This window comes from Nitrobacter sp. 62-23 (genome assembly GCF_001897285.1).
In the GTDB taxonomy this organism is placed as follows: domain Bacteria; phylum Pseudomonadota; class Alphaproteobacteria; order Rhizobiales; family Xanthobacteraceae; genus Nitrobacter.
Genome location: NZ_MKSM01000115.1, coordinates 1 through 40,562 on the forward strand (window position 1 = coordinate 1; position 40,562 = coordinate 40,562).

The following is a 40,562-nucleotide window of genomic DNA, read 5'->3' on the forward strand; positions in this document are numbered from 1 at the left end:
GCGACCTCGACAACATGATCGAGCGCATGGAGCGGCTGTCGCGCTCCGGCGACAAGGACGCCGCCAGGCAGTTGCTCGAACAATTGCAGCAGATGCTCGAAAATCTCCAGATGGCGCAGCCGGGCCAGAGCGAGGATGGAGACTTCCAGCAGTCGCTGAACGAACTGGGCGACATGATCCGCAAGCAGCAGCAGTTGCGCGACAGGACTTTCAAGCAGGGTCAGGAGTCACGGCGCGACCGGATGCATGACAACAGCCAGGACGGACAGCATCCGATGGAGGGCTTGCAGCAGGATCAGCAGGCGCTGCAAGACAGGCTGAGGACATTGCAGCAGGAGCTTGCCCGGCGCGGCATGGGACCGGCTCAGCGTGACAGGCTCGGTCAGGACGGCGAGCAGGGATCGCAGGCTGAACAGGGCGAGGATGGTCTCGGTCAGGCCGATAGCGCCATGGGCGACGCCGGCGGACGGCTTGGCGAAGGCAATGCCGAGGGCGCCGTCGATGCGCAAGGCCGCGCGCTTGAGGCGTTGCGCAAGGGCGCCCGGAGTCTGGCTGAAGCCATGCAGCAGGGCGAGGGGCAGGGCGAGGACGGTTCGGGCAGTCGGGCGGGCAACCGGCAGAGCGGCGGCAACCAGACCGATCCGCTGGGGCGGCCGGTGCGTGGCCGGGAATTCGGCAATGATTCGAGCGTCAGGATTCCCGGTGAGATCGACGTGCAGCGGGTCCGTCGCATTCTCGAAGAGCTGCGCCGCCGTTTCGCCGATCCGTCACGGCCGAAGATCGAACTCGACTACATCGAGCGGCTGCTCAAGGATTACTGATCGTTGCGCGAGCGTCGTTCGGCCAGCGCATCGGCGACGGCGGTGCGGATATCGGCCACCGAAAACGGCTTGGTGACGACGTCGTGGACGATCGCGTTGAGCCCCGATGCGCGCTCGCGCTGATCGGCGAATCCGGTCATCAACAGAATGACCAGATCTGGGAAATCGCGCGCGGCGGCCAGCGCCAGGGCGATGCCGTCCATGATCGGCATCTTGATGTCGGTGAGCAGAAGATCGAAGGCGCGGGCGTCGCCGGCCAGAATATCCAGCGCCTCTGCGCCGTCGGCCGCGGTCACCGTCTCGTGGCTGTCCATGGCGATGGCGCGGGCGACCAGCGACCGCATCGAATCCTCGTCGTCGGCGATGAGAACGCGCGCCACGGCTACACTCCGCTTCCCGTGGCAAGATCCCGCCGGTTGAAGAAACGAACGTCGATGCTGCGGCCTTCGGGCGGCGGCGACGCCAGCCGCGAACGGAACCAGACATTCTCGCCGGGCTTGAGCGCAGCCTGTTCGAGCACCGCGTTCCACGCATAGATCTCCGAGCCGTGTGCGTCACGGACGCTGAAGCGCAGGCGTGGCAATTCGACCGGCTTGCGGGTTTGCGCCACGATCATCCCTTCGATGATCAGGACGGGTTTGCCGTCGACGGTTTCGCTCGACATCTTGACGTCCTTGAACACTAGGCCCCGCAAGTTCACCTCCAGCCCGGCGAGACGATAGAACGTTGCGGTTTGCGGCAGCAGCCGCACGATCTCGGCGCGCCAGATCACCAGCGCCAGCACCATGGCGGCCATCGCGACGCAGACGATGTTCAGATTCACCGCAGCGCCGCGCAACGCGAACCTCGGCTTGAGCAATCCGCGCAGCCGCGAGGTGAGCGGGCGCTTGTCGGCCTGAGGCTGAGGCGTATTGTCCTGCTGCGCCGGCGAGGTCCATGCGCCGGCAAGCTCCTGTTGCGTGCCGCCGGGTTCCGGGGTTTCCGGCAGGTCGCTGGCGATCGAAGGGCTGTCGATGGAGGGGATGGCTCGCGCGGGTTCGGTCCATCCCGCCGCCTCGTCCGCTCCTGCCATGGAAGGAACGCGAGCGGCGGCGACGGCTACCTTTTCGGGCATTGCCCGCCATGTTTCCTTGCAGCGCGAGCAGCGCACGGTGCGGCCCGCATCGCCGAAAGTTGCGGAGTCGACCGCGTAGGATGTCGTACAATGAGGGCAGATGATGTGCATGGACGAATCGCCGCAAATGACGCTGTCCGGAGTCTATGCGCCGACCGTTAACGAATCGGAAACCATAACCGACGCACAACGGATCCGATCGCCGCAGGGGCGCGCAAGGTCCGGGCAGCTTGATTTGGCCGATCGCGTCCGCGAACCGAGTTCGTGGGGCGGATCGGAAATTCTCCTCATTTTCGTAAGGAGCCCGTCAAGGGAACTTCTGAACGACCGACGTTGACGTCTTTTCTGATCCAAGGTTCGCGAAAGGAGGCGCCAGGAATGTTGCGAACTTTGGATTCGGGGCGCCAGGCTTGATCCGATTCGAAAATGTCGGCTTGCGCTACGGGCTCGGCCCGGAGATTTTGCGCGACCTCAGCTTTCAGGTTCCGGCCCATTCCTTCCAGTTTCTCACCGGCCCGTCGGGGGCAGGAAAGACGTCCCTGCTGCGGCTGTTGTTTCTGTCGCTGCGGCCGACGCGGGGGCTGGTCAATTTGTTCGGTCAGGACGTCTCGCTGCTTGGCAAGGACGAGGTCGCCGATTTGCGCAAGCGCATCGGCATCGTCTTGCAGGACTTTCGCCTGCTCGATCACATGACCACTTACGAGAACGTCGCCTTGCCGTTCCGGGTGATGGGGCGCGATGAGTCGACCTACCGGCGCGAAGTCATCGATCTTCTGAGATGGGTGGGGCTCGGCGAACGCATGGACGCGCTGCCACCGGTGTTATCCGGCGGCGAGAAGCAGCGCGCGGCGATCGCTCGGGCGGTGATCGCGCGTCCGCAACTCCTGCTGGCGGACGAGCCGACCGGCAACGTCGATCCGACGCTCGGACGGCGGTTGTTGCGGTTGTTCATCGAGCTGAACAAATCCGGCACGGCGGTCATCATCGCCACCCACGATATCACGCTGATGGACCAGTACGACGCGCGGCGTCTGGTGCTCCATCAGGGACGGCTGCACGTCTATGAGTAACACTGGCGACGACCACGGCGTTTTGATGGACCTCGGGCGCGAACGCCCGCAGGTGCCGGCCCGCGCGCGCAACATGTCGCCGATCGTGCCGCGCGCTTCGATCGCCGGCCGTGCTCTGGTCGCCGTCGTCGCCATCATGACGTTTCTCGCCTCGATCACGACCGGGGCGGTTCTGCTGGTCAGCGCCTCGGCGACGGAATGGCAGTCGGACGTTGCGAGCGAAATCACCATTCAGGTGCGCCCGGTCGCCGGTCGCGACATTGAGCGCGACGTTGCCGCTGTCGCCGGCGCCGTGCGCGCCGAGCCGGGCATTCTTGAGGTCAGGCCGTACACCCGGGAGGAGTCCGCCAGGCTGCTGGAGCCGTGGCTCGGCAGTGGCCTGTCGCTTGACGATCTGCCGGTGCCGCGCATGATCGTGGCGCGGGCGGCGCCGGGGACCAGGCTCGACCTTGAAGGACTCCGCGGCCGCGTGACGCAGGTGGCGCCGTCGGCCAGCGTGGACGACCATCGCGCCTGGATCAACCGGATGCGGTCGATGACCAATGCGACGGTGTTCGCCGGGATCGGCGTGCTCGTTTTGGTCATCATCGCCACTATAATTTCGGTATCCTTCGCGACCCGTGGTGCCATGGCGGCCAACCGGCCGATCGTCGAGGTGCTGCATTTCGTCGGCGCGAGCGACCGCTACATCGCCAATCGCTTCCTGCGGCATTTCCTGCGGCTCGGGTTCGAGGGCGGCGCGATCGGCTGCGTCGCCGCCATGCTGATGTTCGGCTTCTCCGAATCGATCGCCACCTGGTTTTCCGGAACGCCGGTCGGAGACCAGTTCGCGGCGCTGCTGGGCACGTTCTCGCTGCGTCCTTCAGGCTATCTCGTTCTGGCGGCGCAGACGGTGCTGATCGCCGCGATCACCGCCCTGGCCGCCCGCCGCACGTTGTTTGCGACGCTGGACGAAATTGACTGAGTGGCTGGTTCAGGTCTCCCGCTTTACCTAGCGCGACCGGATTCCACTTCGCCCCAAAACGAACTAAAGTCGGGGTGACCAGGAATATCGCACGGATGAGTGAACAAGCGCGCCATGACAAGCCGGAAGCCACGCGCCAGACGCCGGCGCGGCGTCGCGCCAGGATGCTCGCGGCGGTGGTTGCCGTAGCCGGGATCGCCTTTGTCGGGGCGGGAGTGGGCTTCGTCGGATTTCTGTCGCAACTGCGCGGAGTCGAAACGAAACCGGCCAGCAATGCCGACGGCATCGTCGTGCTCACCGGCGGATCGTCGCGGATTTCCGACGCGATCGAGCTTCTGGCCGGCGGCTATGGCAAGCGACTGCTGATCTCGGGCGTCCACCCCACCAACGGGGTCAGTGATATCTCGCGCTCCTTGCCCGACAGCCAGCGGCTGCTGACATGCTGCGTCGATCTCGATCGGTCGGCGGTCAACACCCGGAGCAATGCCAGCGAGACGCGGCGCTGGGTCGACGAACGGGGTTTCCACTCGCTGATCGTGGTGACCTCCAACTATCACATGCCCCGCGCCATCGTCGAATTGTCGCATGCGATGCCGGACATCACCCTGATTCCGTTTGCGGTGATCGGCGATAAGTGGCGCGAAGAGCCATGGTGGACGAGCGGTGCTACCTTGCGGCTGTTGCTGTCGGAATATGTCAAATACCTCGCCGCGGAGGCGCGGGTTCGCCTGGCTTATATTGGTCTCGAACCTTTCCCCGAGACCACCGACCCGTCTGCCGGATCGGCCGAGCCGAAACGACCGCCCTCCGGTTAGTGTATGATCCCGATCCAAACGGCCGCGCCAGCGCAAGGTGCAAGCCGGTTTTGCGATCAGAACACGCGCGGGTTATTGATGAGAGCATTGCCTTGCGGCTGGCCGGATCCGCTTCCGGCGCCACGAAATTGGATCGTTGATGATTTTGATCTTTCTGCGCTCGCTGGTCTTCAACGTCCTGTTCTATCTGACGATGGCGATCTGGATCATTGCCGCGCTGCCGACCTTCGCGATGCCGCGCGCAGCCCTCGTCGGCATGGCGAAGGCCTGGGGACGCTGGAACATCTGGCTGATGCGGGTGATTTGCGGCACGCGCGTGAGGATTCTCGGCGCCGGAAGGATTCCGAAAGGGCCGCTGATCATCGCTTCGAAGCATCAGTCGATGTGGGAGACGTTCGCGCTGTTCAGTCTCATCGACCAGCCGATCGTCATTCTCAAGCGCGAGTTGAAGTGGATTCCGTTTTTCGGCTGGTATCTGACGAAGACCGGCATGATCGGCATCGACCGCAAGGCCGGCATACGCTCGCTCAAGATGCTGGCCCGGATGACGCAGGAGCAGATGCGTCTCGGGCGTCAGCTTGTCATTTTCCCCGAGGGGACGCGGCGGGCGATCGGCGCGCCGCCGGCATATAAAAGCGGCGTCGCCATGATCTATGCCGAGGCCAAGGTGCCGTGCGTGCCGGTGGCGCTCAATTCCGGCCTGTGCTGGCCGCGCCGCACGTTCCTGCGCTATCCCGGAACGATTTCGGTCGAGTTTCTCGATCCGCTGCCGCCGGGATTGCGGCGCGACGAATTCATGTCGCGGCTGGCGGCCTCGATCGAAACAGCGACGACGGCTCTGGTCGAGGCGGAGCAGCGCGAGCAGGCGCGGTTGTTCGGGCGCGGGCCGGACGCCTCAAAGACCGAGGATTAGAGCATGATCCCGAAAGTGGAAACCGGTTTTCGGAAAAGATCATGCCCAATCAAAACAAGCAACGAGTCTGATTCAAACAGTTGAAGCAGTGGGTCCGATTCTAACATTTGCATCCCGTTGCGGCAGGGAGTTCTTGCAAATGTTAGAATCAAAGGACCACTAGCAACTATCAGGTTTCCAGGGTCCTTCACCGTTCCATGGAAACAGTGAAAGACTCTAGGCGCTTGATTTAACGCGTTTTCTTCACGCGAACCGGTATCCACTTCGCTCGAAAACGCTATAGTGGAGTTTTGAATTTGACATTCGCCTGCCGGGTTTGCTGCAAAGTGGGTAGCGAATGTCAAATGCACTCCACTAGCCGCGCACCGGCGTATCGTCGCGCAGCAATTCCGCCAGCTGATGAAGTTTCGGGTCGCGAAAGCCCTGTGCCTCGATCGACTTCACGGTGGACAGCACGTAGTCGCGATTATGGCCGGAGCGGCCGTGGCCCTGCCGCACGTAGCGAACCTGTTCCGCCAGCGTCAGCCGTCCGGCATACTGGACATGACCGCGATCGACGACATAGGCCAGCGCGCTGACCCGCCGGCGGGCGTCGTCCTCGAGCCAGACGGAGCGCATCACCTCGCGATAGACGTGGGTGGTCTGTTCGCGCCCGCGCAGGTAAGCGAGGGTGGCCTCGCGACAGCTCGGCGCAACGCGGAACGCGATGCCGCGGCAGGCGCCTCCGCGGTCGAGGCCGAGAACCAGCCCCGGTTTCTCCGGCGTCCCGCGATGGTCGAACGAATAGACGCAGAGCGCCCGGTGCTCGCCGATCAGCCGCGCCGGCACCTGCTCGGCAAAGTCGAATCCCGGCCGCCACATCAGCGAACCGTAACCGAACACCCAGAAATCGGTATCGGAATGGCCGGAACCCGGCTCGAATTGTCGTTGAGCATTCATCGCGTATGCCTGGAGGGTTGCGGTTCTTTGACCGCATCCTGCCCCTGAAATATTGCAGACCCGCGCTGTCAGGCGAAGCGGAATTGAAAGGGCTGGTTTTGCCGCAACGGCGCGATTATTCTCCAAGGCAACCGCTGATTTGACAAATTCACGAGTGTACCTTCCTGCATGGCCGCCGCCACCACGCCCCCTTCCAAGCATCGTCTTTGGCCCATTTTCGTCATGCCCGCGCTGGTGGTCGTCGCTGCCATAGCGTGGAGCGCGTTCTGGTTCTATTCGGCTTCGCAGGTCGACCGTACCGTCGACGCCTGGCGCGCGCGCGAAGCCGCGTCCGGGCGCATCTATGATTGCGCCAAGCGGACCGTCGCGGGGTTTCCGTTCCGCCTGGAGGTTCACTGCCTGGATGCGACCGTCGAGCTGAGGTCGCAGACCGCTGATCAGGCGGCTGCCCAAGCGCCACCGGTGACCGCCCGCCTCGGGGACATTTTTGTGATCTCGCAGATCTACACTCCGAGGTTGCTGATCGCGGAGTTCAAGGCTCCGGCGACGCTATACCGGCTGGGGCAGCCGGTGATGGTCGTCAACTGGAAGACCGCGCGCAGCAGCATTGTCGGGCTGCCCGGCACACCGCAAAGCGCTGACCTCGTATTCGACGATCCAGTGGTCGATCGCGTGGACGGCTCTGTGCAGACCCCGGTCGCACGTGCGAGCCACGTCGAGCTTCACGGCCGCATCGCGGAGAACTCCAAACCGGATCACCCGACGATCGAGACCGTCCTCGAATTGACCGGAGCAACGCTTCCCGACATTCACCCGGTGTTGACCAAGCCGTTCGATGCGGACGTTCGTGCGATGCTGCACGGGTTGAAGGATTTCACGCCCAAACCCTGGCCGGTGCGGTTTCGCGAATTGCAGGCTGTGGGCGGCCGCGTCGAGATCATGCAGTCGCGCATCCAGCAGGGTGATCTGATTGCGATCGCCGCCGGCTCGCTTGGCCTCACCGCCGATGGACACCTCGACGGCGAGTTGCATATGACGGCGACCGGCTTTGAGGCGATCATTCCGGCGCTCGGAATCCAGCAAATGCTGGAGGAGGGTGTTCCGCAGGGCACGCTCGACAAGGTCGCGCCGGGCGTGAAGACGGAAGACATCAACAATCTGTTCGGTGCGCTGGATCGGGCGATTCCGGGATTGGGCAAGGCCGTGCGGGAGAACGCCAATGCCGGTGTCACCGCGGGCCTCGCGGCGATCGGTCAGGAGGCAACGCTCGAAGGCAGGAAGGCGCGCTCCTTCCCGTTGCGTTTCGTCGATGGCGCCGTCTTCATCGGGCCGTTGAAGGTCGCCCAGACGCCGCCGCTGTTCTGACATTTACCCCGGCCGTCATGCGCGGGCTTGACCCGCGTCCATCCATCTTCTTAAGCGGATGGAGTGCCGGATCGAATCCGGCCATGACTTCTTAAGGCTTCTTTGCCGCGTTCGGTTGCAGCCGTCCGAAATCCGGAGCCGCCGAATCCTGACCGATCTCGACGATGCCGCGGCGGATCGCGCGGGTGCGGGTGAAATGCTCGAACAGCGCCTCTCCGTCGCCACGGCGCATGGCGCGCGTCAGCTTGGAAAGATCCTCATTGAAGGTGCCGAGCATTTCCAGCACCGCGTCCTTGTTGGACAGGAAAACGTCGCGCCACATCGTGGGATCGGACGCCGCGATGCGGGTGAAGTCGCGAAAGCCGCCGGCGGAGAATTTCATCACTTCCGAGGACGTGACCTCGCCGAGTTCGTCCGCGGTGCCGACGATGGTGTAGGCGATCAGGTGCGGCAGGTGGCTGGTAATCGCCAGCACCAGGTCGTGATGTTCGGGCGTCATGGTTTCGACCCTGGCGCCGATCGCGGTCCAGAATGCGCGCAATCTGTCCACCGCGGCGGTGTCCGTCCCCTCTGGCGGCGTCAGGATGCACCAGCGGTTGATGAACAACTCGGCGAAACCGGAATCCGGTCCCGAGTGCTCAGTGCCGGCGACCGGGTGCGCGGGCACGAAATGAATACTCGCGGGCAGATGCGGAGCCATGTCGCGGACGATGGCGCCTTTCACCGATCCGACGTCGGAGACGATGGCGCCCGGCTTGAGATGCGGCGCGATCTCCTGCGCCACTGCTCCGCACGCACCGACGGGAATGCAGAGGATCACGAGATCGGCGCCGTCAGTGGCTTCGGCGTTGGTTTCCACCACGCGATCGGCGATGCCAAGCTCCGTCACCCGCGCACGCGTTTTCGCGGAGCGTGCGGTGACGACGATTTCTCCGGCGAGGCCTCGCGCACGCGCGGCGCGCGCGATCGAACCGCCGATCAGTCCAAATCCGATCAGCGCGATCCGCTGGAACAAGGGCGCTGCCGTCATGCCGGTGCCATGAAGTCGCGCAAGCCCTCAGCCACCAGGCGGTTGGCTTCCTCGGTGCCGATGGTCAAACGCAGCGCATACGGCAGGCCATAATTGTCGAGCGCGCGCAGCACCAGGCCGCGTCGGGTCAGAAACGCATCGGCCTCGGACGCGGTCTTGCCCCGGGTCTCGGGGAAGTGGATCAGAATGAAGTTCGTCACGCTCGGCGTCACCTTGAGGCCAAGTTTTGTCACTTCATCCGTCAGCCAGTTGCGCCACTTCTCCGTATGCGCCTTCGACATCTGGACGTGCGCGGTGTCCCCGATCGCCGCCGCGGCCGCAAGCATCGCAGGGGTCGAGACGTTGAAGGGGCCGCGTATCCGGTTCACCGCCTCCACGATATGCGCCGGGCCGAACATCCAGCCGATGCGCAACGCAGCCAGGCCATGGATCTTGGAGAAGGTGTGCGTCAGCACGGTGTTTTCGGTGGTCGCCACCAGTTCGATGCCGAATTCGTAGTCGTTGCGCGACACATAATCGGAATAGGCGGCGTCGAGCACCAGCAGCACGTGCGAGGGCAGTCCTGCGCGCAACCGCCTGACCTCGTCGAACGGCAGATAGGTGCCGGTCGGATTGTTGGGATTGGCGAGCCAGACCATCTTGGTCTTCGGCGTCACGCGCTTGAGGATCGCGTCGACGTCGGCGGTGTAGTCGGTCTCCGGCGCGACGACGTTGGTCGCGCCGTTCGCCATGGTCGCGATCGGGTACACCAGAAAGGCGTGGGTGGTCGAAATCGCCTCGTCGCCGGGGCCGAGATAGGTATGCGCCAGCAGGTTCAGGATTTCGTCCGACCCTGCGCCGCAGATGATGCGATCGGGGTCGAGTCCGTAGGCGCGCGCGATGGCGTCGCGCAGCACGCGCGAGGTGCCTTCCGGATAGTCCTGGAGATGCGTCACGGCATTGCGGTAAGCGTCCATCGCCTTCGGCGAGGGGCCGAACGGCGTTTCGTTGGCCGACAGCTTGAACATCTTGCGGCCCGCTTCCGGCACCGGGCTCTTGCCGGGCACGTAGGGCGCAATATCGAGAATGCCGGGATTCGGCACCGGTCGGGACATGATGAACTCCGGGACAGTCCGACGTTACGGGCGAGCCGCCGCGCTGGAAGGTATCGTATAGCGTGTTGCGTGGCTGCCGACGAGGGCCGTCGAACGAACCGACGCACCGGCCTCAAACAGCGCCGCTCGGATCGTGTCGAGGCCGGTGCCGCCGGTGACGGACACCAGCAGCGCGGCGCCGTCGAAGGCGGTGTCGGGGACTGCGACGATTTCGGCAAGCGGCGACAGCGTTCGCGCGATACCGGCATTCCAGCCGGACACGCGCACGCTCCAGGTTTCCACTTCGGTGACCCGCGCATCGTCGGCGACGCGCGAGACCACGAACACCGGCAGCGCCGCCGGATGGTCGGCGCGCTCGATGAAAGGCAGGCGGGCGATGATCTTCGGCGCGCCGTCGGCTTCGAGCGCAAGCCACCACGGCGCACGGCTCGATGTCGCCGAAACAAGCGCAAGGTCGCCCTTCGAATTCGCCACCGCTTCCACGGCCGCCTGCGCGCTGAAATGCGGCACGAACGGCACCGTGAAGCCGAAGTGGAAGCGCGCGGAATCCCGCATCGCGGATTCGCCGAGCGACAGGTCGGCGTGCAGCGAAAATGGCGCCTGCACATAGGTGAAGGTCGCGATGATGACGCGCCAGATGCTCTCGACGGTGTCGAGCGGCAGGATGCCGCGATGACGCTGCGCCAGGCGGCGCATCATGTCGGCTTCGCGCGCCGGGCGGAATGCGGAGCCGGTTTCCTGGGTCTGCTTCACCGAGATCAGGCGATCGATGATGTCGCCACGTCGCATGAGCAGGCTGTGAACCTGTTCGTCGATGCCGTCGATCTCTTTGCGCAACTCCTGCAGGGAAGGTGGCGCGGGCGGTGCTTTGGTCATGGATACCACTTGTCGGCCGCGAACGGGCGGCTACCGGTTCTGCCATTCCCTCCCGTTCCAGGGGCGTCTTTTTGCGAAGCTCCGACGCCGGGGGACAGTTGCGCCGGTCGCTCGGCGAATTCGGTCCTTCGCGAAATAACGGGTCGCGAATGGTAAATGAATTTCCACCAGCGGCCGCATTGATAGGAAAGTAGGCGCACGAAAGCAAAGAAAACCTTGCCGCCTCGACGCAATCACCGTCGGCGGAAGTGGCAGCTTGTCTTGACGAAAACCGCATGCGGGATTAGGTTCCGACTGTTCCGTGGTCATTTGAGCCGGCCGGCTTGCAGCCACGTTAAACAACTCGCTAAACAGGCCGGGGACAGCGAAATCCTGATCCCGGCCGAACAGATGTTCAGGCCGGTTTTTTTATGGCCTGCGGTCCGGCGGTTTTTTACCAAGCCCCGGAGGAGGTCATCGGCAGGATGGTCAACGTGCAACCGATACCGGGCCCGGCTCATGCCGAGGATCGAGCCCTTGAGGCGGACCATCCCACCTCAAAGGTTGCGATGTTCACCGGCGATCAGCCGCTACCGCTCGATTGCGGCATCGATCTCGCGCCGTTCCAGATCGCCTACCAGACCTACGGCGAACTCAACGCCGGCAAATCCAACGCCGTTCTGGTCTGCCATGCGCTGACCGGCGATCAGCATGTCGCCAACGTTCATCCGGTCACCGGCAAGCCGGGTTGGTGGATCACGCTGGTGGGGCCCGGCAAGCCGCTCGACACCGACAGGTATTTCATCATTTGCTCGAACGTGATCGGCGGCTGCATGGGTTCGACCGGTCCCGCCTCGACCAATCCCGTCACCGGGAAGGTGTGGGGGCTGGATTTCCCGGTCATCACCATCCCCGACATGGTGCGGGCGCAGGCGATGCTGATCGACCGGCTCGGCATCGATACGCTGTTTGCCGTGGTCGGCGGCTCCATGGGCGGCATGCAGGTGCTGCAATGGTGTGCGGCCTATCCGCAGCGCGTGTTTTCAGCGCTGCCGATCGCGTGCAGCACCCGCCACTCCGCGCAGAACATCGCGTTTCACGAGTTGGGACGACAGGCTGTCATGGCCGATCCCGACTGGCGCGACGGCCGCTATGTCGAGCAGGGCACCCATCCGCACCGCGGGCTCGGCGTGGCGCGGATGGCCGCGCACATTACCTATCTGTCGGATGCAGCGCTGCATCGCAAATTCGGACGCCGGATGCAGGACCGCGAACTGCCGACGTTTTCCTTTGATGCGGATTTTCAGGTGGAGAGCTATCTACGCCATCAGGGATCGTCGTTCGTCGAGCGCTTCGATGCCAACAGCTATCTCTATTTGACGCGGGCGATGGATTATTTCGACATCGCCGCCGACCATGACGGCGTGCTGGCGGCCGCGTTTCGCGGCACCCGGACCCGGTTCTGCGTGGTGTCATTTACGAGCGACTGGCTGTTTCCGACCTCGGAATCGCGCGCCACCGTTCATGCTCTCAATGCCAGCGGGGCGCGGGTCTCCTTCGCCGAGATCGAGACCGATCGCGGCCATGACGCCTTCCTGCTCGACGTACCCGAATTTTTCGACATTGCGCGTGCTTTCCTGGAATCAGCAGGCCATAGCCGCGGGCTGACGGCAGATGAGTGAGATGAGCGCACCGCAACCTGCCTTGCCGCTGGCTGACAGCGTGCCGCCCCGAAAGCGCTATCGCCGGAAAGGCCGTTATCGCAGCGACCATCTGCTGCTGGCCGAGATGATCGAGCCCAATTCAAAGGTGCTGGATGTCGGCTGCGGCGACGGCGACCTCCTGCAATTGCTCGAGACGCGCGGCGTCGATGGCCGCGGCATCGAACTGTCGCGCGAGGGCGTCAATCACTGCGTCGCCAAAGGGCTCGCCGTGGTGCAGGGCGATGCCGACACCGATCTCGTCAACTATCCCGACGACGCCTTTGATTACGTGATCCTGTCGCAGACTTTGCAAGCCACGCGGCAGCCGAAGGCGGTGCTTGAAAACCTGCTGCGGATCGGCAGCAGGGCCATCGTGTCGTTTCCGAATTTCGGCCACTGGAAAATGCGGCTCCAACTGTTGATCGGTGGGCACATGCCGCGCACCGACAACCTGCCGGCGACCTGGTACGACACGCCGAACATCCATTTCTGCACGATCAAGGATTTCGTCCAACTCTGCGACGAGATCAACGTCAGGATGGAGCGTGCGGTCGCGCTCGATCTCTATGGCCGGCCGCTGCGCTTCAACGCGCCATGGTGGTTCTGGAATATGTTCGGGGAGCAGGGTGTGTTCCTGCTGAGCCGGGCGGAGAAGATCAGATAAGCGTAGGCAACGCTACGGCGTTGTCGCTTTTTTAACCAATCTGGACAGACCGCGAAGCTCCGATTCGGCGCGAAATTTACCATCTGACGAAGTCGTCAATCTCTGCGGCCGGCTCTCCACAGATAGAAATTATAATTACGCAACAAGAGCTTGGATAAATTTTTGGCCCGCCGCAGCCAAGTGCATCGCTGATCTGTGCTGCACGCAACCCAGATATGACTTCCAAATCCCTAACTCCCGTGGTTTCAAAGCGCCGCGTTTTCCCGCCGCAACATAATCGCGGATTTACCGTGAAGCTGGGGGGAAATGGGAGGTGTCACAGGGGAGCAAGAATGTCTCAGTTAGTTGCGTTACGCCGGCTGCCGCATATCCTGGCGCTGGCGGTTTGTTCCTTGGCAGTCGCCGCATTCTCGGCGCCGGCCTCGGCAAGGCCTCATCACCGCGCGGGACATCACGCGTACGTTCATCACCACAAGCATCATCATCACGCGCATCGGCACCACCGCTATCGCCATCACAGGCACAATCACGCGTCGCGCCTGGATTCAACCGAAACCGGATTTTCAGGTGGAGGCTTCGTGTCGAACATCGTCACCGAGGCACGTCGTTACATCGGCGGCAATCCCACCGGCCGCAGCCGGCTTTGGTGCGCCCGTTTCATGAACATGGTTCTGAAGCGTTCCGGGCATCGGGGAACGGGCTCCGACATGGCGAGTTCGTTCGCGCATTACGGGCGGAGGGTCTCCGGTCCGCAGGTCGGCGCCATCGCGGTCATAGGTCGACGCGGCGGCGGCCATGTCGGCGTCGTCAGCGGTGTCGACCGCCGTGGCAATCCCATTATCGTTTCGGGCAACCATGGCCATCGCGTCGCGGAGGCGGTCTATCCGCGCGGCCGCGTCTACGCCTATGTGATGCCGTCGAACTGAGCGGAACTTCACCCGATCATAAATCGTCGTGATCGAGCACTTCGATCTTGTCGCCGGCGGCGATCGTGCCGCCGGTGATGACTTCGGCATAGACCCCGCAATCGCGATGCCCCAGCGTTCGCGTCAGCGTGTTCGGAATGTCGAGGTCGCGCGCTGCGGTCTCCGGATCGACATTGGTGGCCGTGCATCGGACGATGCGCTTGACCACCTTGAGCCGGATGTCGCCGATTGCAAGCGTGTGCCCGAGCAGGTCGAGTTCGCGCCAGGCCGGCCAGCCGCGGACGTAAAGATTGGCGCGGAAACGGAGCGGATGAACCGGCTGCCCGACCATGTCCTCGATGGCGGCGACGCTGCCGAGGTTGATGATCGAGACCACCTTCCTTGCGACGTCCGAGAAGCTGTGGCCGCTGCCGACGAGAACCTTGGGCGGTCCCTTGAGTTCCCGGGTGAAATTGGCGGTGAAGAACCGTTCGACCGCGCCGCGGCCGGCGTCGGTGCCGAGGTCGGCGCGCACCGCCTCCTCGCCATTGGTCCGGATGGTCAGGACCCGGCTGGCATCGTCATAGCGGCTGCGGAGCGCGGCGAGTCGTTCGTCGCGCATCAGCATCAGAAAGCGGCTTTTCGGAAAGTGCTGCGGATGGGCCGGGTCGAACCCGATAGGGCCGTTCTCGATGGCATAGCTGCGGTCGCCGGGAACGGTCTCGCCGGGGCGCAGCGTCGCATGGGGCAGGGCTTCGGCGGACAGGCCTTTGACAGGGTAGCGGTAAAGGGCGGCGACAGTCGCATCCGGGATGGCAGACATAGGGTCCTTTAAGGGATTCAGGCCGGCTGCGCCATCGGTTTTGAAAACCCGCCGCGGTTCCCCTTCATTTCCTGGGAGCGTATTCCTACATTTGCCACAAGCCGGATCGACGATCCGTCGTGCCGACCGCTGCCGGTTGAGGAACGTCAATGCGGCCAGCGGAAATCCAATACCCAATGAAGATGTCGCCTCTGTGCCTTCGGGGCAGGGGCGACAGGCTGAGGGAGATTCCATGAATATTGAAAAATATACCGAGCGGGTGCGCGGCTTCATCCAGTCGGCGCAGTCGCTTGCGGCCCGCGAAGGCCATCAGCAATTCACGCCGCTCCATATCCTGAAAGTCTTGCTCGACGACAGCGAGGGTCTGGCGGGAAGCCTGATCGATCGCACAGGCGGCAATTCGCGCGCGATCCTGAAGGCGACCGAAGCCGCGCTCAACAAGATGCCGAAGGTGACCGGCGCCGGCGCGGGCCAGATCTATCTGGCGCCGGCGACCGCGCGCGCGTTTGATGCCGCCGAGCAGGCGGCCGAAAAGGCCGGCGACAGCTTCGTCACGGTGGAACGGCTGTTGCAGGCGCTGTCGCTCGACAGGGACAGCGACGCCGGCAAGCTGCTGAAGGATGGAGGCGTCACGCCGCAGAACCTCAACGCGGCGATCAACGCGCTGCGCAAGGGACGCACGGCGGACAGCGCCACGGCGGAAAACGCCTACGACGCGCTGAAGAAATATGCCCGCGACCTGACGCAGGCGGCGCGTGACGGCAAGCTCGATCCGGTGATCGGCCGCGATGAGGAAATCCGCCGAACGATTCAGGTGCTGTCTCGCCGCACCAAGAACAATCCGGTGCTGATCGGCGAGCCCGGCGTCGGCAAGACCGCCATCGCCGAAGGCCTGGCGCTGCGCATCGTCAACGGCGACGTGCCGGAAAGCCTCAAGGACAAGAAGCTGCTGGCGCTCGATCTGGGATCGCTGATCGCCGGTGCGAAATACCGCGGCGAATTCGAGGAGCGGCTCAAGGCGGTGTTGCAGGAGGTAACGTCCGCCGAGGGCGGCATCATCCTGTTCATCGATGAGATGCACACGCTGATCGGCGCCGGCAAGGCCGATGGCGCGATGGACGCGTCGAACCTGCTGAAGCCGGCGCTGGCGCGCGGCGAATTGCATTGCGTTGGCGCGACCACGCTTGACGAGTACCGCAAGCATGTCGAAAAGGACGCCGCGCTGGCGCGGCGCTTCCAGCCGATCTTCGTGTCCGAGCCGACCGTGGAGGATACCGTCTCGATCCTGCGCGGGCTGAAGGACAAGTACGAACAGCATCACGGCGTCCGTATCGCCGACTCGGCGCTGGTCGCGGCCGCCATGCTGTCCAACCGCTACATCACCGACCGCTTCCTGCCCGACAAGGCCATCGATCTGGTCGATGAAGCGGCGGCGCGCCTGAAGATGCAGGTTGATTCCAAGCCGGAAGAACTCGACTCGCTCGACCGCGAGATCGTGCGGCTGAGGATCGAGCAGGAGGCGCTGAAGAAGGAGAACGATGCCGGCTCCAGGACGCGTCTTGAGAATCTCGAGAAGGAACTGGTCGATCTGGAGAAACGGTCGGCGGATCTGACCTCGCGCTGGAATGCGGAAAAAGGCAAGTTGTCCGATGCCGCCAAACTCAAGAGCGAACTGGATCAGGCGCGGATCGAACTCGCCAACGCGCAGCGCAGCGGCGAATACCAGAAAGCCGGCGAACTGGCCTATGGCCGGATTCCCGAACTCGAAAAGCGTCTGGAGAGCATCGAGGCCAGCGAGAGCAATACGATGATGAACGAAACGGTGACGGCGGACAACATCGCTCAGGTGGTGTCGCGCTGGACCGGCGTCCCCGTCGACAAGATGCTCGAGGGCGAGAAGGAAAAGCTGCTGCGGATGGAAGAGAGTCTTGCTGCGCGTGTCGTGGGACAGTCCGAGGCCGTGCGCGCGGTGGCCACCGCCGTGCGCCGCGCCCGCGCGGGCCTGCAGGATCCCAACCGTCCGATGGGCTCGTTCATGTTCCTAGGGCCCACCGGCGTCGGCAAGACCGAGTTGACCAAGGCGCTCGCCGCCTATCTGTTCGACGACGAGACCGCGATGGTCCGCATCGACATGTCCGAATACATGGAGAAGCATTCGGTGGCGCGGCTGATCGGCGCGCCTCCGGGCTATGTCGGCTACGACGAGGGCGGGGCGCTGACGGAGGCAGTGCGGCGGCGGCCTTATCAGGTCGTGCTGTTCGACGAGATCGAAAAGGCGCATCCGGACGTGTTCAACGTGCTTCTGCAGGTGCTCGACGACGGCCGATTGACCGACGGTCAGGGCCGCACGGTGGATTTCCGCAACACGCTGATCATCATGACGTCGAACCTCGGTTCGGAGTTTCTGGTGAACCAGCCCGAGGGCGAAGACACGTCCGCCGTGCGCGAGCAGGTGATGGGGATGGTGCGCGCGCACTTCCGTCCCGAATTTCTCAATCGCGTCGACGAGATCATTCTGTTCCATCGGCTGCAGAAGAGCGAGATGGGGAGGATCGTGGACATCCAGTTCGCCCGGCTGCAAAAGCTGCTCGAAGATCGCAAGATCGTGCTCGACCTCGATTTGGCTGCGCGCGACCGGCTGGCCGAGAAAGGCTGGGATCCCGCTTATGGCGCGCGCCCGCTCAAGCGCGTGATCCAGCGCGACGTGCAGGATCCGCTCGCTGAAATGATCCTGGCGGGCAAGGTCCATGATGGCGACCACGTCGCGATTTCGGTCAAGGGCGGCGTTCTCACGTTCAACGGTGAGACGCCCTCGGTGGCGGATATCGAGCAGTTCGAACCGCGCATGCCGAAGCGCAAGCTGCACTGAGCTTCTCCGCACGCGGCCTGATTTCCTGCATCGCAGGAAGATGCCGCGTGCGAAAGCGAGACCGTTCCTTGATCTCGCCCGGTCGCGTGATCGCGCTTTCCGGCATTAACGCAAGGTAAAACCGGCCGACACTCCGGCACCCCATTCGGGGCGTCCCGGCCACTCTCCCGCAATGCTAAAAATAAGCGCGGCAACGAAATATTCGTTTCGCTGCCTGCGTGCGCTGAAGGGTAATATTCTTTTTTTCAATAACGCATTGTTTTCTCTGCCAAACCGGACCTATTCAAGAGACCCGGACTGTCGAAAATGGCGCGGCAGATTCCGTATCGTTCAGCGGCTCGACCCGACCTGTGAAATGCAAATCGCAATCGGGCGGGCAGTTCGCTTCCGAGGTTTGCTTGCGATGACAAAATTGGAATTTCCAGGATCGGCGCTCTCGACGGATCAGTGGACGCAAGTCAACCAGCTTGCGACGTCGCTCAGTCATGAACAGGCGATCTGGATCAGCGGCTATTTCGCCGGTTTGAGCCATAAGGCTCGCGCGGCCGCTATTGCTTCCGATGTCGCGGAGCTTGCGCCACCTTCACAAGGCAATCTCATCGCGGCGCCTGCGACGCGGCTGTTGACGGTTCTGTTCGCCAGCGAAACGGGAAACAGCAAGGCTCTGGCCCAGACTCTCGTCGACAAGGCCGCGGCCAAGGGCATCGAGGCCCGCCTCGCCGATATGGCGGACTACAAGACGCGCGGTCTCAAGGACGAGCAGGACATGCTTGTCATCACCAGCACCCATGGCGAGGGCGACGCGCCGCAGACGGCCGTCGGCTTCTTCGAATTCCTGGAAAGCCGCAAGGCGCCGAAGTTACCGCAGTTGCGCTACGCAGTGCTGGCGCTGGGCGATTCCACCTACGAAAAATATTGCGAGGCAGGTAAGCGGGTCGACCGGCGGCTGGAAGAACTGGGCGCGCAGCGTCTCGCCGACCGCGTCGACTGCGACGTCGACTATGAGGAGGCTGCGGAAGCGTGGATTGCGGCCGTGGTCACCAGCCTCGCGCCATCGGCGCAAACCGCGCAATCTGCGCCGGCATCGGCGGCCGCGGCGCAGAGCCGTGAACCGGCGGCGGCGACATTCGACAAGAAGCATCCGTTTCAAGCCGCGGTCATCGACAACATCGTGCTGACCGGGCGCGGGTCGACCAAGGAAACCCGCCATATAGAACTGTCGCTTGCTGACTCCGGACTGACCTACCAGCCGGGCGACGCGCTCGGCATCGTGCCGCGCAACGACCCGGCGCTGGTCGAGGCTGTGCTGGAGAAGCTGTCGCTGCCGGCCGATGCCCCGCTGACGGTGAAGCAGACGATGACTAGCCTGGGGGAGGCGTTGAGCGCGACCTTCGAGATCACGGCGCTGACGCCGCGCTTTCTCGATCATTGGGCCGACATCACGGGCGCAGCCGAGCTTCAGGCGTTGCGTGCGCCCGATCAGAAGGAGGCTCGCGCAGCGTTCCAGCACAGCCACCACATTCTTGATGTCGTCAGCCGCTTTCCGGCGTCGGGCATCGATGCCGCGCAGTTCGTCGCCGGCCTTCGGCCGTTGCAGCCGCGGCTCTATTCGATCTCCTCCAGCCTTGCCGCGGCACCGGACGAAGTGCACCTCACCGTCAGCACCGTGCGCTACATGATGCACGACCTGCCGCGCGCCGGCGTCGCCTCCGGCTATCTCGCCGCGCGCACCGAGGCGGACGCCACGATTCCGGTCTACATCCAGTCCAACGATCACTTTCATTTGCCGGATGACGATGTGCCGATCCTGATGATCGGCGCCGGCACCGGCGTCGCGCCCTACCGCGCCTTCATGCAGGAACGCGAGGCGCGGGGTGCATCCGGCCGCTCCTGGCTGTTTTTCGGCGAGCGCAATTTCCGCAGCGACTTCCTCTATCAGGTGGAGTGGCAGGAACTGGTCAAGAACGGCGTGCTGAGCCGGCTCGATCTCGCCTTCTCGCGCGATGCCGCGCCGAAGACCTATGTGCAGGATCGCCTGCGCCGCCAGGGCCGCGACGTCTATGCGTGGCTGGAGGAGGGCGCGTATATTTACGTCTGCGGCGACAGCGCGCACATGGCGCCGGATGTCCATGCGGCGCTTACCGATATCGTGGCCGAGCACGGCAGCCTCGATCGCGACGAGGCGGTCGCCTATCTCTCGGCGCTGCAGCGCGATCGCCGTTATCGGCTTGACGTGTATTGAGGCCAGTTTGATGGATGTGAAGGCTGAGCCCGATCGCAGCCGCGACGTTTCCCAACCCCTCGACAAACTCGGGCCGGATGAAACGCTGAAGGCCAACAGCGACTATCTGCGCGGCACGATCAAGCAGAGCTTGGCCGACGAGATCACGTCGGCGGTGGCGGCGAGCGACGCCAAGCTGATGAAGTTCTTCGGCATCTATCAGCAGGATGACCGCGACATCCGCGACGAGCGTCGGCGCCAGAAATTGGAAGCGGCGTTCTCATTCATGGCGCGCGTGCGGCTGCCGGGCGGCGTCTGCAGTCCCGGCCAGTGGCTGAAGCTTGACGATCTGGCGCGCAACTACGGGGGCGACACGCTGCGGCTGACCACGCGTCAGACGTTCCAGTTTCACCGTGTCATGAAGCACAACCTGCGCAGCCTGCTTCAGGGACTGCGCGACGTGCTGCTCGACACCAAGGCCGCCTGCGGCGACGACACCCGTGGCGTGATGTGCACGGTCAATCCCGATCTGTCGAAACTGCACGCCGAGGTTTATGCGCTTGCCAAGCGCGCGAGCGATCACGCCGTCCATCGAACGGGAGCCTACAAGGAAATCTGGTACGGCGCCGAGCGTGAGGAGACGGATGGTCCCGAGGAGCCGTTCTACGGCCGCACCTACATGCCGCGGAAGTTCAAGATCGGCTTCGCGATACCGCCGAGCAACGACATCGACGTCTACGGCCAGGATCTCGGCTTCATCGCCATCGCGCGTCGCGGCAAGCTGAAAGGCTTCAACGTCGCCATCGGCGGCGGCCTTGGCCGCACCGATCAGTCGCCCAAGACCTATCCGCGCCTGGCCAGCGTCATCGGCTACATCGACGCCGACAAGCTGTTTCCGACCATCGATGCGGTGATGTCGGTGCAGCGCGACTACGGTGATCGGCTCGACCGGCTGCACGCCCGCTTCAAGTATACCATCGACGAAAAGGGACTCGACTGGATCAAGGCGGAGACCGAGCGCCGGCTCGGCTTCGCGCTCAAGCCTGCGGAGCCCTACACCTTCACCTCGAACGGCGATCCGCTCGGCTGGGTCAAGGGCGAGGACGGCCGCGAGCATTGCATCCTGTTCATCCAGAACGGCCGCATCATCAACACACCGGACTTTCCGATGATGGACGGCTTGCGCGCCATTGCGCAGGTCCACAAGGGCATGTTCCGCGTCACGCCGAACCAGAACCTGATCATTGCCGACATCGCTTCCGAGGACCGGCCGGCGATTGAAGCGCTGATGAAGCAATACGGTCTCGACCAGTTCGAGACCCGCAGCGGCTTGCGCCTCAACTCGATGGCTTGCGTTGCGCTTCCGACCTGCGGTCTGGCGATGGCCGAAAGCGAGCGCTATCTGCCCGATCTCGTCACCAGGATCGAGGCCATTCTTAATACCCACGGGCTCAAGGATGACCCCATTACCATTCGCATGACCGGCTGCCCGAACGGTTGCGCGCGACCCTACATCGCCGAGATCGGCCTGACTGGCCGCGCTCCTGGCAAGTACAATCTTTATCTCGGCGGCGGCTTCCACGGCGAGCGCCTCAACAAGATGTATCTGGAGAATGTCGGCGAGCCCGCGATCCTGGAAGCGCTGGACAAGACGCTCGGCCACTATGCCCGCGAGCGCAAGCCGGGCGAACATTTCGGCGACTTTGCCATTCGCGCCGGTTATGTCGCGGAGGTCAAGGAAGGGCGGTTCTTCAACGACTAATGGCGCCGCCGGCCCATTTATATTTCGGCTGAAGCTCTTTAAATATGTCGCGATCGGCTGGTCGCGACATCCCGGACGGGATGTGCGCTCGCCGCATTTCATCGAAAGTCCACGAACATCATGCCCGAATCTACGAACCTGAAAACGGTCGCGGCCGCAAACGGCATCGCGACCGAAGATGCCTTCGGAGCGGTGACGCCGCCGCTCTGCCTGTCGAGCACTTTCATCTGGCCCGGCTTCGGGCGCAGCGGCCCGCACGAATATACCCGTACCAGCAACCCCACCCGGACGTTGCTGGCCGACACTCTCGCCAAGCTCGAAGGCGGCGCCGGCGCGGTGGTGGTGTCCTCGGGTTTGGCCGCGATCGATCTTGTGCTGTCGCAACTGTCGCGCGATGAGGTCGTGATTGCGCCGCATGACTGTTACGGCGGCACTCAACGCCTGCTGGTGAACCGCCGCGACCGCGGCCACTTCAAGGTAGTTTTTGTCGATCAGAACGATACGGCGGCGCTGACGGCCGCCTTGCAGGACAGGCCCAGGCTCGTCCTGATCGAAACTCCGAGCAATCCTCTGATGCGCATCGTCGACATCCGGGCGATTGTCGCGCAGGCCGGAGCGGTTGGCGCCAAAGTCGCCGTCGACAATACGTTTCTGTCGCCCGCTCTGCAGCGCCCCATAGCGCTCGGGGCGGATTTTGTCATTCACTCGACGACGAAATATCTCAACGGCCACTCGGATATGGTCGGCGGCGCCGTGATCGCGGCCGATGCCGCTGATGCCGAGGCGCTGGCGACCTGGGCCAATATCGTCGGCACGACGGGGGCGCCGTTCGATTCGTATCTGGCGCTTCGCGGCATCCGCACGCTGTTTCCGCGCATGGAATGGCAGCAGCGCAATGCGCAGGCGGTCGCCGAGTTTCTTGTGAAGCATCCGCTTGTCGCCGCGTGTCACTATCCGGGATTGCCCACGCATCCGGGCCATGCCGTCGCCAAGGCCCAGCAATCCGGCTTTGGCGCGATGCTGAGTTTCGAACTGAAAGGAAGCGACCTGGAAGCCGCCAGTTTCGTCGAGGCCGTGAAGCTTTTCAGTCTCGCGGAGTCGCTCGGCGGCACCGAGAGCCTGGTGGCTCATCCCGCGACGATGACCCATGCCAGCATGTCGGAGGAAGCGCGTAGCGCCGCCGGCATAACCAGCGGTCTTATCCGGCTTTCAATCGGCCTGGAGGACGCCGCCGACCTGATCGCCGATTTGGACCAGGCTCTTGCCAGGATCAATGCATCGGCTCGTTCAAAAGCGACCGCCTGAACGGTCACGGGTAGACACCCGCAGGGCAAAGATCCGCTTGTTATAAAAAACGCGGAGCCGATAGGCTCCGCGTCAACAGCTCGGATATGTCGGCACGACCGTGCGCCGAAAAATTCTGTCGCCTACGGACAGGGATGACGATAGCCGTCCAAGCCGAGATACGTTCCGGATGCCGGATCGTAGGAGCGGAAACGCTGCGCGCAATAGGCCGCGTTCTGTTGTGCGGCCGCGTTGGCCTGACCGGCAGCGATAGCGCCGCCGATAATGGCGCCTGCAGCCAGGCCGCCGATCAACGCCCCGGCGCCGCCGCCCCCGCCATGATAGTGGCGATGATGGTGGTGATGACCATAATGATGGCCATAATACTGAACAGCCTCGATCGAGGATGGAGCCGCGTTGCTTATATTGGACTGGCCCATGAGCGGTGCTGATGTCGCCGGCACGGAAAAGGCAAACGCTACGGAACCGGCGAGCAATGCCGGTAACATGATCTTCGATCGCATGATCAATCTCCTCAATGGCAGGTATCGGGACGGTGGGATATTTGGTCAAGACGTCGTGATTGGCGAGGCGTCAGATTGACGCGAGCGGGTGGAATGGCACGGGTTAAGGATGAATGGACTGGCGTGAAGACATGCGTCAAACCAGAAAGATAAAGTCTCTCGCCTGATTACGTCAGAGGCGGGAAGGTTGGCGGGAAGGTTCCTCCGACGAGCTACACCACGACGCTCAGCCGCTTCGCGGCGCGGGTGATGCCAGTGTAGAGCCATCGTGCGCGGCTGTCCTGAAACGCGAAACTTTCGTCGAACAGCACCACGTCGTCCCATTGCGAGCCCTGCGACTTGTGCACCGTCAGGACATAGCCGTAGTCGAACTCGTCGTAGGGCTTGCGCTGCTCCCACGGAATATCCTCGATGCCGCCGGCGAAGCAGTCCTGCCGCACCGAGACTTTCGTCACCTTGTGCGCGAATTCTTCATCAGGGGACAGCCGCATCGTGATGATTTTCGATTTCGAGGCCGCGCGCGACTTCACGCGCCACAAGCCGCCGTTGAACAGCGCCTTTTTGCGGTTGTTGCGCAGGCAGACCAGCTTGTCTCCGGCCACCGGCAGCGGGTCCTCGATATTCTGCCGCTGCCGCATCCGCATGTTGTAGGAGCGGCGGGTGTTGTTGCGGCCGACCAGCACCTGGTCGGCGTTCATCACGCGTGCGGGATCCAACTCGCCGCGCGCCACGACTTCGCTTTCGCCGTAGCGGCCGATGTCAAGCTCGCGGCCGTCGCGAACGTCCATCGACATGCGCACGATCGGGTCGTCCTGGGCCTGCCGGTGAACCTCCGTCAGCATCGCGTCCGGATCGGCGCTGGTGAAGAAGCCGCCGCCCTGGATCGGCGGCAACTGTGCGGGATCTCCCAGCACCAGCAACGGGCAGTCGAACGACATCAGGTCGCGACCGAGTTCGGCGTCGACCATGGAACACTCATCGATCACGATGAGCTTGGCCTTGGAGGCGGGCGCATCGTCCCACAACTCGAAACTCGGTTGCTCCTCGCCGGATTCGCGGGCGCGATAGATCAGCGAGTGAATCGTCGACGCGCCGTCGCAGCCCTTGTTGCGCATCACCAGCGCGGCCTTGCCGGTGAAGGCCGCGAACTTGACCTCGCCGTCGACGCCGTCGGCGATATGGCGCGCCAGCGTGGTCTTGCCGGTGCCGGCATAGCCGAACAAGCGGAACACCTGTGGCGTGCTACCTTTACCGGGTTTGGCTTTCAGCCAGTCGGCGACGGCTTTAAGCGCTGTGTCCTGATGCGGCGAAAAGGAGGTCATGGGTCCAGACGGATGACGGAGCCTGCGCCGCGACGCCGCGACTCGTTTTATGAAAGCTGAATAGCGTGGACGAGCTGATCCGACCAGTCAACCGGGCGATTAAGAGCTTCGCTTTATATCGCGTGGAGGATGGAGTTCGTATATCCCCCGAGCTGCTTTTACATTGATCGTTGAGTACAGAGGACGGACATCAACCAACTCCCACGCCAGCCACCCGTCCTCGAAATAACTGCTGCAAGCTGCGGCCATGTCTTCTGGTACAAACGGGCGAACTGTAGCAACGCGCACTATGGCAACAACGCGACCTTCATCATCTTCATCGCCTTCATTTCGAAGAAACCTGTTATTCTCGACGATCAACAGATCTTCATCAGCACGCAGACTGGGCTTCCAGCGCCGCACTTCCAGCGTCTTCTCGCCAGATGCGATTTGAGTGCCGCTTGGTTTTACAAGCGATAGTGCTTTCATAAATTTCAATCTCTCGCCCGGCATATTTAAAGACAACGACAAATCACTGACGGCCGCATAGCACCGATTTGACGTAGCAAGAAAGCGCTGATTCAAGGCTTCCTTTTGACGCAGGCTTATTCTTTTACGTGTGACTCTCGTTTGCCGCACCGAAAGCGGGAAGGGCGCTCAGGTCGTCGGAACGAAGGCGCGATGATCACCGTTGCCGGGAGGCGTGATCGGGATCCCGCCGTCGGCGTATTCGTTGAGCTTGTTGCGCAGCGTCCGGATCGAGATGCCGAGAATGTTCGCGGCGTGGGTCCGGTTGCCGAGGCAATGTTTCAGCGTTTCGAGAATCAGGTCGCGTTCGACGTCGGCCACGGTGCGGCCGACCAGCGCCCGCGTCACCTGCTCGGCGGCGAGCGTGGCATGGGCGACGGCGGGCGCGGTCTTCGCCAGGTCGAGACGGTCGCCGTCGGGCGTCAAAATCGCGTCGGCGCCGATCTCGTCGTCGCTCGTCATCAAGACCGCGCGGTGAATGGTGTTCTCCAGCTCGCGGACATTGCCTTGCCAGCGGTTCGTCGTCAGCACGCGCCGCGCGTCGGCCGACAGCGAACGCACCGGCAGGCCGTTGGCTTCGGCATATTTCTTTGCGAAATGCTGCGCCAGTTCGAGAATGTCGGCGGGACGCTCGCGCAGCGGCGGGATCTTCAGGTTCACGACGTTGAGACGGAACAGCAGGTCCTCACGGAAGGTCCCCTCGCGCACGGCCTCCGCAAGGTTGCGGTTCGATGTGGCAATGATGCGGATGTCGACCGGCACCGGCCGCGTGCCGCCGACGCGATCGATCACGCGCTCCTGGATGGCGCGCAGCAACTTGGATTGCAGCCGAACGTCCATCTCGGAAATTTCATCGAGCAGCAGCGTGCCCCCGGTGGCCTCCTCGAATTTGCCGATGCGGCGCGCGACCGCGCCGGTGAACGCGCCCTTCTCATGACCGAACAGTTCGGATTCCAGAAGATGCTCCGGGATCGCCGCGCAATTGATCGAGATGAACGGCCGCTTGGCGCGGTTGGAACGGGTGTGGACATACCGCGCCAGCACTTCCTTGCCGGTGCCGGATTCGCCGGTGATCATGATCGAGGCGTCGGAGCCGGCGATCTGCTGCGCCAGCTTGATGACCCGGGCCATTGCCTCGTCGCGGTAAATGAGATCGCGGGAATCGTTCGCCACGGCGGCGAGCACCGCGGCGATCAGTTCCGGATCTGGCGGCAGCGGGATGTATTCCTTGGCGCCTGCATGGATCGCGGCGACAGCGGCTCGCGCGTCGCTGGTGATGCCGCAGGCGACGATCGGCACGTGAATGTGTTCCGCCTCGAGCCGCATGACGAGAGCGCGGATGTCGAGATCGACATCGACCAGAAGGAGATCGGCGCCCTTGCCGCCGCGAAGCACGGCCATGGCCTGTTCGTTGCCGTCGGCGTGGGTGACGGAGGCGCCATTGTCCATCGCGATCTTGGTGGCGGTCGTGAGCTGGCCCTTCAGTGTGCCAACGATGAGAAGCCGCATGATCTGCTCCTGTTATGTGTCCCGGCTCGCGGCGGGCGTCAGGCTTTGTCGGCCTTGATGATTTCGGTCATGGTCACGCCGAGCTTGTCCTCCACGAGAACGACCTCGCCGCGCGCCACCAGCCTGTTGTTGACGTAGATGTCGATGGCCTCGCCGACACGCCGGTCGAGTTCCAGAACGCTGCCGGGCCCAAGTTTGAGAAGCGCGCCGACGTCCATCCTTGAGCGGCCGAGCACGGCGGACACCTGGACAGGAACGTCGAACACCGCCTCGAGATCGGAGGCGACCCGCGAAACCTGCTCATCCTCGCTGTATCCGACATCATCATCCGCCGGCGCATCGGCGGCATTGAGGTCGGGAAGCGGCACCTGGGTGTCGTTATCGCTCATTGTTCGTCCCCATGCCTCAGGTGTTGCCGTTCGATTTGCGAGCCATGTAGCCGCGCACCAGGTCGTCGATCCTGGCATTGACAGCGGCGCGTTCCAGCACGACCCCGCCGTCGGCCCACTCGATCCGGCAGTCGCCGGTCTCGATGTCGGGTTCGGCGAGTATGACGAGATGTCCGGTAAACCCGTGTTGTTTGGCGAGGCGCTCGATCTGCTCGCGCGCCGCGTCGTAGAGCTGGTCGTTGATCCGCACCACGAGATGCGGCGTCGACACCAGATGCCGGAAGCTGTCGCGGATCAGCGCAATGATCTCCGTCAAGGGTTCGGCGGCCATCAACTCGCTGCACAATTTGCGCGCGACGGCGACGGCGACGTCGACTGCCTCGGTCTCCATCCGCGCTTCGACCCCGCTGACGCCTTGAGCGATTCTCTGGAGGCTTGCGGCGATGTTCTCGATCGCCAGCGCGATACGGCGGTCGCTCTGAACCCTGGCTTCGCGCTGCGCGGCATCGAACCCGTTCTGATAGGCCCGGGATTCCGCGGCCGCGATCTGCTGCGCGATCTCCTGAGCCGTGGGCGCCCGCTCGCTGGATTTATGCGGAACCGAGAAGTCCGTGTCGAACAGGAATTTTGCCGGAGCGCCCATCAGTACACCAGCTCGTCGTCGGCGCGGTTCTTGGACAGCATGATTTCGCCCTTGGCGGCGAGGTCCTTGGCGAGATTGACCAATAGCGCCTGCGCCTCGTCGACATCGCGCAGCCGGACTGGTCCAAGCGCCGCCATGTCGTCCATCAGCATTTTCGCTGCGCGTGACGACATGTTGCCCATGAAGAAGGCGCGAACCTCCTCGTTGGCGCTCTTCAGCGCGATGCCGAGCTTGTCCTTGTCGACGTGGCGCATCAAAGTTTGCGCCGAGCCCGCATCGAGCTTCACGAGGTCGTCGAAGGTGAACATCAGGGCCTTGATGCGTTCGGCAGACTCGCGGTTTTCTTCTTCCAGCGCGGTGATGAAGCGGGTCTCGGTCTGGCGGTCGAAATTGTTGAAGATTTCCGCCATCACCTCATGGGCGTCGCGGCGGCGGGTCTGCGACAGGTTGGACATGAATTCGCTGCGCAGCGTCTGCTCGACGCGCTCGATCACTTCCTTTTGCACCGCTTCCATCTTGAGCATGCGGCCGACCACGTCGAGCGCCATGTCTTCGGGCAGGATGGCGAGCACCCGTGCGGCGTGTTCGGATTTCAGCTTCGACAGTACGACAGCGATGGTCTGCGGATATTCGTTCTTGAGATAGTTCGCGAGCACCTCCTCCGGAACGTTGGACAGCTTTTCCCACATGTTGCGGCCCGCCGGTCCCCGGATCTCATCCATGATTCCGCTCACCCGGTCGGCGGGAAGGTATTGGGTCAGCAGCCGCTCGGTTGCATCGAAGTTGCCCATCAGCGCGCCTGAGGCCGACATCCGTGAGACGAATTCCAGCAGCAGGTCCTCGACCACATCGGCCTCGACCGTGCCGAGCGTGGACATCGCCAGCGACAGATCGCGAACCTCGTCGTCGTCCAGCATCGCCCAGACCTTGCCGCCGTATTGCTCGCCCAGCGCCAGCATCATCACGGCCGCCCGTTTCGGTCCGCTCATCGGCTTGGACTTGGGACGGTTGCTTTGACGACTGGCAAGCGAGGCGACGACGCTGGCGATATCGTTTGCGTTGGTGGTCTGAGGTATAGCCATGTCGGATCACGCGGGCTCGGTAAGCCATTGACGGATGATGGAGGCGGTTTCGGCGGGATTGCGCTCGGCCAGTTCGCCGACCCGATGCACGGATTGGGCGTGGACCTGCCCCTGCACCTGGGCAACGTCGATCAGTTGCGCGGTGGCGTTGTTGCCGGGAACGAGATTTTGTCCGGACCCGCCGGCCTGGGCGGTGGCATCGGCCGGAGCCGGCAGGGCGGACGGCGGACTGGGCGGCGGCGGCTCCGACGCCAGGATACGCTGGACCAGCGGACGGATCACCATGAACGTCACCACGAGGCCGAGCAGCATCATGACGGCGAGCTCGATGACGTACATCAGGTCGTCTTTGGTCAACTGCATCATTCCCAGCCAACCGGCCGGCTCGGAGAGCGGCACTACTGACGGCGGCTCGGCGAATTTGAGGTTGACCACCTCGACCTGGTCGCCGCGCTTCTGGTCGAAGCCGATGGCCGAGCGCACCAGCGTGGCGATGCGATCGAGCTGCTCCTTGCCGCGCTCCGCATAGACCATCTGGCCCTTGTCGTCTTTTGTATACGTGCCATCGACGAGAACGGCGACCGAGATGCGATTGACGCGGCCGACTTCGGTCACCTCGGTCTTGGTGGTGCGGGAGATTTCGTAGTTGTTGGTCTCTTCGCTCTTCTTGCTCTGGTCGCGCGCGGGGTTTGCCGTGTCCGACTGCTGGTTGCCGGGCAGCTCGTTGTTGACCGTGACCTGGCCGTTGTTCTCAGCGGTGACGGAGGATTCCTCGCGGGTCTGGCTGGATCGCAACACCCGGCCTTCCGGATCGAACTTGTCGGAGGTCTGGGTGATCTTGTTGTAGTCGAAGTCGGCGGAGAGCTCGACGCGTGCCCGGCCGCTTCCGACCACCGACGACACGATGGCCTCGACATGATTGCGCATGCGTTTTTCGAATGCAGCCCGCCGCTCGTCGCCGGTCGCGCCGTCGGCATCGGTGTTCGAGCCGTCGGCAAGCAATTGGCCGGCTTCGTCCACGATGGACACCCGCTGCGGTTTCAGCCCGTTGACGGCCGAGGCGACGAGATGGCGGATGGCGCGGATCTGCTGCGGTTCGAGGCCGCCGCGGACGCGCAGCACGATCGAGGCGGATGGCTGCGGCGCTTCGCGCGAGAACAGCGGCCGTTCGGGCAGCACCAGATGGACGCGGGCGTCCTGGATGCGGTCGATGGCGCGGATGGTGCGGGCGAGTTCGCCTTCCAGCGCGCGCAGGCGATTGATGTTCTGGACGAAGCTGGTGGTGCCGAGTGCGTCGGATTTGTCGAAGATCTCGTAGCCGACACCACCGCCCTTGGGCAGTCCCGCCTCGGCGAGCTTCATCCGCAGCCGCGTCACTTTGTCCTTCGGCACCATAATGACGGCGCCGTCGTTGCGCAGCTCGTAAGGAATGGCCTGGCGTTCGAGGTCCTTGATGATTCCCGAGGAGTCCTCGACGCTGAGGTCGGTAAAGAGGGTCGTCATCTGCGGGGTCGTGACGCGAATGATGACGAATGCGAAGAAGCCGATCAGCACGGCGGTGACGGCGACCATCGCCATCAGCCGTGACGCGCCCAGGCCTTTCAGAAATGCCAGCAGCCCCTGCAACGAACCAGCCCCTTGACCCGGCCCGCGGTAAAGGCCGACTCGGCAATTATTGCCTATGGTATGGTTTCGATATGGTTAACGACGGTTAAGACCCGTGACGAAATTGCTCAATGACAAAAAACCGGTCTCCAGAGGGAGACCGGTTTTCCGAGAATTCGCGCTAATCTGGAAGTGTTTTACTGACGATATTGCTGGATTCGCGTGGTGCGCAGACCGGCAAGGCCGTGCTGGTCGATCGAGAACTGCCAGGACAGGAATTCATCGACCGTCAACGTATAGCGGCTGCAAGCTTCCTCGAGGGAGAGCAATCCGCCGCGTACCGCGGCGACGACCTCGGCCTTGCGGCGGATCACCCACCGTTTGGTGCCGGGCGCGGGCAGATCGGCGATCGTTAACGGGCTTCCGTCGGGCCCGATGACGTATTTTACCCTCGGGCGATGGGGTTCTGTCATGGCGTACTCACAAACTCTAAACCACTGAACTCGCCGAGGAAGCTACGCCTTGCGGCTTAAAACCCACCGTTTGGTGCCGGGCGCGGGCAGATCGGCGATCGTTAACGGGCTTCCGTCGGGCCCGATGACGTATTTTACCCTCGGGCGATGGGGTTCTGTCATGGCGTACTCACAAACTCTAAACCACTGAACTCGCCGAGGAAGCTACGCCTTGCGGCTTAAAATTTGCCTAAGCCCAAGGCTTCAATACGATTCTCCTTGAAAAGACCGCTCGGAAGCGACGCCGGGCCCTTGGTTCAGTGGCGCAAGACCGGTCGGATCATGAGCGGGAAGGTAGTTTCTGACAGCCGGGCACGAGCCGCGCCGGTCAATTCACGATGCGCTTGATCTGGCTGATCGTGTAGCTCTGGCCGCCGATCGACAGCAGTGGCGGCGATTGGGTGAGATCGACCGAATTCACCTGACCCTGAATCTGCGTCGAGACCATGACCGGATTGCCGGAGGCATCCGCCCCCGTCGCCGTCAGCGTGTATTTGCCGTCGGGCCATTGCGTGCCGTCGTTGCCGAGGCCGTTCCAGGCGAAAACCTGATTGTCGCCGGCATTGACGTCGTATGATCCGGAGAAAACGTTCTGGCCGGTGCTGTTGGCGATGTTGACGGTGAGGGTGGAGGCGGCCGGGACGCTGAGCTGCCAGGTCGCCGCGCTGTTGGTCATGGTGGCGGTACTGCCGTCGACCACGGCGTTCTTGCCGACGAAGTCCAGCGCCTGCGTCGCCTGCGTCGTCTGCTGCAGCGAGACGAGGCTCGCGAGCTGGTCGTTCGTTCTCAACTGCTGCTCGACGCCGGCAAACTGCACAAGCTGCTGGGTGAACTGGTTGGTGTCCAGCGGATCGAGCGGGTTCTGGTTCTGCAACTGCGTCGTCAGCAGCGTCAGGAAGGTCTGGAAGTTGCCGGCGAGCGTGCTGTTGGTGCTTGCTGCCGCGGAGTTGGAGGAAGCGGGCAACGCCGTCGTGCCCGACACCACCTGCTGAACCGCAGAGCCCACTGAACTCGTCATGTCCGTCTCCTACACTCTGATATCGAGGCCGCTGCTCGATGCGAGCATCCGGCCATAGCTTCGCCCGGCCGCCGCCGGAACGATGTCGTCTTCGGTTATGATCAGGCGCTGCGCATTGCGCCCGGTATCGTCGCGCGGGCTCTGGCCCTGCGAGGACTGGTCGCGCAGGCTGAATTGCAGGCCGCCGTCGCCGGTCTTCAGGCCCGCATCCTGCAGCGCGCGCTGGAGCTGCGGCGCGTCCTGCCGCAGCATTGCAAGCGTTTCCGGCTTCTCGACCGTCAGATGCGAGGTGACCCGGCCCTGGCGGTCGACGTCGAGGCGGACATCGATGCGGCCCAAGTCGGCGGGGTCGAGCCGGATTTCGAAGCGGCTCTTGCCGCTTTGTGCCGTGACCGCGATCTGGACCGCCAGCCCGTTCAGCGGCACCGCGCCGGCGGCCACCGCGACGTTGTACTGAGGCGCCGCGGGCGTTGTTGTCGCGGCGGTTGATTGCATCTGGGGCTGCGCGACGGCGCTATTGATGCCCTGCGGCTGAGCGCTGTCGGGCTGGCCGGGCTGCGGTTGCGCGGCGTCGACCGCTGCGGCTGGATGATGCGCCGCCGTCGCTCCCGGCTGCGCCGCGGGCGCGTCGGTGTCGGACGCGGCGGTCTTGGTGCCGTCGGCGGCGGCGGCATCGTGCTTGCGATCGCCGGGCGTGGCGTCGTGCGGCACGTTCGGGCTCGCGGCGGCAGCTGGCGCTGATGCATCCGAGGTCGTTGGTTGAGGCTGGAGTCCGGTCATGACTGATGCGGCCGTCCTGGCCGGTTGCGCATTGTCCGGCGTCTTTCCGGTCGCTTTCGCGGCGGCCGGTGCTGCCGCGGCGACGACGGTTGCCAGGGCCTCGCCGGCTTCACCGATCTGCATGGCGGTGGTTTGCGCGGCCCGGAGCGCCTCAGGCGGGGCTGTCGCTTCCGGGATGATCGCCGCCGTGGCTGCCGCGGTATCGGCGTCGCCGGCTGCTAGCGTCGCCACGACCGGTGGCGTGACCGGGACGGCCACCGCAAGCGGGATTGTGACGGGTTGCGAGGATGCGGCCGGGTCTGTCGTTGTGACGTCCGAAGCCGTCGGCACGGGATCTGGAGCGTCCCCGGTCGAGGCGGTCTCGGTATCGTCGTGTCGATGGTGGTGTCCGGCGTGTGATGCCTTGGTGCCGGTATCGGCCTTCTGAATGCCGGTGCCGGGCTCAGTGGTCGAATTGATCTGCGGCGGCTGGCGGGACGATGCCTGGGGACCGTGTGCCTGCATGTCGCCGCCGTCGGGAGTGGCGCGGCGAGAGGCGGGCAGCCGGTCAGGACGCAGACCGCGCCGATCGGACAGATTCGGCGTCTGCGCGCCCGCAGCCTGCGAGGCATGCGCGTTAGCATCGACCATGGCCGCGAAGGTATCGCCCGGCGGTGACCGCTCGTCCGGCTCAGCCTTGAGCTCGGATTTGGGCTCAAGCCCCGGCCGCGCGCTCTGGAACGACACGCTGGGGACGGATTCTGGTATCACGGTACGCACAGGCAACCTCTCGCGATAGGGCGCCAAGTGAGCAGCAAGGACCGGGCCATCATCCGGTCTGGTTGTAAAATTAGCGTATTCAACGAGTTACGTGGAACGCGCGGCGGCCGGAACGGTCGATCCGGCTGCTTGCTTTCTGCCCGGCGGCAAGATTTGCCGCTGGTCCGTTGCCGTCGTCCGGCCGTGATTGCCTCGCAGGAATACGGACTATATTACTATAACAAAAGGTGGTCTTTCGGTCGGACAAACGGAACGGAATCCCCGCTCCGGAACACCGCGAAAGTCTCCGATCCGCAAGGCGCGTGTGATCTTGCGCGATCTCAGGTATGACGGGATCAATGCTCAACAGTCTGGATCTGGAAGGCCGTCCTCAGGATACGCGGGTCGTGGTCGCCATGTCGGGCGGTGTCGATTCGTCGGTGACGGCCGCGCTGTTGAAGTCCGAGGGTTACGATGTCGTTGGAATAACCCTGCAGCTCTACGATCACGGCGCGGCCACCCATCGTAAGGGCGCCTGCTGTGCCGGTCAGGACATCCATGACGCCCGCAACGTTGCCGAGCGTCTCGGCATTCCGCACTATGTGCTGGATTATGAAAGCCGTTTCCGCGAAACCGTGATCGAGAATTTCGCGGACAGCTATGCCTCGGGCGAGACGCCGGTGCCCTGCATCGAGTGCAACCGCCTGGTGAAGTTCCGCGACCTTTTGGCCACCGCGCGCGAGCTTGGCGCCACCGCGCTGGCGACCGGCCATTACGTCGCCTCACGCCGTCTGGCTGGTGGATCGCGCGCGCTGCTCTGTGCCGCCGATGCGGACCGTGACCAGAGCTACTTTCTGTTCGCCACCACGCGCGAGCAACTCGATTTTCTGCGCTTTCCGCTCGGCGACATGACGAAGGCGCAGACCCGCGAACTGGCGCGGCGCTTCGAGCTGTCGGTTGCCGACAAGCATGACAGCCAGGATATCTGTTTCGTGCCGACCGGCCGCTACACCGATGTCATCAGCCGGTTGAAGCCGAATGCATTGGAGCCCGGCGATATCGTCGATCTCGACGGACACGTCCTCGGCCATCACGAGGGCATCGTGCATTTCACGGTCGGACAGCGCCGTGGCCTCGGCATCGCTTCCGGCGCGCCGCTTTACGTCCTGAGTCTCGATGCCGCCAACCGGCGTCTGGTCGTCGGACCGCGCGAAGCGTTGAAGATGCATCGTATCGTGCTGCGCGACGTGAACTGGATCGGCGACGGTGCGCTCGATCGCGCCGTGGGAGCAGGGCTTGAACTGTTCGTGCGGGTTCGCTCGACCCGCAAGCCTCAGCCGGCGTGGCTGCGCGCCGTCGACGGCCGCTATGAGATTGAACTCGTGGCCGGCGAGGAGGGCGTATCGCCCGGTCAGGCCTGCGTGTTCTATGATGGGCCGGAAGGTCAGGCGCGGGTGCTCGGCGGCGGGTTCATCGCGCGCGCCATGGCGAAGCGCGCAAGCGGTGCGGCCATGCAGAGCGGTACGTCGGTGGCGCCTCTCGCCGCCGAATTGCGCGGGTAGAGGCGGGACGAGGAAAAAAGTGTATCGTGGTTTCCGCCCGTATCCCGCTTCTTGAAATATTGGAATCGGTCACGTTCATGATTCCGGATCGATTCGATCCGGGATCATCGTAATCCAGAACGCGCAGGGGAGCATGGGCAACGATATCGACCGCGCCGGCGTCGCGAAGGCCTATGGCCGCTGGGCGCCGATCTACGATCTCGTGTTCGGCAAGGTTTTCGATCCGGGCCGCCAATCCACCATTGCCATCGCCGATACGATCGGCGGTCGTATCCTTGACGTCGGCGTCGGCACCGGACTGTCGCTGTCGGATTATGCGTCCACCACGAAACTGTGCGGCGTCGACATTTCCGAACCGATGCTGCGCAAGGCGCAGCAGCGCGTGCGTGCGCTCAATCTCACGAACGTCGAAACCCTGGCGGTGATGGACGCCAGGAATCTCGCCTTTGCAGATTCGTTTTTCGATGCGGTGGTGGCGCAGTATGTCATCACCGCGGTGCCGGATCCTGAAGCGACATTGGACGATTTTATCCGTGTGCTGAAGCCGGGCGGCGAACTGATCCTGGTCAATCACATCGGCGCCGAGCGGGGAGCGCGCCGTCTGTTCGAACTGGCGTTTGCGCCATTGGCGCGGCGGCTGGGCTGGCGCCCGGAATTCCCGTGGGCGCGTCTCGTGAACTGGGCGGCGAAGCACGGCGGCGTCACACTTTCCGAGCGTCGCCCGATGCCGCCGATGGGGCACTTCTCGCTGATCCGCTACCGCAAATCCTGATTGCCGGTTCCCGAGGAACAACCGTTGCGACCGTTCGTTGCCGTGGCATGCGGATGAAAGCCACGTCTATATTTTTATTCGTCGCGATTATTGCGCTCGCGGATACCGCCTTTGCACAGGCGCCGCCGACACCGGGGACATCTCCTGCCGTCCCGACTCCAGCACCCTCCACGAATACAGGCGTTTGCGCCCCCCACGATACGGCGCCGCCGAATCGAACGACGACCGGCGAGCGCAGGGAGCCGCTCGGCGACAAATTGGCGAAATCCGACGGCGTGCTGTGCCCGCCTCCGGATGTCGATCCGGAGATGCGTGCGCCGACGCCGGAAGGCGGCAACACGCCGGTCATCCCGCCACCCGGCAGCCCTGGCGGCGATCCTACCGTGCGGCCAAAATAAGAGCCTGTTTGCTTTTCGGGTGTTCCGGGCGCGCTGCGGCACGAAGTGACGCTGCATTGACTCGGGATCGTCGCAGAAAACCTCGCAAAGACCCGGCTCAGCAGCGCACCGTTTCACGCTGCGCTGCATCCGGGGAACGGCCGGGAGATGCCCGGTGACTTTTCAAACAGCCTCGAACCGCTGTCGTGCAATAAGCTGGCATATCGGGCGGCTTTGCTTGACAGGTCCTTTGGCGGCTTTTTATATGCCGCGCGTTCACGACTCTCGTCTATTGTGGACGCTGCGGCGAGGTAGCTCAGCTGGTTAGAGCACGGGAATCATAATCCTGGGGTCGGGGGTTCGAGTCCCTCCCTCGCTACCAGAAATATTCGTCTGTTTCGAATAGTTGCGGTGATGTCTTTTGCGCTTCCGCGTGCGGAAACGTATTGTACCAATTTTGTGCCGATGGACTGACTGCGCAGCAAGCAATCGCGCGAGCGCTCGGGCCCGCTTGATCGCGCCGCCTCGCCTCGTCAAACAAATCTACTGAATTGATGCGGCAGTCTCCTGCCGAGGCGCGAAGGTTAGCTACGGACCTACTCCGCTGATTGCTTGCGTTCGCGCTCGCTCGGGCCGAGGCGCTAAAGTCTTTCACCGTTTCATGGAAACAGTGAAAGACTCTAGGCTCTTGATTTGACGCGTTTTCTTCACGCGAACCGGTATCCACTTCGCTAGAAAACGCTATAGACTGCTGCCGACGCTTCCGAATTGCGTAGCACCACCGGGAGCGGCCTGGCGCCGCTGCGGCGCGCTATTCGTCCTCTGACAGCTCGGCGTCCCAGCCACGCGCCTTGGCGCGGGCGATGGCCTCGGCATAGACGCGGTTGTGGCGCTCGGCGAGCTCTGGCGGCAGCGCGCTAGGCAGGTTGCCGTACTCATCCCAGAGCTGCTCTATTTTGCTCTTCAGAATCTGCATTTGGCCGATGTCCCAGCCCGCGCAGTCCTGTGTTTCGGGGATGAGACCGAACACACGCGCATCAAGCACGATGCGCCCGAGCTGAGTGATGCCGTATACGTCCTGATCGAGCCCGACGTATTTTTTATTCGTGGGGGAGTGCGTGTTTTTATTCATGCTTGGACGCGAACGAGTTCTTGGACGCGAACGAGTTGCGCGGTTGCGGTCGCCACGGATGTATCAGTTCGCCTTAGGCATTGAATAAGCAATTCAAATTTTTCCTTATTGAGTTCATCACTTATCGTAATAACAGTTCGGTCAGCCGGGGCTGGCGGACCCTAGCCGCTCCGCATTGTGCCATCCCGTTCGGCATTATGCCATCCCGATCGCGAGGAGTATCTACCGTGGACCAATGGGTCTCTTGGTGTCTCGTGGCGTTGCCGATGCTGCCGGTGCTTTCGGCAATCGTCGCCCCGCTGGCCGGAACCGATAGGCCGGCACGGGCAGGGCGTATCAGCGTGGCCATGCTCGTCGCCACCTGCGCGACCGCACTGGCGTTGCTGGTGGTGGTGTTGCAGGTGCCGCAGGAACGCGCGGCTTTGGCGCAACTCGGACCGGCGGTTCTGCTGCTCGACCATCTTGCCGTGGCAATGGCGGTACTGGTGTCGGCTATCAGCTTGGTGGTGCATGTTTACGCACTGCACTACATGGCCGACGAGCCCGGTTATGCGCGGTTTTTCGCCTTGCTGGACCTGATGACCGCCGTGATCCTGCTGATGGTCACCGCCGGCGATCTGCTCACGCTGTTGGCCGCCTGGTTCCTGATCGGGGTGCTTCTATTCTTTCTGCTGGGCTTCGATGCCAGCCGCAAGGCCAGCGGCCGCTATGCCTTCTGGACGTTCCTGACCTATCGCGTGGGTGATCTGCCGCTGGTCGGCGCGACGCTACTGTTGTGGCATGGCTACGGCACGACGCAGCTGCCGGAACTGTTCGCCCGGATCAGCGCCAATCCGAACGTTGAACTCGGAGAAGTGGCGGTGGTGCCGCTGGCAGCGCTGCTGCTGGCGCTGGCGGCATTTGCCCGCTCGGCGCAATTCTTTATGCATACCTGGCTACCTTACACCATGGACGGCCCCACGCCTGTGTCGGCACTGATGCATGCGGGCATTGTCAATGCCGGGGGATTTTTGTTCAACCGCTTCGCCCCGGTATTTATCCACGCGCCCGACGTGCTGCACCTGTCCTTCGTCGTCGGCGTGGTGACGGCGCTGACCGGCTCGGCGCTGATGCTGACGCAGAACGACGTCAAGAAATCCCTTGGCTATTCCACCATGGGGCAGATGGGCTTCATGATTATGGAATGCGGCCTGGGCGCATTTTCGCTTGCCGTCTATCACCTGATCGCGCACGGGCTATTCAAAGCCACGCTGTTCCTCGGCTCGGGCAGTGTAATCGGCGATACCCGACGCGACGATGGCGTGCCGCCGGACGACATCTACACCTTTGTGGTCGAACGCCGTCCGCTTCGCGCTGTGAAGGTGCCCTGGCTATTGGCCGCGCTCATCACCGTGCTGGTGCCGGCGTTGATGCTGGGCCTGTCGCACTGGATGGTGGCCGAGGACTTCTTCCACAAGCAGGGCGCGGTCGTGCTGCTGTTCTTCGGCTGGGTCACCGGCGCGCAGGCGTTCTTCTCAATTCACAAGCTGCCCAGCGAGAACCCCTGGCGCTCATTGACCATGATCCTGCTGTCTTTCCTCATCGTGGTGGTGGGCTACGCCCTGATCGCGCATGCGTTCGAAACCTTCCTCTACCCCGATCCGGATCTGCGCGACGCAATCTATGCCGCGGCGGGCATCAACGCCTTGGCTTTCGACGTCCTCGTGGTGTTCCTCACGCTCGTGTTGGTCGGCGCCTGGCTGGTGACTTTTTATGCCGAGTCGCTCGAACTCGAAGGACGGCCCGGCACGCTGTGGAATGCCATCTACCTCAATCTCTACACCCTGTTTACGCGGGAGTTCTACGTGTCCGACGTTTACACCCAACTGGCGCGCGGTGCGCTCACCGCGGCCAAGCGGGTAAATATCTGGCTGCGGTGGGTCTGAACCGCCATGATCGAACTGCTCCTTGCCCTGATCCTGCTGCCGCTGTTTCCCCTGAGCCTGTTGGCCAACGCCGCGCTCCAGGCGCTCCCCGTCTGGTTGCGCGTTCCCGCGCTGCTGGCGCTGCCCGCAGCCGGCGCACTGCTGCTTAGCCAAACGACTGTGCCGCCCGGACCGCTGGCTACCGCGCTGCAGGTACTGGCGGCGTTTACCGCGTTGCTCTATGCGTGGCGGCTGCTCGCAGTGCGCGAGGTGTTCGTTTGGGCGCGGCTGCAGGCCACCTCGGCTTGGCCGCTGGTGTGGTTGGCCTGGCTGCATGGTCTGCGCGGTGTGGCCCTCCTGCTCGTGGCTCTGGCGATGACAATCCCGGCTGCCGTGTTGATCATTCTCGGCTGCAGCCTCAGCCGCCGGCTCGGAGGGGCGTATCTCGGACTGCGCGGACGCATTGGCCCGGCCTATCCACGCCTGACCGGCGCTTGGGTCGTGGCAATGATCGCGGTTCTGGCCGCGCCGCCGTTCCCGGGATTCTTTGCCATGCTCGCGGTGCTGCAGCAGGTTCCTGCTGGTCCGGCGGCCGTGGTGCTCGCGGTGTGGCTTTTGTGGAGTTGGGCGGCCGCGGTGTTGTGGCAGCACGCCCTATTCGGGGATGAGTGGCCGCGCGCGGTGGGCACGGTTGACCTGTCGCGCAGCGCCGTTGCCCCGTGGCTGGTGCTCGCCGCCGCTGCCGCTGTGCTGGGTTCGATCGGAGGATGGTCGTGGTGGATGCACTGAACCTCGGACGGCGCCTGCGGGTGCGCTCGACCGCCTACGTGGCGGGTGAGCCGGTGCCGTTTTTCTGGCCGATGCGCAACTTCATTCACCACAATCCGCTCTACGGCCTTGAGGATATGCCCTTCGAGCAGGCGGTGCGGCGCGGCGCGGAGCTGTTCCATGCGCGCATGTTCCTGCCGCGCGGCA

38 protein-coding genes, 1 tRNA gene, 1 pseudogene and 1 riboswitch are annotated in these 40,562 nt (G+C 63.5%); of the genes and pseudogenes, 20 read left to right on the forward strand and 20 right to left on the reverse strand.

The window, feature by feature from the left end; all coding sequences use genetic code 11:
- Positions 1-821, forward strand: an 821-nt coding sequence (locus BGO16_RS12975) for a DUF4175 family protein (RefSeq protein WP_292619152.1), incomplete at its 5' end; no start/stop codon positions are given.
- Here BGO16_RS12975 and BGO16_RS12980 read toward each other — a convergent pair.
- Together BGO16_RS12980 and BGO16_RS12985 are read right to left on the reverse strand one after the other, a co-directional pair.
- Complete coding sequence (locus BGO16_RS12980) at positions 815-1,201, reverse strand: response regulator (RefSeq protein WP_292619153.1); 387 nt, start codon at positions 1,199-1,201, stop codon at positions 815-817. The genes BGO16_RS12975 and BGO16_RS12980 overlap by 7 nt on opposite strands.
- 2 nt (positions 1,202-1,203) lie before the next feature.
- Positions 1,204-2,046 (reverse strand): MJ0042-type zinc finger domain-containing protein, encoded by an 843-nt coding sequence (locus BGO16_RS12985; protein ID WP_292619154.1) that lies wholly within the window; start codon positions 2,044-2,046, stop codon positions 1,204-1,206.
- A gap of 299 nt (positions 2,047-2,345) precedes the next feature.
- Here BGO16_RS12985 and ftsE point away from each other — a divergent pair, with 299 nt between their 5' ends.
- The 4 genes from ftsE to BGO16_RS13005 all read left to right on the forward strand — a co-directional run bounded on the left by ftsE (position 2,346) and on the right by BGO16_RS13005 (position 5,697).
- Positions 2,346-3,005 (forward strand): cell division ATP-binding protein FtsE, encoded by a 660-nt coding sequence (gene ftsE, locus BGO16_RS12990; RefSeq protein WP_292619155.1) that lies wholly within the window; start codon positions 2,346-2,348, stop codon positions 3,003-3,005.
- Entirely contained in the window at positions 2,998-3,969 is a 972-nt protein-coding gene (locus BGO16_RS12995) for an ABC transporter permease (RefSeq protein ID WP_292619156.1), read from the forward strand. The genes ftsE and BGO16_RS12995 overlap by 8 nt, the downstream gene beginning before the upstream one ends.
- Positions 3,970-4,064: 95 nt before the next feature.
- Positions 4,065-4,784, forward strand: coding sequence for a YdcF family protein (locus BGO16_RS13000; protein WP_292619157.1), 720 nt, complete (start codon positions 4,065-4,067; stop codon positions 4,782-4,784).
- A 139-nt stretch (positions 4,785-4,923) separates the two neighbouring features.
- On the forward strand, positions 4,924-5,697 hold the full coding sequence (locus tag BGO16_RS13005) for a lysophospholipid acyltransferase family protein (protein ID WP_292619159.1): 774 nt from the start codon (positions 4,924-4,926) through the stop codon (positions 5,695-5,697).
- A gap of 354 nt (positions 5,698-6,051) precedes the next feature.
- On the opposite strand, the gene BGO16_RS13010 is transcribed toward BGO16_RS13005, so the two are convergent.
- Positions 6,052-6,636, reverse strand: coding sequence for a gamma-glutamylcyclotransferase (locus BGO16_RS13010; protein ID WP_292619160.1), 585 nt, complete (start codon positions 6,634-6,636; stop codon positions 6,052-6,054).
- A gap of 168 nt (positions 6,637-6,804) precedes the next feature.
- Between BGO16_RS13010 and BGO16_RS13015 the strand changes: the two genes are divergently transcribed.
- Complete coding sequence (locus BGO16_RS13015; protein WP_292619161.1) at positions 6,805-8,001, forward strand: DUF2125 domain-containing protein; 1,197 nt, start codon at positions 6,805-6,807, stop codon at positions 7,999-8,001.
- 91 nt (positions 8,002-8,092) lie between these two features.
- Here the strand turns inward: BGO16_RS13015 and BGO16_RS13020 are convergent, their stop codons facing one another.
- Genes BGO16_RS13020 through BGO16_RS13030 form a run of 3 tightly spaced genes read right to left on the reverse strand, consistent with a single transcriptional unit; the run spans position 8,093 to position 11,001 of the window.
- Positions 8,093-9,031 carry a prephenate/arogenate dehydrogenase family protein gene (locus BGO16_RS13020; protein ID WP_292619162.1) on the reverse strand — a complete coding sequence of 313 codons (939 nt, stop codon included), beginning with the start codon at positions 9,029-9,031 and terminating at the stop codon, positions 8,093-8,095.
- A complete protein-coding gene (gene hisC, locus BGO16_RS13025; protein WP_292619163.1) occupies positions 9,028-10,125 on the reverse strand; it encodes a histidinol-phosphate transaminase in 1,098 nt (365 codons plus the stop codon). The genes BGO16_RS13020 and hisC overlap by 4 nt, the downstream gene beginning before the upstream one ends.
- A 24-nt stretch (positions 10,126-10,149) precedes the next feature.
- On the reverse strand, positions 10,150-11,001 hold the full coding sequence (locus BGO16_RS13030; RefSeq protein ID WP_292619164.1) for a chorismate mutase: 852 nt from the start codon (positions 10,999-11,001) through the stop codon (positions 10,150-10,152).
- Between the two features lie 291 nt (positions 11,002-11,292).
- Positions 11,293-11,372, forward strand: a riboswitch (SAM riboswitch).
- Positions 11,373-11,465: 93 nt separating this feature from the next.
- On the opposite strand from BGO16_RS13030, the gene BGO16_RS13035 reads away from it, so the two are divergent.
- The 3 genes from BGO16_RS13035 to BGO16_RS13045 all read left to right on the forward strand — a co-directional run bounded on the left by BGO16_RS13035 (position 11,466) and on the right by BGO16_RS13045 (position 14,273).
- Entirely contained in the window at positions 11,466-12,662 is a 1,197-nt protein-coding gene (locus BGO16_RS13035) for a homoserine O-acetyltransferase (RefSeq protein WP_292619165.1), read from the forward strand.
- Between the two features lies 1 nt (position 12,663).
- Entirely contained in the window at positions 12,664-13,347 is a 684-nt protein-coding gene (gene metW, locus BGO16_RS13040) for a methionine biosynthesis protein MetW (RefSeq protein WP_292619166.1), read from the forward strand.
- Positions 13,348-13,679: 332 nt separating this feature from the next.
- Positions 13,680-14,273, forward strand: a complete 594-nt coding sequence (locus BGO16_RS13045) for a TIGR02594 family protein (RefSeq protein WP_292619167.1) — start codon at positions 13,680-13,682, stop codon at positions 14,271-14,273.
- Between the two features lie 16 nt (positions 14,274-14,289).
- Here BGO16_RS13045 and BGO16_RS13050 read toward each other — a convergent pair whose 3' ends face one another.
- The gene (locus tag BGO16_RS13050; protein WP_292619168.1) at positions 14,290-15,075 is read right to left on the reverse strand and encodes an MOSC domain-containing protein; all 786 of its coding nucleotides are present in this window, start codon (positions 15,073-15,075) and stop codon (positions 14,290-14,292) included.
- Between the two features lie 232 nt (positions 15,076-15,307).
- Between BGO16_RS13050 and clpB the strand changes: the two genes are divergently transcribed.
- The 4 genes from clpB to metB all read left to right on the forward strand — a co-directional run bounded on the left by clpB (position 15,308) and on the right by metB (position 23,232).
- Positions 15,308-17,944, forward strand: a complete 2,637-nt coding sequence (gene clpB, locus BGO16_RS13055; RefSeq protein ID WP_292619170.1) for an ATP-dependent chaperone ClpB — start codon at positions 15,308-15,310, stop codon at positions 17,942-17,944.
- Between the two features lie 403 nt (positions 17,945-18,347).
- On the forward strand, positions 18,348-20,186 hold the full coding sequence (locus BGO16_RS13060) for an assimilatory sulfite reductase (NADPH) flavoprotein subunit (RefSeq protein WP_292619171.1): 1,839 nt from the start codon (positions 18,348-18,350) through the stop codon (positions 20,184-20,186).
- Between the two features lie 10 nt (positions 20,187-20,196).
- Complete coding sequence (locus tag BGO16_RS13065; protein ID WP_292619172.1) at positions 20,197-21,927, forward strand: NADPH-dependent assimilatory sulfite reductase hemoprotein subunit; 1,731 nt, start codon at positions 20,197-20,199, stop codon at positions 21,925-21,927.
- Between the two features lie 120 nt (positions 21,928-22,047).
- Complete coding sequence (gene metB / locus BGO16_RS13070) at positions 22,048-23,232, forward strand: cystathionine gamma-synthase (protein ID WP_292619173.1); 1,185 nt, start codon at positions 22,048-22,050, stop codon at positions 23,230-23,232.
- 122 nt (positions 23,233-23,354) lie between these two features.
- On the opposite strand, the gene BGO16_RS13075 is transcribed toward metB, so the two are convergent.
- From BGO16_RS13075 to BGO16_RS13130, 12 genes and pseudogenes are all read right to left on the reverse strand, one after another.
- On the reverse strand, positions 23,355-23,738 hold the full coding sequence (locus tag BGO16_RS13075; protein ID WP_292619192.1) for a BA14K family protein: 384 nt from the start codon (positions 23,736-23,738) through the stop codon (positions 23,355-23,357).
- Between the two features lie 209 nt (positions 23,739-23,947).
- Positions 23,948-25,057: an ATP-dependent RecD-like DNA helicase gene (locus tag BGO16_RS13080; RefSeq protein ID WP_292619174.1), complete on the reverse strand. Its 1,110-nt coding sequence runs from the start codon at positions 25,055-25,057 to the stop codon at positions 23,948-23,950.
- A gap of 99 nt (positions 25,058-25,156) precedes the next feature.
- A complete protein-coding gene (locus BGO16_RS13085; protein ID WP_292619176.1) occupies positions 25,157-25,621 on the reverse strand; it encodes an ASCH domain-containing protein in 465 nt (154 codons plus the stop codon).
- Positions 25,622-25,693: 72 nt separating this feature from the next.
- Positions 25,694-27,073 carry a sigma-54 dependent transcriptional regulator gene (locus BGO16_RS13090; RefSeq protein WP_292619177.1) on the reverse strand — a complete coding sequence of 460 codons (1,380 nt, stop codon included), beginning with the start codon at positions 27,071-27,073 and terminating at the stop codon, positions 25,694-25,696.
- Positions 27,074-27,111: 38 nt separating this feature from the next.
- Positions 27,112-27,462 (reverse strand): flagellar motor switch protein FliN, encoded by a 351-nt coding sequence (gene fliN / locus BGO16_RS13095; RefSeq protein WP_292619178.1) that lies wholly within the window; start codon positions 27,460-27,462, stop codon positions 27,112-27,114.
- Between the two features lie 16 nt (positions 27,463-27,478).
- Positions 27,479-28,105 carry a FliH/SctL family protein gene (locus BGO16_RS13100; RefSeq protein ID WP_292619179.1) on the reverse strand — a complete coding sequence of 209 codons (627 nt, stop codon included), beginning with the start codon at positions 28,103-28,105 and terminating at the stop codon, positions 27,479-27,481.
- Complete coding sequence (fliG, locus tag BGO16_RS13105) at positions 28,105-29,187, reverse strand: flagellar motor switch protein FliG (RefSeq protein ID WP_292619180.1); 1,083 nt, start codon at positions 29,185-29,187, stop codon at positions 28,105-28,107. The genes BGO16_RS13100 and fliG overlap by 1 nt, the downstream gene beginning before the upstream one ends.
- Positions 29,188-29,193: 6 nt before the next feature.
- Complete coding sequence (gene fliF, locus BGO16_RS13110) at positions 29,194-30,813, reverse strand: flagellar basal-body MS-ring/collar protein FliF (protein ID WP_292619181.1); 1,620 nt, start codon at positions 30,811-30,813, stop codon at positions 29,194-29,196.
- 176 nt (positions 30,814-30,989) lie between these two features.
- A complete protein-coding gene (locus tag BGO16_RS13115) occupies positions 30,990-31,265 on the reverse strand; it encodes a DUF1153 domain-containing protein (RefSeq protein WP_002714638.1) in 276 nt (91 codons plus the stop codon).
- Positions 31,266-31,310: 45 nt separating this feature from the next.
- Positions 31,311-31,427, reverse strand: a pseudogene (locus BGO16_RS13120) (DUF1153 domain-containing protein); the annotation flags it as partial.
- A 205-nt stretch (positions 31,428-31,632) separates the two neighbouring features.
- On the reverse strand, positions 31,633-32,322 hold the full coding sequence (locus BGO16_RS13125; protein WP_292619182.1) for a flagellar hook capping FlgD N-terminal domain-containing protein: 690 nt from the start codon (positions 32,320-32,322) through the stop codon (positions 31,633-31,635).
- 9 nt (positions 32,323-32,331) lie between these two features.
- Positions 32,332-33,861 carry a flagellar hook-length control protein FliK gene (locus tag BGO16_RS13130; RefSeq protein WP_292619184.1) on the reverse strand — a complete coding sequence of 510 codons (1,530 nt, stop codon included), beginning with the start codon at positions 33,859-33,861 and terminating at the stop codon, positions 32,332-32,334.
- 338 nt (positions 33,862-34,199) lie between these two features.
- Here BGO16_RS13130 and mnmA point away from each other — a divergent pair, with 338 nt between their 5' ends.
- The 4 genes from mnmA to BGO16_RS13150 all read left to right on the forward strand — a co-directional run bounded on the left by mnmA (position 34,200) and on the right by BGO16_RS13150 (position 36,933).
- Complete coding sequence (gene mnmA, locus BGO16_RS13135; protein WP_292619193.1) at positions 34,200-35,402, forward strand: tRNA 2-thiouridine(34) synthase MnmA; 1,203 nt, start codon at positions 34,200-34,202, stop codon at positions 35,400-35,402.
- Positions 35,403-35,535: 133 nt separating this feature from the next.
- Positions 35,536-36,174 carry a class I SAM-dependent methyltransferase gene (locus BGO16_RS13140; RefSeq protein WP_292619185.1) on the forward strand — a complete coding sequence of 213 codons (639 nt, stop codon included), beginning with the start codon at positions 35,536-35,538 and terminating at the stop codon, positions 36,172-36,174.
- A 47-nt stretch (positions 36,175-36,221) separates the two neighbouring features.
- Complete coding sequence (locus BGO16_RS13145) at positions 36,222-36,572, forward strand: hypothetical protein (protein WP_292619186.1); 351 nt, start codon at positions 36,222-36,224, stop codon at positions 36,570-36,572.
- Between the two features lie 284 nt (positions 36,573-36,856).
- A tRNA-Met gene (locus BGO16_RS13150) sits at positions 36,857-36,933 on the forward strand.
- A 429-nt stretch (positions 36,934-37,362) separates the two neighbouring features.
- Here BGO16_RS13150 and BGO16_RS13155 read toward each other — a convergent pair.
- Complete coding sequence (locus tag BGO16_RS13155) at positions 37,363-37,683, reverse strand: hypothetical protein (protein ID WP_292619187.1); 321 nt, start codon at positions 37,681-37,683, stop codon at positions 37,363-37,365.
- Between the two features lie 227 nt (positions 37,684-37,910).
- On the opposite strand from BGO16_RS13155, the gene BGO16_RS13160 reads away from it, so the two are divergent.
- From BGO16_RS13160 to BGO16_RS13170, 3 genes are all read left to right on the forward strand, one after another.
- Positions 37,911-39,608 carry a proton-conducting transporter membrane subunit gene (locus BGO16_RS13160; RefSeq protein WP_292619188.1) on the forward strand — a complete coding sequence of 566 codons (1,698 nt, stop codon included), beginning with the start codon at positions 37,911-37,913 and terminating at the stop codon, positions 39,606-39,608.
- Between the two features lie 6 nt (positions 39,609-39,614).
- Positions 39,615-40,376 (forward strand): hypothetical protein, encoded by a 762-nt coding sequence (locus BGO16_RS13165; protein WP_292619189.1) that lies wholly within the window; start codon positions 39,615-39,617, stop codon positions 40,374-40,376.
- The coding region (locus BGO16_RS13170; protein WP_292619191.1) for a putative inorganic carbon transporter subunit DabA at positions 40,355-40,562 on the forward strand (208 nt) is incomplete at its 3' end. The genes BGO16_RS13165 and BGO16_RS13170, both read left to right, overlap by 22 nt.

Coding starts and splice junctions, on each gene's coding strand:
- BGO16_RS12985 (WP_292619154.1), bottom strand. CDS start 2,046: ATGCACATCATCTGCCCTCATTGTACGACATCCTACGCGGTCGACTCC.
- BGO16_RS12995 (WP_292619156.1), top strand. CDS start 2,998: ATGAGTAACACTGGCGACGACCACGGCGTTTTGATGGACCTCGGGCGC.
- BGO16_RS13000 (WP_292619157.1), top strand. CDS start 4,065: ATGAGTGAACAAGCGCGCCATGACAAGCCGGAAGCCACGCGCCAGACG.
- BGO16_RS13005 (WP_292619159.1), top strand. CDS start 4,924: ATGATTTTGATCTTTCTGCGCTCGCTGGTCTTCAACGTCCTGTTCTAT.
- BGO16_RS13010 (WP_292619160.1), bottom strand. CDS start 6,636: ATGAATGCTCAACGACAATTCGAGCCGGGTTCCGGCCATTCCGATACC.
- BGO16_RS13015 (WP_292619161.1), top strand. CDS start 6,805: ATGGCCGCCGCCACCACGCCCCCTTCCAAGCATCGTCTTTGGCCCATT.
- BGO16_RS13020 (WP_292619162.1), bottom strand. CDS start 9,031: ATGACGGCAGCGCCCTTGTTCCAGCGGATCGCGCTGATCGGATTTGGA.
- hisC (WP_292619163.1), bottom strand. CDS start 10,125: ATGTCCCGACCGGTGCCGAATCCCGGCATTCTCGATATTGCGCCCTAC.
- BGO16_RS13030 (WP_292619164.1), bottom strand. CDS start 11,001: ATGACCAAAGCACCGCCCGCGCCACCTTCCCTGCAGGAGTTGCGCAAA.
- BGO16_RS13035 (WP_292619165.1), top strand. CDS start 11,466: ATGGTCAACGTGCAACCGATACCGGGCCCGGCTCATGCCGAGGATCGA.
- metW (WP_292619166.1), top strand. CDS start 12,664: ATGAGCGCACCGCAACCTGCCTTGCCGCTGGCTGACAGCGTGCCGCCC.
- BGO16_RS13045 (WP_292619167.1), top strand. CDS start 13,680: ATGTCTCAGTTAGTTGCGTTACGCCGGCTGCCGCATATCCTGGCGCTG.
- BGO16_RS13050 (WP_292619168.1), bottom strand. CDS start 15,075: ATGTCTGCCATCCCGGATGCGACTGTCGCCGCCCTTTACCGCTACCCT.
- clpB (WP_292619170.1), top strand. CDS start 15,308: ATGAATATTGAAAAATATACCGAGCGGGTGCGCGGCTTCATCCAGTCG.
- BGO16_RS13060 (WP_292619171.1), top strand. CDS start 18,348: ATGACAAAATTGGAATTTCCAGGATCGGCGCTCTCGACGGATCAGTGG.
- BGO16_RS13065 (WP_292619172.1), top strand. CDS start 20,197: ATGGATGTGAAGGCTGAGCCCGATCGCAGCCGCGACGTTTCCCAACCC.
- metB (WP_292619173.1), top strand. CDS start 22,048: ATGCCCGAATCTACGAACCTGAAAACGGTCGCGGCCGCAAACGGCATC.
- BGO16_RS13080 (WP_292619174.1), bottom strand. CDS start 25,057: ATGACCTCCTTTTCGCCGCATCAGGACACAGCGCTTAAAGCCGTCGCC.
- BGO16_RS13090 (WP_292619177.1), bottom strand. CDS start 27,073: ATGCGGCTTCTCATCGTTGGCACACTGAAGGGCCAGCTCACGACCGCC.
- fliN (WP_292619178.1), bottom strand. CDS start 27,462: ATGAGCGATAACGACACCCAGGTGCCGCTTCCCGACCTCAATGCCGCC.
- BGO16_RS13100 (WP_292619179.1), bottom strand. CDS start 28,105: ATGGGCGCTCCGGCAAAATTCCTGTTCGACACGGACTTCTCGGTTCCG.
- fliG (WP_292619180.1), bottom strand. CDS start 29,187: ATGGCTATACCTCAGACCACCAACGCAAACGATATCGCCAGCGTCGTC.
- BGO16_RS13115 (WP_002714638.1), bottom strand. CDS start 31,265: ATGACAGAACCCCATCGCCCGAGGGTAAAATACGTCATCGGGCCCGAC.
- BGO16_RS13125 (WP_292619182.1), bottom strand. CDS start 32,322: ATGACGAGTTCAGTGGGCTCTGCGGTTCAGCAGGTGGTGTCGGGCACG.
- mnmA (WP_292619193.1), top strand. CDS start 34,200: ATGCTCAACAGTCTGGATCTGGAAGGCCGTCCTCAGGATACGCGGGTC.
- BGO16_RS13140 (WP_292619185.1), top strand. CDS start 35,536: ATGGGCAACGATATCGACCGCGCCGGCGTCGCGAAGGCCTATGGCCGC.
- BGO16_RS13145 (WP_292619186.1), top strand. CDS start 36,222: ATGCGGATGAAAGCCACGTCTATATTTTTATTCGTCGCGATTATTGCG.
- BGO16_RS13155 (WP_292619187.1), bottom strand. CDS start 37,683: ATGAATAAAAACACGCACTCCCCCACGAATAAAAAATACGTCGGGCTC.
- BGO16_RS13165 (WP_292619189.1), top strand. CDS start 39,615: ATGATCGAACTGCTCCTTGCCCTGATCCTGCTGCCGCTGTTTCCCCTG.